Consider the following 57,671-nt stretch of genomic DNA (forward strand, 5'->3'; position numbering starts at 1 on the left):
GCTGCCGGGTTTGATTTTAGCGATAACATAACGGCCGTCGGCATCGGTAAGGGAACCATAAGTCGTATTTTTTAAAGCGACGGTAATACCAACAGCTGGCTGACCATCGGCAGTGGTAACTTTACCTTTTATACTACCGGTAGCACCGTCATCAGCCTTAGCAATGAAGGCCGAAAAAGAAAGGATGATTAAAAGAAAGTAAAAATGTTGAAATAATAGCGAAGTAAAGTTTGACCGTTTACTGCAGAGTAAAACAGATTTCATAAATTTGAGTGAAATGATTAATGGATTAAAAGGATCGGTTAACATTAACCCGATGTAAAGTTTGGCGACGGAGCATCGGGATTTTTTGTTTATAGGAACCGTCAGGGGGGGTACGTTGATGTTCATTGCTAACAGGATTTAGCGCAAAGAAATGACTTATTTAGAATTAGTCCAAATAAAATTAACGTTAAAATAGCATAGCCAAGAACCAGAGCGAGTTGTTTCATGGTTTTGCTCCCTAACAATATCTTTACTCCTCTTTATCAATTCAAACCTTGGTTACCCGCAAGCCCCTTACAAACACATTAGTAGTTGAATAAAAAGATGAAAATAAATTTGCGTAACTCGCAAGTTACATATATATTTGAGTAACTTAAAAGTTACCTATCATGGCGAAAATTATTCAGCACCAATTATTTTATCCCCACCCACCAGAAGTGGTTTGGGAATTTCTTACCAATCAGGAATTGATAACACAATGGCTCATGCCCGGCGATCTGAAGCCTATACCTGGCCACGAATTTGAGCTAAGGGCTAAACCGATGCCCGAAATGGATTTCGACGGTATCTTTTATTGTAAGATCCTGGAAGTAGTGCCATTTAAAAAGCTCTCCTATTCATGGAAATTTGGGCCGGGTAATGGTGAATTGAGTAATTCGACGGTAAACTGGATGCTAACTGAAAAAGACAATGGCACCGAGCTTTTACTGATCCACCGCGATTTTGCAGACTCTGTAAATCCGTTGATGTTTAACTCAATGGAAAAGGGATGGTTGGTGCTCATCAACAAAATGCTGCAGGTTATAAACGCAGAAAAAGATGGAACAGCACAGGCTTGATGTATTCCAGGTAATTGCCGATCCGAGCAGGAGGCAAATACTACACCTGCTTTCGAAAGATAGCCGTACGATTAATTCGCTGGCCGAAAACTTTGATATGAGCCGCCCGGCTGTTTCGAAGCATATCAAAGTGCTTTACAACGCCGGCTTTATCGCTATCCAGGATATCGGCAGGGAAAGGCATTGCGTTTTAAAACAGGACGGCTTTAAAGAACTTAATGAATGGTTAGCATACTATGATAAGTTCTGGGGCGATAAACTGGACAAACTGGGGGTTTTAATGAACGATAAAATGAATAAGAAATGAAAGATCAGGATTTAACCGTAACCATAGTGGTAGACAAATCGCCCAAAGAGGCCTTTGATGCCATCAACAACGTTCGCGGATGGTGGTCGGAAGAAGTAAAAGGTGGTACCGAAAAACTCAACGATGAATTTACCTACAAAGCCCGCGACCTTCACCGTTGCACCATGAAATTAACGGAAGTTATCCCTAACCAAAAAGTAGTTTGGCTTGTGCTCGACAACTATTTCAGCTTCACTGAAGACCAAACCGAATGGAAACACACCAAAGTCATCTTCGAAATTTCCAAACAAGGCGATAAAACACAAGTCCGTTTCACACATCAGGGGCTGGTTCCGGAGCATGAATGCTATGAAGTTTGTTCAAACGCATGGACGGGCTATATCACCGGCAGTTTGTACAACTTGATCACTACAGGTAAAGGTGAGCCTAATCCAAAGGAAAGTTAGAGGATGGGTTGAGTTTAAAGTCCGTCTAAATTCTATTTGTCATGTTGAGCAGGTAACGAAAGATCTTCTCCACCAAACATAGCGAACTTGAGTGGTGAAGAAGATCTTTCCTACCGATGATATGATTAAAAAGGGTGTCATGCTGAGTGTTTAAATCCGATGAATTCTGAAGGTGAAATGACATCTTCACCACGTCATTTGCGAGGTACGAAGCAATCCCCGACAGTCAGGTAACGATCTTTATTCTATGGACTTTCATCGTCGCGCTCTTGGCCGCGCAGGGCCAGATACTTTTGTCTTGACACAAAAGTATCCAAAAAGTCAAGTCAGCAGGTAGGCTTCTTTGCGCACAGGCCTCTGCCCTGCAAATCGGGCAGAACCACGGCTGCAATTATTTTGCCCTGCTGCGCTCACACTTTCCCGACGCTTCCGCAAAAACTTGCTATGCCCTTTCCTACGCTCAAGACCACCATAGTTCTGCCCGATTTCACCCGAAGCTTACCTGCTGACGGGAACATTCTTTATTTATCATGTCATGGGTAGCTTGTCGAAGCATGGTGGGTAAGGCCCCTGCGCGCGAGTCTTCGACAGGCTCAGACTGACCGATCCTCTTTTTTCATTTCGCCTTCAGAGTTTACTGAATTTAAACACTCAAGGTGACGGGCCTCTTTATATTTAGTTCTTCACCCTGTTCTGCTCACTCTCTGCTCCATTAGCATCATGCTGGCGCTGCCCGGATATAGTTTTACCGAAGCGATAGCTGAGCGATAATACACCCGTACGGGTATCGCTAAGGTTACGCCAGTCGGCCCGGGTTTGGCTGAGGTGGGTGATAACGCCTGTGTTTTTAAAAGTGTAGAAAATATCATTAACAACCAGTTTCAGCGTTGTTTTTGCCGAAAGCTTTTTGGAAACAGCCGCATTTACCTTACCCCTGCTGCCCAGCACAAACTGTGCACTGGTAATTTTGCTTTGGTAACCGCCGTCAAGCTGTGTAGTCCAGTCGTTGCCCAGTTTAAAGGTGAGTATCGGCCTGAAAAAGAAGTAAGTGCCTTTGGTATCCAGCAAGCCTGTGTAAAAATCGCTTACAGAATGGATCTGTGATACCCGCCCGGAAATATGGAAGTTAAACCATTTCGCCGGATCAAACGTAGCATCAAAAGAAAGCGTTTTAACGGTATACTTGCCGATATTACCCGGTCGGCTGTAATAAATACCATCTACAATTTCAATGGTTTCGTTTACATCATCATGCGACCTACTGTAGCTTACAGTTGTAGTAAACCTGTTCTTGTAGGTATGCGAAAGTTCAAAGTTATCAGTAAACGTCGGCCGCAAAAAGGGGTTGCCAGTGTAATAGGTAAACTTATCAAGCGGCGAAAGGAACGGGTTTAGGTCCTGGTAATAAGGGCGTTCAATACGGCGGCCATAGTTCAGGCTTAACTGGTTCCGGCTACTGGTGTCCAATTTATATTGCAGGTAAACAGTTGGGAACAAGTTGGTATAATTCCTTTTAAAGGACGAATCTGGCCGCTGCACATTTCCCAGCTGATGCCCGTTGGATATGGTGTTCTCTACCCTAAGCCCGGCCTGGATGGAAAGTTGTTTATAATCCCTGGTTGCGTTAATATAGGCTGCATTAATATTTTCTTTGTAGATAAAGTGATTGGTTTTGCCGTAATCGGGGGTCATGGTACCCGCGATGGTGTAAAAATAATCGGCAATATTATCTGTATGGGTATAGCTTGATTTTAATCCGGCCGATAGCTTGATTCCATTTTTAAGCGGGTGGTCGTAATCTGCCTTCGCCGAATATATATTGATATGCGCCGGCAGCATTCCAGTCAGGATCTCGTCACCTGTCAGTGTACCATTCGGCAGGTAGCTGCTGTTATTGAATAACTGGTTATTATTGGTATAATAATTTAGATAGTCCAGATCGGCAGAAAATTCATGCCCGTTCTTGTCATACTGGTGACGATAGTTAAGGTTGGCACCCCCGTTTTTAAATGTACCATGTTCCTGATTGTGGGCAATTATAGTAGAATCGGGCTGGTTTGCCGCGTTTGAAAACTGGCTTGTTACCGGAGTTTTGGTGCTGTATGGATTATAAATACCAGTAAGGTTGATACCGAAGGTGCTTTTGTCGGAGATATAATAATCGGCACCAATTTTTGCAAAATAGTTATCGCTTTTGCGCCTGATGAAGGAGTTTTGGATAAAGTTAGAGGTAATTGCGCCGGTGGCGTCTTCAAAGTGGCGGTTGATATCCAGATCGCTGAAACCATTCCCTTTATTGTAACTCAAATTACCGAAGATGTTAATCCGGTTGTCGCGATAATTGAAGTTTAAACTGTTATTGGTTTTAGCATAGCGCCCTTGCGTGTAGTTAAGGCTGATACTGCCATTAAAGCCTTTCACCTTATTTTTCTTGGTGCGGATATTGATCACACCGCCATTACCTGCCGCATCATATTTGGCCGGCGGATTCGGCATTAACTCAATCTGATCTATTGCCGCGGAAGTTAGCGACTTTAGGTAATTTTCCAGGTCGATGCCGGAAAGATAGGTAGGTTTATCATCTATAAAAATGGTTACCCCTTTCCCTTTTAAACTTATCGCGCCGTTTTGATCAACGATAACCCCGGGTGCTTTTTCCAATACCTCAAGCGCGGTGCTTCCGGCATTGCTGATGAGCGCCTCTGGACTGATGATGGTCCTGTCTATCTTTTGTTGTACAAATGGCCGCTGGGCAATCACATTAACCTCTTTGAGCGCCGTACCCGAAGCGTGTAAAACCATCGGCTCCAGTACTTTATCCTGATCCAATTGCATCAAGCCTGATTTATACACCTGGTATCCCATCATGCTAACTGATATCTTGTATGCGCCCGGTTTTATCCGAAAACTATACAAGCCCAAAGCGTCAGCAAGCGCTGTTTTAACCAATACAGAATCCTGACCTTTGAGCAGGTAAACAGCGGCACCGTCCAAAGGCTTATTATCGGCCCCAATAACCTTACCGCTAAGGCTAAGCATGGTTTGTGCATTTGCAAAAGTTGAGGCACTAGTTATCCAGGCGGCAAAAAAAACCGCTATTTTTATTTTCATGATATTGTATGGTTAAGGGTTAAATGCCGATTACCTGTTTATTTTTTTCAATAGTTATCCTGTTCATGCTTTTGGACACAATTGATTATGGTAGATATTTAGTTTGATGATTATTGTGGATGTTGCACTGCTTGCGTTGAGTCTTTTTTAACATCGAAATTATACATCCATGACCAGTTGCCCAGTTGTCCTTTTACGGGTGCTTTTACGTATGTTTTTTTGAATTTCTGGTAAATATCATCCGACATTTTTTTACCATTAACAATAAACTCCGTATCACTCAGTTTAAACGAAACCAATTCGTCGCTGTTATGAATAATCCCTTCGGTAATGAGCTCGGCGGTTAGTTTCTTTCGGTTAGTATCGTCGAAATAGTCCTTATAGGTTTCATGGTATGAGTCGGCGGGGGTATATTTAGCCGCCGCGGCATTATACGCTTTTGCGCTATTACTGTAAGCACCCGGCGATGGTTGGATGCCGCCCAAATTTGTTTTTAAACTACCTAAAGATGTTTTCATTGGCGTAAGGCCAACACCCGGTTGCTTTATAGGTGTTATTGGATCGGGTTGTCGGGCAACCCGGGCAGTTTGTGCAACGGGCGCAACAGGTACAGGGCGCCGCATTGCCTGATCAATAACTGAAAGATAAGCTGGATATTCATGAGCTGGTACCGTTTTGCCGTTAACCTGCAATGAGCTGATACGGTCATTGACAAAGTTAAGCTGATATAATACACCATCAAATTTAACCAGGCGGGTTTGTACGCTGCCATTGAGCAATGACATCGATGTATGGTCGCCCACCTCATCGGGGCTGTAGATCCTGAACTTAGAGGTATCCGGTTTGACTTTAAAAGTAGTATCTTTAGGTATCGACAATACAGCTTTTGCTGCTTTATCAGCCGTTTTTATTCTTTCAGGCTGAAGGATGGATTGCTTATGAGACGCTGATACATTTTTACTTTGTACTACCTTGTTAACCAATTTGTTTATTTTATCCACGTTGGAAAAGGCGGCGGTAAGCAATATTGCCATTGCCAGGCAAACAGCCAGCAGTGAACGCTCCATCACATTTAACGACTGGTTATTATTGGAAAGCATCCGTTTTACGCGCCCCATCAAATGATTTTTACGACCGGCTAAGGCCATTGCATAGGCCGGGGTAGCCAATTGATATTCCTGGCAAGCTACCAAAGCCTTTATATAGTTTACTTTGCTGCCGGTATGGGTAACAGCAATATCGTCGCAACAATTTTCGCGCTCTGCGCGGATAAGCGAAGCAATCCAAAGCACAGCCGGGTTAAAGAAGAAAATGATCTCCATCATACTCACCAGCAAATTCATGATATAATCGCGGCGGCGGATGTGGGCCAGCTCATGTATAAGGATAGCCTCTATGGCATCAGGGGGCATTGCGGTGATGAGCCCCGCAGGGATCAGGATCAATGGTTTTAAATGCCCTATTACCATGGGCACTTTGGCTATCCCCGATTCAGCTATACCTACCAATTGCTTGATGCCTAATTGTAAAGCTAATTGTTTAACCCGGTTTTCCCAGGCTTCACTTACAGCCAAAACCTGACGCCTGCGCAGGTAATACAGGCTATGTAAACCCGTGAGCAATTGCAATACGCGCGCAATCACCACCAAAAACCATACTAATACAATACTGCCGGAGTGAGCATTCAAAAAACGCAATACGGCTTGATAATCATTAGTTTTTGGAATAGCCTGAGGCACTAACGCTGCATTTTCAGCAATGATAACCTGCCCTCCTATTATTACCGGCAGTGTTGTTTTCTCCTTCGTAACCTCATGGATCAATGTAAAAGCAACCGTACAGGCAAAAATTAACAGTGCTGTCATCAATAAATTGTAGCGGCGTACCGGGCTCGATCTCCGGGTGCAAACAACAATTATACCTGCCAGTGCAGCAAGTAATACTCCTTGCCATAATGAATGAATAAGCGTATCGCATAGCGCTTTAACCAGGTAATCGGTATTTGCTTTTACAATGGTAACATCCATGGCGGTTAAATTTTATCGGTTAATTATTCTTCCAGTTTTTTGAGCAGGTCTTTGATCTCCTGCAATTCCTGTTGCGATGTTTTTTTGTTCCCCAGTAACTGCATCACCAGCTTACCGGCTGAGCCTTTATACATGGTATCCACAAACTTATCCAATAGATGCGCTTTGGTTTCCTGCTCCTCCTCTACCACCCTGTAGATGTGCTTCATCTGGCTTTCATCGCGTTTCAGGATCCCCTTATCCGCCATGATCTGCATCAGCTTTAAAGTTGTAGTATAGTTCACCTCTTTTTGCTTTAGCAACTCATCATTCACTGAGCGTACTGTTAAAGGACCTTTTTCCCATAATACCTGTAGTATTTCCAATTCAGATTTAGTGGGCTCTATCGGCTTATTTTGTGCTTTCATATCTATCTCCAAAACAAAGGTAGAAAACTTTTCGTACGAAACAAATTTTAGGTAGGAAATTTTTCGTAGGCTAGCAATACATAAGTCTATTTTGTTGATAATTAATTATTTATTATATTCATCCAACCAAACAAAATCTTTAATATCCTTTATTTCTGTTTTTAATTCAGGGGCTGTGGCTCAAATAAGAAGCAGAATTTCTGCATAGCGCAGGAAGAGCTACTCGCCGCATGCCTGTATACACAAGTTGTTTTTTTAACATCATTAATATAGACTTTCAACTATAAACAAAACTAAAATGGAAAAAGTCTCAACCGAAGTTTACGAAAAAATTGACAACAATCTATACAACGCGGATGGTGATATCTGGTGGAAACCTGACACTGTACTTCACCTTTTAAAAACCAGTGTTAACCCTTGTCGTGTTGGTTACTTAAAAAAAGTACTTGCCAGGCTAAATATAAACCCGGCGGGCTTAACAGCTCTGGAAGTTGGCTCGGGCGGAGGAATACTTTCTGAAGAAATATGCAAACTGGGCTTTGAGACAACAGGGATCGAACCTTCTGAAAACTCAATGAATACGGCCATAAATCATGCTAAACTAAGTGACTTAAATATAAAATATGAACAAGGTTTCGCCGAAAGTTTACCATACCCCGATCAATCTTTTGATTGTGTGGTGTGCTGCGATGTGCTGGAACATGTAAGAGACCTGCCTAAGGTAATTTCCGAAATAACGAGGGTGCTAAAACCTACGGGGTTGTTCTTTTACGATACCCTAAATCGCACTTTTGTTAGCAAGCTGGTGGCTATTAAAATTTGGCAGGAATGGAAACGCTGGGCTTTTATGCCTCCCAACCTCCACAATTGGGATATGTTTATCAAGCCCGAAGAATTAACCGCTTTATTAACCAAAAATAATTTTGACTTTAAAGAGCACAGAGGTTCATCTCCGAATGTTTCAATCCCTACGATGCTGGGCTATCTGCGAAAAAGAGCCAAAGGAACATGGACCTTTGCTCAACTTGGAGAAAAATTCATTTTGGTAGAAAGCGACGATATGAATATTCTGTACATGGGATATGCCATTAAAAGGTAACACCGTTTATTGGATGATAATTTTCAGCATATCGGTTCGGAGCCAAATTTTATAACGCAACTATAGCGGTTCTCCAAAAATTCATGAGATTTACGTTTAAAACATTTGCTTATGAATTTAGGATTAGATCAAAAGATAGCCGTTGTATTGGCGGCAAGTAAAGGATTGGGGAAAGCCTCGGCGCTGGCCTTATCTGCAGAAGGAGCGAAAGTCATCATCGGTTCCCGCAATATAACTGAACTGAATTTAGCAGCAGAAGAGATCCGGTCTCAAACGGAAAATGAAGTGACCTGCTTTCCGGTGGATGTTACCGATAACGAACAGTTGAATGCATTTATCAACCAGGCAGGCAGTGTGTACGGACGGATAGATATCCTTGTCAACAATGCAGGCGGGCCTCCGTTCGGAAAGTTCGAGAGTTTTGACGATAACCAGTGGCAGCAGGCGTTCGAGCAGAATATGCTTAGTTTCGTCCGAACATCAAGGTTAGTTTTACCTTTTATGAAAGCCGCAGGCAATGGCCGTATTATTAATATCATTAGTGGTTCAGTTAAGTCTGTACTGGCCAACTCGGTGCTTTCTACCGCTATGCGTATGGGCGTGGTCGGTATGGCAAAAATGCTGGCCGACGAATTGGGTACCTATCAAATTACAGTCAACAATATTGCGCCAGGCCTTATTTTAACCGACCGGATCAAACACACACTACCCCAGGATGTAGATCCAGAAGAAGCAATTAAAGAAAAGACAAGGAACATTCCGCTTGGGCGCATTGGCAAACCGGAAGAATTTGCAGCGTTGGTTGCATTTCTTTCATCTGCCCAGGCCGCATACATCAGCGGAACAACTATACAAGTGGACGGCGGTGCAAACCGGGCTATAATGTAATCGAACATTAGAAATCTTACCCAGCTTTCGGCTTTGTGCATTATGCTTTCAGCTTTCCAATACAGTATTATTGTTACATTAACAGTTAAAAACGCTATTGCTTTTTAATTCAATTCTTCGATATTTGATTTCGTAGCACATAAGTGCCGGCATTAACCAGTTTACCTTTTAATCAACGAAAAAATATAGGCGCTCCCCCTAATGCGTCCACGTTTTTTTGAAGAAAAACAACCTGCAAACAAAACTATTTACTACATGGAAAAATCACGTCGTACCTTTATCAGGCAGGCCGCTTTAGCCGGGGCCGGGATTATGCTTGCCCCAAAAAGCTGGAGCGCCCAAAGTTATAAACGCATTATTGGAGCCAATGACAGGGTTAGAGTTGGAGTGATAGGCTTCTCAGACAGGCATAAGAGCTCACATGTACCCAGCTTCATGAACCACTACAAAGAACTCAATTTTGAGGTGGTTGCCGTATCTGATATATGGAATAAGCGACGTGAGGAAGGTGCAGCCCTCTGGAAAGAAAAAATGCAGCATGACGTAAAAGCTTACCGTAATAACGAGGAACTATACGACAGTAAAACGGTTGATGCTGTATTTATCAGCACTGCCGATTTTCAGCACGCACGGCACGCTATTGAAGCTGTAAAGGCCGGCTGCGATGCTTATGTAGAAAAACCTTTCGCCGAAACCATGGAAGATAACCGCGCTGCCTTAAAGGCGGTAAAGGAATCGGGGAAGATCGTACAAATTGGATCGCAGCGCAGAAGCGGCGCTAACTACCATGCAGCTAATGAATTTATCAGCTCGGGTAAGTTTGGGCCAATCACCATGGTCGAACTTACCTGGAACGTGAACCAACCCGGCCGCTGGCGCAGACCGGAACTGTTAGGGCAACTGAAAGAGCAGGATACCGACTGGAAGCGCTTTATCATGAACCGGCCATATGAAGATTTCGATCCGCGTAAATACCTTGAATACCGTCTTTTCTGGCCATACTCATCTGGATTGGCCGGTCAGTGGATGAGCCATCAGATTGATACGGTACACTGGTTCAGTGGCTTAAAGCACCCACGCAGCGTAGTCGCCAACGGAGGTATTTATATGTGGAAAGACGGGCGCCGCAATTGGGATACTATATTGGCAGCATTTGATTACGGTCCGCTTAATGACCCTTCAACCGGCTTCCAGGTTACTTTTGGCTCGAGAATGCACAATGGAGATGAGCACCCGGCCGAGATCTACTACTCAAATGGCGGCGAGCTTAACCTTAATACCAATACAGTATCGCCTGAAGGGGGACTTACCCAAAAAATGGCCGATGCTATGCATATGAAGGCAAACCTGCTGCCCGAACTTAGCCTGACCAATACCGAAAAAGTAGTGGCTTCAGCCAATACCGGCGGCGATATACTGACATCAAACCATGTACGCAACTGGATGGAGTGCGTGCGTAGCCGTAAGCAGCCAAACGCCCCTGTTGAAGCAGGTTACAGCCATTCGATAGCCAACATTATGACCAATGCCGCCGTGCATACCGGATACAAAGCTACTTTTGATGAAGCTACCCAGGAAGTAATGGCTAACGGGAAAGTGTTTAAATATTAAGGCTAAACATATAAAAATCTCCTCTTGAGAGGAGGACGCGGAGGAACAAATGGTAGCAGGGCTGTGTTTCTGCAATAGGCATATCAAAGCAGTAACACACCCCTCCCCCCTCTCAAGAGGGAAATCGTACAATCCAATGCTTTTATGACTAATCTTTTCACACGCTTATCTAACCTTACCTCTTATGAAAATATTAAAAAAGTGGGCCTGCATTTTTGCTGCTAACACCTTATTTGCTATGACAATACATGCTCAGCAGGCCGAGCCTGTGAAATTGGTCAAATCAGCAGGAAATAAAATAGAGATCCTGATAGGTGGCAAACCTTTTACCACTTTCCTGTATCCGGATACTTTGGAAAAACCGGTGCTATACCCTTTGAGGTCGGCAGATGGCACATTGGTAACCCGCGGCTTTCCCCTGGCTCCACGCCCCGGTGATCCTACCGATCACCCTCATCATATTGGCCTCTGGTTTAATTTTGAAAACCTGAACGGGCTCGATTTCTGGAATAACTCCTATGCCATACCTGCCGCTAAAAAGAGTGGCTATGGCTGGATCCGTACCGACAAAATTTTGGAAACAAAAGACGGGGCAAAAGGCATACTGGCCTACCATGCAAACTGGACAAATCAGCAAAAACAAGTGATATTGGAAGAACATACCCGTTTTGAATTTAGCGGGAACAAACAGGAACGTATTATTGACCGCGTAACTACGTTAACTGCCGATATGGACGCGTTTTTTAAAGATGCAAAAGATGGGATGCTTGGCCTGCGCCTGGCCCACGAGCTGCAGATCCCCGATCCTGCCGATCAGAAATTTACTGATGATAAAGGCAATGTAACGATAGTAAAAGGCGGCACCGATAAAGTAGCCAACGGCACTTACCTTACCAGCGAGGGCAAAACAGGCAATGATGCATGGAGCACCCGCGGCGTATGGTGCAAAGTGTATGGCAAAATAGGTGCCGATTCGGTAAGCGTTACTATTATTGATCATCCTCAAAACCCTAATTATCCTACTTTTTGGCATGCCCGTGGTTACGGCCTGTTTGCCGCCAATCCGCTGGGCGAAAAGATTTTCACCAATGGTAAATCAGAGAAGAACCTTACTTTAAAGAAAGGGGAATCGGCAACATTCAGATATCGGATTATTATACACAATGGTCAGCAAACCAACAGCGCTGCCCAACTAAACCAGGCAGCAGCAGCTTTTAAGTCATTTAAATAATATCAAATACCAAACAGACCAGTCCGGGATATTTACCAGGATTATTTTTTACCCATTTTTAAATATTCCGGTAGGTATGTTGTCTACGGCAGAGGCCGGGGCAAGATTCAGGTAATTACGGGGTTGCTGCTTTTCTGCGGCAACCTCAACCAAAATATCCCTCTCCGTTTTTCGAATATTTTTCTCAGTAAGATTTTTTCGTTGCTGGTATCAGTTCTTTTGAGATAGCCTGTGTAACCATCATTTTCCGTGGTAAGGGAATTACTGAATGTAAAGCCGGTTGTATTTATCAGTCCTTAACCCAAAATTTGCTATCGGTCATGATATTATAGATGCGTCAAAGAGACCCTACATATGGCTTATTCATAAGCAGTATAAATGACAGAATTAGTTAGCGCGAAATCCTTTATCCCTTTAATCAGCACCATAGCATTGCGATAATTATAAAATATGCAATGGCCAACATGGCCCTGTTGTTCTTTTGCTATTTACCGGGGATATCCTCGATCATTATTTTTTTGATAAAACAAGGGAGACACCCCGGTTTGCCTTTTAAAGCGGCGGTTAAAATAGGAGATGTTATTAAAACCGCTTTCAAAACAAACCTGCAAAACGCTGAGATTTTTTTGTTGCAACAAACTGCAGGCGTAGCCAATGCGCAGATCGTTAACAAACTCAGATAGTGTTTTGCGGGTATGCTGTTTAAAATACCTGCAAAACGCCGAAACTGAAAGGTTAGCTATAGCAGCAATATCCTCAAGCACAATATCATTCCTGAAGTTATCAAGCAGATAATGGTAAACAACAGTCATTCGGGCCGTATCTTTCTGTACGCTTGCAGCTATTTGTTTTTGCACCGATAGCAACTCGTAGGTTATTGCTTTGGAAAGCAAGCCCAATACACTGATGAGGCCTGCTACTGCCTCAGCATCGTCAACATTTACCATGGCCTTTATTTTTTTTTCGGCGAGATCGCGCAATGGCCCGCTAAAAGCAAGTCCGTGCTGTGCCCTCTCTAATAAATTCCTTATTGAAGCAAACTGCGGTTTATCAAAAAAACCAACGCCAAGGCAGTTTTCATCAAACTGGATAACAACCTGATGCACCTCCCTATCTGCAGGCATATGCTTATTATAAAATGTATGAGGTAAATTGGGCCCAAACAGGCACAGATCACCTGGAAAAAAATCTGCTATATGATCCCCCACATAACGCGTGCCCCTGCTTTTCATTACCAATATAATTTCATACTCCGGATGGGTATGCAACGGAAAATCGTTGTACGGAAAACTTTCCTCTTTAATTACAAAAAGCCTGTCACCCGTTAATATTTTCTCCTCAAAAAACTTCATATATCAATACAGTGCTATAATTCGGTAATGGAGTATAAGATAATTGACACATTATGCTACATTTTTGCACTACATTACCAACAAACATAACAATTATCTACGTCTCTCATGCTTTTGAAAACCTCAGCCGCAAAGCTTTGTTTCTGTATTTTATTCACTTTCCCCGTTGCTGCCCTGGCCCAGCAAGCACAAATAACAATCAACGCTTCGCAGGTGCTTAACCGGGTGCCAGCTAATGTTTATGGAGCATGTATTGAAGACGTTAACCACGAGATATATGGCGGCCTTTACGATCAGCGTATTTTCGGGGAAAGCTTTGAAGAGCCTCGTGCCGCACCGCTTATTGCGGGCTGGAGAAGCTATGACGGCTATTGGCAACCTGGTCAAAACGGTATAAGCGTAAATGCCGGAGAGGGGTTTAAACTTATAAAACAACAATGGCCCGGCACTTCATATACCGCGGAATTTTTGATGAAGTTTGGCCGTCGAAATGATAACGCAGGCATATTGGTTAATGTGAACAATGCACATAAAGGCGCCGACAATTTTAAGGGTTATGAAATCAGTCTGGACCCGAATAAAAAGGTACTGGTATTTGGCAAACACCAAAACAACTGGACCCCAATAAGTGAAACGAGGCTTTCTATCGATTTTAAAAACTGGATAAAGCTTAGGATAGAAAATAACGGCAATATATTTAAGGTCTATCTTAATGATGATAAATCAGCCATCGCCACCTTAACAGACATTAAAGCCCCTTTACCTCCGGGAAGCTTTGGGCTTAGAACATACAATGCCGATGTGGAATTTAAAAATCTTTCTATCGCGACCGAGGAAAAGACCGTTGCCGAAAACTTCCATGCGGAGCCTTCGCCGAAAGTAAGCGGCGCCTGGGATGCAATTAACATTGGCGGTGCGGGCTCATTTTCATTAGACACAAACAATGCATACAACGGCAAACAATCGCAGGTAATTACACACAACGGAACTAAAGGCATAACCGGCATTGCCAACAGCGGATTAAACCGCTGGGGAATAGCTTTGCGCAAAGGCAATATTTACTCAGGTACATTACTTATGATGGGCGATGGCATTAACGGAGGAGTAACGCTATCGTTGCAAAGTGCCGATGGCAAAAAGATTTATGGCAGCCAGGTAATAAAAAAAATAACATCGGGCTGGGTATCGTACCCATTTGCATTAAAATCATCTCAAAGCGATGCAAAAGCCCGGCTTGCCATTAGCATAAGCAGCAAGGGAAAGCTTTGGGCCGACCAGGTAACATTCATGTGTAAACAGGAACAGTTCAAAGGCCTTCCGCTACGCTCCGATATAGCAACGGCCATGCAGCACGAAGGACTTAACTTTTTGCGATACGGCGGCACAATGGTTAACGCTGCTGATTACCGCTTTAAAAACATGATCGGACCGCGGGATAAGCGGCCACCTTATCGCGGGCACTGGTATCCTTACGCTACCAATGGTTTTGGCATTGAAGAGTTTCTGCAATTTTGTGAGGCGGCAGGCTTTGAGGCAGCATTTGCAATCAATATTGAAGAAACACCACAAGACGTGGCCGACATGGTGGAATACCTGAAGGGCGATGTATCTACCAAATGGGGCAAACAACGTGCTGATAACGGTCACCATGCCCCGTACAAAATAAAATATATTGAAATTGGTAACGAAGAAGTGATCTTTAACGGAGATGTAAAATCAGAATATGAGCACTACGCTGAACGTTTCAACCTCCTGCAGAGCGCTATGCACTCAAAAGACACTACCATAAAATTTATTTGTTCGGCATGGTGGCGCCCCGGGTCGCCTAATATGGAACTGGTTTTTAAAGCAATAGATGGTAAAGCTGATTACTGGGACCTGCATACAGACGCCGATAATCCGAACGCGGGTGCTAAGGTAGATAGCTCCCTTACCCAAATGAAGGCGATGTTTGCCGCGTGGCATCCAGGTACAGACCTTAAATGTACCATATTTGAAGAAAATGGTGGTCGTCACGATGTTTCAAGGGCACTTGGCCATGCAAGTACGCTGAATGCAGTACGCCGCCACGGCGATTTTGTACTAACCTCATGTGCGGCAAACGCACTACAACCCTTAGGGCAAAATGATAACGGCTGGGATCAGGGACAAGTGTTTTTTACACCCGCCCATGTTTGGGGTATGCCGCCGTTTTATGTGCAGCAAATGGCATCTGCAAATCATTTACCTTTAAACATTGCAACTACGGTTACCGGCCAAATTGATGTTAGCGCTACCCTTAGTGAGGATGGTAAACAGTTGATATTGCATATTGTAAATCCTGAAGAAAAACCGGTTCCGGCCAGTATCAACTTCGTTGGTTTTGAAAAACGAAAATCAGCTGCCTCAATAGTGCAGCTTACAGGCAAGCTGAAAGATGTTAATACCCCTGCGCAACCAACATTGATCAGCCCGAAATCAGCCCGTATATCCACGACTGAAGACGTAATTAATTATACCTTGCCAGCGGTTTCTTACACCATAATACGCTTTAACCGATAAACACAAAAAATGAAATTAAAAAGCACCATACAATTCCTGTTAACAGGCAGCATAGCTATTACGGCGTGCAACACGGCAGCCATTGCACAACAGATAACACCTGTAGATATAAAACATGTTACGATAAACGATGCGTTTTGGTCGCCTAAATTGAATACCATTCATACGGTTACGGTTTATGACGTACTCAATAAACTTGAGGGCGATTATGAACCTGATCGCGAAGACCTGATAAAGGAAAAAGAAAAGACTGGACGTACACGTAATGCCTTCCTTAATTTTGACAGAGTAGCACAAGGTAAAAAAAACACCGGCGAAAGCGATGGGCCGCCATGGTACGATGGTTTGGTTTACGAAAGCATTCGCGGGGCCGCAGATCTTCTGGTTGCATACCCCGACAAAGCATTAGAAAATAAACTTGATATATATATTGACCGCATTGCAGCAGCACAAGCGGCTGACCCTGATGGTTACATCAACACGTATACCACATTAAACCGTCCGTCTCAGCGCTGGGGAACAAACGGCGGGGACGACCGCTGGCAGCACGATTTGTACAACGCGGGTATGCTGGCAGAAGCAGGTGTACATTATTATAATGCTACAGGTAAAACCAAACTTTTAACTGTAGCGGTTAAGATGGCCGATTATATGTGCAGCGTAATGGGCGATTCGCCCAAACTTAACCTTATACCCGGCCATGCTGGTCCTGAGGAGGCTTTCTTCAAGCTTTACCTTCTGTTTAAGGCTCAACCAGCACTTGCAGGCAAAATACAGGCGCCGGTAATGCCCGATGCTTACCTTCACATTGCAAAATACTGGATCGAACACCGCGGCGTACCCGCGGATGCCGATGGGTCACGCAAAAGACAGGCGTATGGCAGCTATAACCAGGACGACCAATCTGTTTTTACACAGCAAACCATTGAGGGCCATGCCGTGCGCGCCACGTTACTGGGAACAGCCATTGCTGCTATTGGAGCCTATGATAATGACCCGCCATACATCCAAACTGCAAATCATTATTGGGATAACATGGCGGGTAAACGTACCTTTATTACAGGTGGCCAGGGTGCAATTGCCGATGACGAAAAATTTGGTAAAGATTATTACCTGCCACAATCCGCATATCTTGAAACCTGTGCATCTATCAGTGCTGCTTTTTTTAGCGAGCGCATGAATGAGTTGCAGGCTCACGGTAAGTATATGGATGAGTTTGAACGTGCGCTTTATAACAACATTCTTTCAGGTATCTCGCTTGATGGTGCGCACTACAACTATGAGAACCCCTTAATTGCAACTGATCACCCGCGATGGGTATGGCATAGTTGTCCATGCTGCCCTCCTATGCTATTAAAAATATTTGGGGCATTACCGGGCTTTATTTATGCTACAGACAAACTGAAAGGCGTTTACGTTAACTTATTTATAGGAGGCAGCGCTAATATAGGCAACGGCCCAAACAGAGTAACCATTAGCCAGCATACTGCCTACCCATGGAATGGCAAAGTACAGATTAACGTTAACCCGGCTAAGGCGAATAATTTCACGGTACATGTCCGCATTCCCGGTTGGGCTATCGGCAAAGAAAACCCTTTTGATCTGTATAATTCTAAATCTAAAGGGCAAGTGACAGTTGCCGTGAATGGCAAATCATTTCCTGTTCATGTACAGAACGGTTATGCAGTTATAACACGTAAATGGCGGGCAGGTGATCAAATTAGTTTGGATTTGCCTACGCAGCCGCGTATTGTTACACCTAACACCCGGGTTGCCGAGTTGAATAATAAACTGGCTGTCGCCGCGGGCCCGTTGGTTTACGCTTTTGAAACTAATAACAACCCTCCTCTTTCTGAAAGCAGCATTATTGAAAATGCCGTTTTACAACTACAACCTAAAAACGGATCAGCAAAAGGTTTCAATACAATAAGAATAACATCATCTGGAAATAAACAAACGCTCACCGCAGTTCCGTTTTATTCGGTGGGTAATGAGGGCAAAGCAAGTTACCAGGTATGGATGGACGCACTGCATTAAGGGACTTGCCGACGGTGAAGATTCAATACTCTGATTCGGTTAAATTGCTGCAATAAAATAGGACAAACGTTGTAAACCCCGTTACTCATTACTATTGTCAATGCTGCTAAATAGCGCCCCTGCACCATGGCTACAATGCTTGTAAGCAGAAAAAAGGCAAAACAAACAAAATGGAATCGTTCATACATGGCAATGGTACTGAGATACCCTTCCGGGTTTACGATCTGTCGGATAATCGGATGTGCCGGATGGCTCTTCCTTGCCAGCCGGGTTGCAAAATCACCGTGCTGAACAAATTTCCGGATGAACCTCACCCCTAAACGCTCGTAAAATTTTGCATTACGACTCAATTGAATTCTATCAAAAAAATTTCGGGAAAGAAAGGCCGGAATAGTACTTAAACCAATAAACAGGTAAAACCAGGCAGATAAACCTTCTGAAAACCAATAGGCAAATACTGCCGCGAAACCAAGTGCAGTCCAGAAAAGATTAATGAATTGGTTCATTATATTTATTAGTTCGGTACCCGAATATCGTCATTACCCCGTTTTATTTATCACCAACTGGTGCCTGGCGATCCGACTTTATAACAAAGTCGTTACAAGTTTTCGTTGTTTTTAATAATCATACCAAAGCATCGAGGTTTATATTTGTAATACCTGAATTGGAGAGCTTTAATACCCCTACGACCCCTATGTCTGCCAAAGCCTGTCATTGATGGGCTTTTGTATTTTTTATATTACAATTTATTTTTTCGCACAAATGAACATAAATTTGACACATAAGTTATTTTAATAGGGGTATTAAATAACTAACACTGCGGCCATGCTTCATAAGGAGCATGGCTTTTTTTGTTAGCTATTTCGAAATGCGTTAAGCAATTGCAGCATATGTGCCAGATTATTTCAAAAAGATTAAGCAGGCCACCGGCAGCACCCGTTACTGCATAAACCATATAGAACTCACATCATTTTCAGCGATTAAAATAGAAGGCACAGGAAATAAAAAATAAAAGCCCCAAAGCGCTCGCCGCCGGGACTTTTTCCTAAACCTTATCACATGAGACTTAGGAAAGTCTCAGCATATACAAATATGCTGATTTAATATTTAATTAAACCATTTCTAAACTAAAAAGCACAAGAGCATCATAATAAACTAAACCTTGATTCAAGTTAAAGTGCTTAAAACAATACTTAACAAAAAACAACAATAAGCTCCTGCAAAAGAGGGCCTATTGTTGTTTTTTGTTACATACATATCAGTTGGAAGAGATTATCTCAACTCCAATATGATCTGCCCGGCTATTTGTAATCAGGATTTTGAATCAATATCCCGCCGCTCTTATCAATTTCTGTTTGAGGTAACGGCCAGTGGTAAAACTTATCCTCAAAATGATAATTAATAAGGGACGACACGACAGCGTTAAGTACCGGCCCGGCTGTGTGCCATCTTAACAGATCATAGTGTCGTAAGCCTTCAAAAGCAAGTTCAACACGACGTTCATGCCTGATACGTTGGCGCATCTGATCTTTGGTATATCCCGCCGGGTAAGCCGGCATATTTACACGTGCACGTAAATCAGCCATGGCTTTATAAACTGTTGCATCAGGGCCTGCAATTTCGTTTTGGGCTTCTGCGTACATCAACATAACTTCGCCTAAACGCAGTATAACTGCATCCTGCTGGCTAAGCGTTGAAAAACCATAAGGCATGTTATTAGGTTCGAGGAATTTGATAATTCCATAGCCTGTGGGCCTGAGATTTGAAGGATGGTGAACTTTACCCGGACCAAAATCAACAGAATCTGCATACACAGTTTTACGCAAACGAGGATCGCGGTTATTGAACTGATTTTTTGTATCAGTTAATGGCGAAGTACCGTAAGGTTGTGCATCAGTACACTCATAAGCATCTACCATGTTTTGCATTGGCGCACAGGCATCCCAATCGCCGTAATACATATCCCAGGGGGCTGTATTGTTCGGCGCGAGGAAGTTAACCGAAAACATAATTTCGGTGTTGTTTTTCTGGGTAGCATCCCTGAAAGTATCCTCAAAATTGGTGCTCAGTTTGTATTGGCCCATCAAATCAAGGCAAAGGTCCCTTACCTTGGTTAGGGTGGCGGCATCCGGCGTACCGGTGTTACCAAATGCCGCAAATAATAAAACCCTCGCTTTTAAAGCCTTTGCAGATGATGCCGCAGCATGACCACCGTTGGCAGAATAAGTCGCAGTGTTCAAGTTGGCAATGCCATAATCAAGATCGGCAGTGATCTGGGTGAGTACTTGCGCTGCAGGAACTTTAGGCTGTTTTTGATTGCTTAAGTCAAGCGGCTGTACCACCAGCGGAACATCGCCATAAATACTGTATAACTGGAAATAAAGAAAGGCACGGATAAATCTTACTTCGCCCTCGTAGATTTTACGTTGGCTACCAGATATATCTGATCCTTTGTAAGTACCTAAATTTTGCAAAAACAGGTTTACCCTTGCAATACCGGTATAACTATCGTTATAAATAGCGGTTTCGTAACCACCGGTGGTAGGGTTAAAGTTGCCCTGAACAAAATCCTTAGCTGCGCCCGAATTGAATTGGTTGTATCCGTTATCGGTAAACCCATCCCTGAAGCCCATGCCATAGGAAAATTCTTCTGATTGAAGGGATGCGTAAACAGCAGCCAAAGCCGCATCAAAATCAGCTTTCGTTTTGTAGAAAGTTGAAGTAGCGATCTGATCATTGGGGTTCAGATCCAGGGCCTTTTTACACGCACCTAAAAACAGTGATGTAATTAATATGATGGTTATTATAATTCGATTTTTCATGTGGGCTAATTAAAAAGAAACGTTCAAACCAAAAGAGTAGATTTTATTTTGCGGGTATTGCACCTGGTCTCCGCTGCCATAACGTTCAGGGTCAAGACCCTTGAATTTGGTTATGGTTAGCAGGTTATCGCCGGCGAAGTAAACCCTTAACCGGTTGATACCTATTTTTTTGGTGAGCTTTGCCGGGATGGTGTAACCAAACACAAGGTTTTTAAGCCTTAAGTATGATGCATCCTGCAGGAAGTAAGAAGAACGGCGGCCGATTTTATCCGGTGCGCTTTGTCCAAAATAAATGCGCGGCATAGTGGTTGAAGGATGCTCAGGTGTCCAGGCGTTTAACCAATCTGTAGTTGGCGATGATCCCTGAACAAAAGGTATAGTGCCCCAGCCTGATACGTATGATTTAACACCATAAACGCCTTGCATCATGGCTGACAGATCAAAACCTTTAAAGCTGGCCGACAAGTTAAATGAGTAGTTTAATTTGGGATAAACACCACCAATTACTGTTTTGTCGTTCTGATCAATTTTACCGTCGCCGTTTACATCTCTATATTTCAGGTCGCCCGGTAATGTAGAATCAGAAAACTGTTTAGGGGAATTAGCCACCTCTTGTGCAGACTGGAATATGCCGATAACCTGTAGCATATAAAACGACTTCCATGGCAACCCATTTTGGTTAATTGTATAGTCTCCAATTTCGGTTTGACCAAATTTAACCAGTTTATTACGGTTATGATCAACGTTTGCGCCTACATTAAAAGCTAAGCCTCTTAAAGCACCGTCAGTTATTACGTTATTATATGATACGCCAAGTTCGATACCCCTGTTGTTCACCGATCCATCATTGATAGTAGGAGCACTTAATCCCACAGCTGCGGTAACTTGCGCCTGCCTCAAAATATCGGATGTTGTTTTATTATACCAATCGGCAGTTAAATTGAAATTTTTGAAAACAGTAACATCCAAACCAATATCGGTCATGGTAGTGGTTTCCCACTTAATGACAGGATTGTTCAGATTTTGCTGGGCTACGCCAGTTACCAGTGTCGAATTATCAAAAGAATAGTTCCCGGTGAAATTCAATAAGGCCTGGTATGGATAATTGGCTCCGTAGCCGTTAATAACTATATTTTGATTACCCAACTGTCCCCATGAACCTCTTAATTTGAAATTATCCAGCCAGGTTAAATTCATGGCTTTTATAAAAGGCTCTTCGGTAACCCTCCATCCTGCCGAAAAAGACGGGAATACACCCCATTTATTTTTACCGGCAAATTTCGAACTTCCGTCATCACGAATGTTACCTTCCAGGAGGTAACGACCCTTATAATCATAATTTAAACGACCGAAGTAAGACATCAGCGCCCATTGATTGCTGGTTCCACCTGCATTTTGGATGTCAGAACCACCTGCATTCAGCTCCTGCAGATCCAGATCCGGGAAGTTTTTACGGTATCCCTGTAGGTACTGATACTTACTTTGTTCAATGCTGTAACCAAATTGTGCCTTAATGTTATGCCCGTGAAAATTATGAGCGTAATTTAAGTAGCTAAACAGGTTGGTGTATACGGTTTGTTCATCCTGTTCAGTTAAGCCCTTACCAAGATCAAGCGACGTTGCCAATTGATTGGTTTGGAAATTATACTCATCAAGCGTGGCTTTAAAATCCTTGTATTTATTCATATTAAAGTTCACAGCACCCTTGGTATACCAGGAAATGTCTTTAGTAAATTGAACCTCAAACCAACCCTGGGCGTTCACCGCATAATCATTAGTGATCCTCCTGAAGTTTTGATCCAGTACCGCTATAGGATTCTTGTTGTTATATTCAAAGTCATATGCCTTGAAGGTATACCTGCCGCTGCCATCAGCTAAATAAGGGCCATAAGTTGGCGCCTGTGACATAGCCGAAAGGAAAAGATCCATTGACGAACCGTCCCACTGGGTTGGTGATGATGGGTTACCGGCTACAGCACCTCTCGTACCTGATTTTAATAATACGTTGGTACCAAATTTTATATGATCATTGATTTTTGAGGTTAAATTGATACGTGCATTATACCGTTTATAATCAAAGCCTCTTTCAATACCATCCTGGTTAATATATCCTAATGATACATTGTAAGTAGTTTTTTCGCTGCCGCCCGCAAATGTCAGGTTATGGTTTTGGGTAGGGGCAGTTCTGAATATCAGGCTTAACCAATCGGTATTAGGATAACGCACCCTATCTGTAGCGTTACGGTATAACTCAATCTGATCTTTCGGGTAAAGCGAGCCGGCATCTGTTGTACCGCTGTTAATACGCGCCTGGTTAAACATCTCCATATATTGAGCGGAGTTAGTTACCAGTTTGAACATTTTGGTAGGGCTGCTGTAACCCAAATTTCCATCATAGGTAACAGACATCTGCCCGGCTTTGCCTTGTTTGGTTGTTACCAGCACCACACCGTTGGCAGCCCTTGAACCGTAGATGGACGCAGAGGCTGCATCTTTCAAAATTGATATATTGTCGATATCGGTTGGGTTAACATCGTTGAAGCTACCAGGCACACCATCGATCAACACCAATGGGTCCGAACCTGCGTCGCTGAACGTGCTGTTGCCGCGGATGCGGATAGATACAGCCTCGTTTCCCGGTTCGCCGGAGCCGGTGTTTACCTGTACACCCGGTGCCAGGCCTTCCAGCATAGAGGCGGGATTAACAATAGGGCGTTTATTCAGTGTTTCGCCGCTTACTGATGATACAGCACCGGTAAGGTTAGCTTTCTTTTGTGTGCCGTAGCCAACCACCACAATTTCATTAAGTGCCGATGTTTGTTCCTTAAGCACTATATCAATTTGGGTTTGATTACCAACGGTAACCTCCTGGTTTACAAAACCAACGAAGGAGTAAACCAACACAGCATTATTATCATTTACAGTAACTGTGTAATTACCATCTATATTGGTCTGTACGCCTGTGTTTGTACCTTTAACCTTTATAGTTACACCAGGTAAAGGCACACCTTTTTGGTCTTTTACCATGCCTTTAACGGTTAGTACCTGTGTCGGCTTCTTTTCGGCCGGTTTGGGTGTAACCACAATAGTGGTATTATTAATTACATAACTAAAAGGCTGATCACGGAAGCATTCGCGCAATGCTTCGTCCAAACCCGCATCTTTAAGATCAACACTTACAGGCAGGGCCTTTTTTAGCATTTTGGAATTATAAAGCACGCTGTAGCCACTTTGCTTATGGATATCTTTAAGCGTTTCAACAAGCGAGGCGTTGCTTTTACTAAGACTTATCCTTTGTGCAAAAGTGGATGAGGCACTTACCTGAAGTATCGAAACCAGACACAAAAAGAACGACAATTTCATGATCAGAAATAATTTTGATACAGCACGGGGTATCTGCCCGCGCTTTAATGCAGTAGAATTTTTGTACATTTGAATGTTAGGTTAAATAATTGGTTGTGAGAAAAATGATCGTTAACTGACCTGATTGCTATCCGTAGCATTGTACCAGGAGCGGTGCGAACGCTCCTGGTTATTTCTTTAAGGATAGCATTATGTAAGTATGAGGTTACTTCATAATGATAACCCTCCTTCCTTCAATTTTGTAGTGGATACTGCCGGTAAGCTTAATATTATCAAGCAATTCTTTAATATCCTTGTATTTTGATATGGTACCGCCAAATTCATTTTCCTGAACCTCGGCATCCTGGTATTCAATATCCACATCATACCAGCGGCTTACTTGCTTCATAACATTCACAATGCTTTGATCATGAAATATAAAAAAGCCGTTTATCCAGGCCATGTTGGCTTCAACATCTGCCTGGCTCACTTTTATTGCTGAGCCCTTTTGACTTACAGTTCCCTGTTGTCCCGGTAAAAGCATCACTGCAGCCATACCTTTACTCATTTTAACTGAGCCTTCCAGCAATGTGGTGGTAATATCCGGGTTATCGCTATAAGCATTAATATTAAAATGAGTACCCAGCACCTGCACTTGTGTACCATTAGCCTTAACTATAAATGGGTGGGCCTTATCTTTTGCTACCTCAAAATAAGCTTCGCCGTTCAGTTCAATCTCACGATTGGCTCCGTTAAAAAACTCCGGGAATTTGATTGATGAAGCCGCATTGAGCTGTACTTTGGTACCATCTTCTAAAACAAGCTGGTATTGACCACCCCTGGGGGTAGTTATGGTATTGATTTCCGGGGTATTTTTGTGGCCCGGTTCACCAGGTTTCCTGTCAAATTTATAAACCACTACACCATTGGCCGCTTTACTCACTTTCACACCGGCACTTGCCGCCAATTGGCCATTTTTAGCATCATCAAGTACTATTTTACTGCCGTTTGCCAAAGTCAGATAAGCCTTGTTACTGCCGGGCAGTATAGTTGTTTCATCTTTTTTTGCAATAACATTGTTAGCATTATTCTTTTTGGCAGGCATAAATAGTAATCCCGCAAGTACTGCCATAGCAACCAGTGAGGCAGCAGCCCATAACCACCTGTAGTTGGTACGTTTGGGCAACATTACAATAGCGTCCCTCCTGTTTTCGCTCAGTTTTTGCCAGATCCGTGCACGTACTTCCAAAGGATCGGTATCTTCCTCCGTCCATACGTCGTCGGGCAGCTGCATGTCATCGCTGTATGCAGCCAGCAATTCTTTCTCGGCAGGAGTGCATTCACCATCGAGATACTTTTGGTATAGCACCAAAAACTCTTCTTTAGTTATCATTAAATGTTATGAACTGAGGTTTATAAAAGGTAAGTGTAGATTAGCACATGGCACACACATACTTTTTTATCTTTTTGTCACTTTCCGGATAATTTTAAAAATTAGCGTTGCTTTTTATACATTTACCTACCCAATTATATGCTTTACAGTTCCCTAACAGATGCCGAGTTGTGGAATGCCGTTCGTCGGGACGACGAGGTGGCATTTACTGCCCTGTTTGACAGGTACTGGGCGAGGCTGTATAAATTGGCTAAAAATTATCTAAAAAACCAGGAAACGAGTGAAGAACTGGTACACGATATTTTTCTGAACATCTGGAACAGGCGCAGATCACTTGAAATAGAATCTTTCCAGGCTTTTTTACTCACCGCTGCACGCTACCAGGTATACAACCGCATGCGGGCGGCAAAACCCATGATGTTGGTTTTGGGTGATACGCTTCCCGCAAATGAACCTTTTCAAAACAACGAAGGCGAGGATCATCTGATTGAACAGGAGCTGCAACAGGAACTACAGCAATATCTTGTACAGTTGCCCAAACGCTGCCAGGAGATATTTTATATGAGCAGGGTAAAAAACCTGTCAAACCAGGAAATAGCCGACAGTTTTGGGGTTTCGAAACGTACCGTTGAAAATCAAATTACGATAGCATTAAAACACTTGAGGATTTGTTTGAAATATACATCCACCACAGTTGTTTTATTCCGGTTACTGCTTTTCCGTCAATAATATTCCTTTGCTGGAATTTTGGGTGATGGATTGGGCATTGAAACAAATAGATTTCCCTTCGAAGCTTTTTCCAAAAATCGATTTCCTTTAGAATTAACTGATCCACAATGTTGCCGCGCTCCCGGAAATCGGCTGACCACACAATCAATAATCACTGAATTTCAATAAGTTACTATTGTATTTATCAAATAAATAGTATATTTAATGACCTAAATAATTCACATTATGAGCTCTCTAACCGTAAAAATCCTGCGCGGCGATGCCAAAGTAATGATCGCCTGTAGTCTTGAAAAAAAAGACGCCGAAAACCTGGCCGGCTTTACCTTTTATTGTGAGCCTGGTACTGAAACGCCTTACTATATATTTAACCAGATGCAATTTGCAGACCCTTCCAGTCATGCACAGGTTGCATTGGAACCGCCAAGATCGAGCATTAATTCACCGATCCAAAAATTCCGGTGGCTGCATGTTCCAGGCTCCCTTCACCAAAAGGACAAGGTATTTTATGGGCTTTATAAGTACACTGTAACACCCAGGTTTTTCAAGAATGGCCAGTTATTGCCAATAGACAAAACTTTGGGAATAACCGTCAGCACCCTGGTAGAACCTTTCAGAAAAGGAGACATCGAACTCGGCTTTACCCGCGGGTTCGTTCAGTCGCAGGCTTTCGGCAACCGTTTTGGTAAGGATGCTCCGCTTAAACCAAAAGCTAAATCTCTTTTGTATGATACGTCCCAACAAGCCGGTACCAACAACGCAGGCGAAAAGTATACCTTTTTGGACGAATATATTTGGTCGGGATTTACAGCGAGAGAAAAGATCTTCCAGATTGTTGAACAGGTAGTGGCCGATAAGAGCTTATTCCTGGATGTGTTTGCTTATGACCTGAACGAAACCGACCTCCTGGCCCGTTTCCTGACACTTGCAGAGCAAGGCCGTATGCGTATAATCCTGGATAACGCCACGCTGCATCATGATGAAAAGGATCCTAAACCGGAGGATCAGTTTGAACAACAATTCAAAATAGCTGAAAGCAAGCAACCAGGCGGGGCGCCTGCTGAATCGGGTATTATTCGCGGTAAATTCAAACGTTTCCAGCACAATAAAATCCTTATCATTTCCAAGGGAGACACACGCACACCTGTTAGATTACTAACAGGATCAACCAACTTTTCGGTGACCGGGATGTATGTCAATTCCAATCACGTGATCGTTTTCAACGACACCAAAGTAGTTGAACTTTACCAGCGGCTATTCGAAGCTGCCTGGACAAAAAAAACAAATGTGAAGGAGTTTTTAGCTACCGACCTGCCAAAACAGGAATTTACATTCAATGCTGTGGGCCTGCCGCCAATGTTTATCACATTCGCACCTCATAAGAAGCCGCAGGCGCTTGAAAATTTGAATAAGATCACCACCCGGATGGCCGCCGAACAAAGTTCTGTACTTTTCGCAGTTATGGCAACCGACCCTAAATCGACCGGGCCGGTAATACCTGCGCTCAAAGAACTACAAAAACGATTGGATATCTTTAGTGCTGGGATCACAGATTCCACTGATGGGTTAGAATTTTACAAGCCTTCTTCTAAAACAGGTGTGCTGGTAACAGGCAAACCCAATAAAACATTACTGCCGCCACCTTTTAATGAGGAAGCCGGCATTGGCCTCGGCCACCAGATTCACCATAAATTTATTGTTTGCGGGTTTAACACACCGGAGGCTGTTGTGTGGCTGGGCTCCAGCAACCTGGCCGAGGGCGGCGAAGAATCAAACTCCGATAACCTAATTGAGATAAGGGACCGTGACATAGCCACGGTTTTCGCGCTTGAAGCCCTGGCCCTGGTGGATCATTTCCACTTCCGTGATAAACACCCGGCAGCTAAAAAGCCCAAAAAAGGCGAGCCAGCCCCGCCGCCACCTAAAAAGCTGACTGTTTTCAATCTCTTCACAGATGCCAAATGGGCCAAATCATACTATAAAAAAAATGATCTTCATAAAATTGACCGCGAATTATTTATGAAATAGATCGTGGATTTTCAACTATCGGAGCTGCGATGCCAAAAAGATCAAGCCGTTAAAAGGCTTGGTCTTTACAAGAGAAAGTGATTATTGTTAAAGTCTCGGGGTGCTTTTAATGCCCAAGCGAAAAATCGAAAAAAAGCAGGTATACAGCAAATTAAATTCAATAAAAAAAGCGATAGCTACATTTAGATATCGCCTTAAGGGTGGTTGGCAATGCAAAACCCTACCCCCCCCCCTTATTAATGAATTGATATCGGCCGGTGCTTTGTGAAAAGAATTATCAATGCTAAACGTACTTAAATTCACAGATTATAAAGCAACCGTAAACTGATACGTATCGGAATATGAGATATTGCCTTTAGCATCGCGGGTAGCAATCTTCCAGTAATAGGTAATGCCTTTTTTTACGGGGAAGTTTTGTACAAAGGCATTGGTTATTTTACTTGCATACAATACCGGCGAAACTTTATCATCCAGGTAAACATCAAAATTCACAATATCATTGTCAACATCATTGGCTTTCCACGTTATATTACAGGTTAACTGTGCACCCACTGATACCGTTGCACCCATTGTTGGTGAAACTGCCTCTGCCGGGAATGGTGCGTAGCTTGTTATACCGGGCCCCGAATTATAAAACTTCCAGGTATCACTTTGCGTAGTAACAGCAGTGTTTTTGGATGACAAGGCAGTCACATACCATGCGTAAGGTGTATTGCGGTCAAGCGTTACCTCGAGCTGATTTTGAGTACTTGTTAGCAACGTACGTATCTGGGTTAACAGGTTGGTATAACTGATGGAGTAGCTATCGGCATTAGCGGCGCTGCTCCATTTTAAAACAACTTTGTTTTGGGTTGACGATATGATTGTTCCCTGGTTACACAATTCATCCTTTGCCGGAAAAAGCAGTGACGCTTTACCGGGTGACGGAGCAGGGGGAGTAACGGTATCTTTACTACCTTTTCCGCAACCCGCGACCATAATGCCTATAGCTATAATAGTTAATAACTTTCTCATTTTTTGATGATCTTAAAAACTGACTCCCTGTTATCCATTGACATATTAAGGGAGTATGTACCACTCCTTAATGCTGATAAGGCGACCTGAATAACGCCCGATTGATTGCCGATCTTTTGCTGGTAAAGCAATTTGCCATCGGCTATATTAAACACCTTTATTGTGCAATTAGTAACCGGGGTGTCGCCAAGGTTAACATTTAAAACATCCTGAAAAGGGTTAGGATACGGCAGCATAGTATTACTCAAATTGATGTTTTTTTCGATGATGCCCTGGCATAGCTTATCAGTAGCAACCACCAGTTTATTGCTGCCTTGTAATAGCGGTAATGACAAGGAGCTTTCGCTGGTATGGTAAACGGTACCGTTAAGTTCAACCGCATAGTTATCGCTGCCGTTGAGCTCCAGGTTTAAACTGTTGGTGGCTTTATTTACCGACGAAAATACCGCGAGGTCCTTAGGTTCGGTGATTGCCAGGTCATAGCATTGCTGGTAATCTGCCTGCCCGCTAACCGTGATGCAAACATTGTATGTACCTGGCGACAGATCATTAATGGGCACAGCGCTGGTAAACGGATATGATTTATTTAAACCGTTACCCGTTATGGTGGCCTTATAATTTAAGTTTTGCAGGGCGGTTATATTAATGATACCATTGTTTTCGCCTTTGCAGGTGGCGCTGGTTGCCGAGGCTTTAAAATTATCGGCAGGCAGGTCAAAAATAACGGTTACGTTTACCGGGTCAGATGTTAGGGCGATGCCGCCATAAGTAACATTTACTGCATAAACACCTGTTGTTGTTGCGGTGTAACTATATCTTGTGCCTTCGGTGCCGGTAATGTTTTTACCATCCTTCAGCCATTGATAGGTATAGCCCGCTGCTGATACTGTGTTTAAAGTTACGCTGCCCCCTGTGGTAAAAGTTGTTGGTCCTGACGGGGCTATAACCGGCTTGCTTACGTATACAAATCCATCGGCCACCGCACCGCCGCTTGGTGTAAACACACTCACCACCCCACTTGATCCTTTACCAATTATCGCGGTAATTTTTGTATCAGAATTAATAACGAACGATTTTGCAGGTGTATTACCAAAACTTACGCCATTGGCAGTTGTAAAGCTTTGTCCTGTTATTGTAACGGCTGTACCCTCAGTGGCTGCTACAGGGCTGAAAACGCTGATAAGCGTTGGCTTTGTAAACACAAAGCCTTTAATACTGCCCGTGCCTGCCGGTGTTACAACGGTGATATCGCCGCTTGCGCCGGCATTGCTTATTGTTGCGGTAAGCTGCGTATCCGAAATAACAGTGAACACGGTAGCCGGCACACCGCCAAAGCTTACCGACGTTGTGCCTGTGAAACCTGTTCCTGTAAGATTTATTTTGGTTGCACCCGATGCCTGTGTTGGTGTAAATGCTATGATTGCCGGCGCGGGGGTAGTTTCAAACGTAAATTCAGTGGCCGACGTTACCGTTCCGCCGGGTGTGGTTACCGTAATTTTGCCCGTTTTACCACCATCGTCAACCACCGCGGTGATTGCTGTTGCAGAGTAAACGGTAAAGAGCTGTGCCGGTACACCACCAAAACTTACGGCGGTTGCTCCCGTAAAACCGGTACCTACAAGATTTACCTTTGTGCCGGCCGGACCTTTTACGGGTGTAAACGAGGTAATTACCGGCGTTTCATTATAAGTAAATGTGGCTGCAGATGTTGCTGTACCACCGGGTGTTGTAACTGATATTTTGCCGGTTGCGCCCGCCCCTGTTGTAGCGGTTATGCTGGTTGCTGAATTTACAACGAACGATGCGGCAGCCGTTGTACCAAATTTCACTGCCGTTGCCCCGGTAAAATTAGTGCCGGTTATAGTAATCTTAACGCCCGTAATGCCAAACGCCGGTGTAAATGAACTTATAGCAGGTGCCGGCAGGTAAACAAAGCCTTTTATCGATGAAATATTAGCCGGTGTTATCACCTTAATATCACCCGATGCTGCGTTATTGCCAACCACCGCCGTAATACTGGTGGCTGATACTACCCTGAATGACTGGGCAGGAACACCGCCAAAAGTAACAGCCGTTGTCCCGGTAAAGCCCGTACCGGCAATGGTCACTGTAGTACCCGGGCCGCCGGTTAAAGGCGCTGCCGATTGTACCGAAGTTAAGCTGTAGGTTTTAACAAACGCGCCAAAGCTATCGTAAGCCAGATATAACTTGTGGTCAAGTATGCTTATCGATGTATTAAGACCATCCGCAGATGATACGGAGTAGCCGCCTACGTCCTGCCAATCGTTGCCTGCGGTGTTATAGGTAACCACACTTACTCCTTTGTTATCCCTTACGGTAGATATATATGGTGTATCGCCATCAAATGTAAGAGAGATAAAGCCTGTTCCTGTATCAGATGATGATGGTGTAATTAAGGACTCCCAGCCGGTACCATCAGCCTTAAGCCTGTATAGGTATAGTTTTTGACTTGCGCCCGCACAAGCTACATAGGGAATATCGCCACTAAAGGCCAGCGAATTAGAGCCTGAAGGGGCAAAGCCCGGTGTGCCCACCGTTTCCCACTTGCCTGCTGTGTTGAGGCGCACTAATGTTACCCGGCTGCTGTTGCTGGCATCGGCAAAGGCTACGTAGGGTACAGTGCCCTTGAATATGATACTTGTAGCACCTATGGTGTTGACGGTAAAGGGATTGCCAACATCTTCCCACGCGGTACCTGCTGCGTTAAGGCGTTTTACTTTAAGCACCTGATCGCCATAAACAACGTAAGGCGTGGTGCCACTTACCGCAAGCGAAATGGGGGTTGTTACCTTACCTGTTGAAAAACCTGCCGGGCCGGCCGTTTCCCAGCCCGTACCGGTCGCGTTAAGCCTCATTACACTTATTTTGTCTCCTTGCGAAAAGTCGGCAATTGCTATATAAGGTATTGCCTTTGCAAACGCCAGCGGGATTTTATTGATGTCACCTATCGTTGGTGTAAATCCCGGGTTACCAACATACTCCCATCCGGATGTTGAAGTGTTATAGCGCATTACGGATGCCTTATTATTGTTGCCGTTATCGCGATAAACAACATAGGGTGTATTGCCGTTAATTGCCAGGTTCATGGATGAAGCATAGCCTAACGAAATCCCAAGGGTGGCCAGTGGTTCCCAGGTAGTACCGGCTGCGTTCAGCTTCATTACCTGTGGCTTAAGAAAATAAGAATTATCAGAAAATGATACATAAGGCGTATTACCATTAAACACCAGGTTTAAAAAAGTTACCGAAGATGATGAAATGGGCGACTGACCAACCTTTTCCCAGCCTGTGGCTGCCGAGTTAAGCCGCATTACAGTAGCCCTTGAATGGTCGCTGCCATCAGCTGATGCTACGTAGGGTACGCCGTTGTTAAAGGCAAAAGCAAGATAAGTTGGCAGCCCCTGTAAGAAACCTGCTGTGCCCACCAGCTCCCAATCAGTACCTGCGGCATTTAATTTTTTTACCGTTGCGTTTTGGCGATTATCTTCATAAGCAATATATGGCGTAGCTCCGTTAAATGCCAGCTTTATATAAGTAGTGGGATAAACTGATATGGCCGTTTTGCCCACCTGCTCCCAATCGGTGCCTGCTCCATTTAATTTAGCCACCTTGCCCTGCGCTTTATTTTCGCCCTCGGCATAAGCTACATAAGGGGTAGCACCGTTAAACCCAATTGAGGTATAGTATATTTTATCGGCAGAAAAACCAGCCTTGCCAACTACATCCCAGGTATTGGCACCGGCATTATATTTCATAACTGTGAGCTTGGATGCATTGTCTTCGTCCTGGTAAGCAACATATGGTGTAGTGCCATTAAAAGCCACCGATACATTATCGGCCTGTCCCGATGAAAATCCTTCCGGGCCAACTGATTCCCAACCTGTTGCATCGGTTTTGAGCCGCTTGACAGCAAGCTGACGGCCCCTGGCAAAACTGGCTGTATAAAATATATACAGGCGCGCGTTGTTTACCACTAATGATATATTGGAACCGGCATCCCTAACATAGATTTGGCCCCCAACGGTTTCCCAGCCGGTGCCACCGGCAACAGGACGCCTTACCAGTATTCCGGTTTCATGGCTATTGTAAAAAGCCACGTAAGGTACCTGGCCAACGAATGTCATGCAGGTTGAAGCCGCTCCGCGGGCAAATATCTGGTCTTTATCGCTTGGGCCGAGGGGCTGCCAGGTCTGAGCAAGCGTTTGATAAGATTGCAACAGGAACAGGATAAGGACACTGATCGCAAAGATGTTTTTTTTCACTTTTATATATTGAGATAAGGCTATAGTTATTTTATACATCATTATACGCAAAATAACGCTTTTGGGGTGCATCAAATTTGATGATGTATACACTGTTTTTTGTTGAATGTGATCGTTTAAGCTGGCGCAAATATAATAAAGCATTCCTCATTGAGCAGGAACGTTACAGTAGTTTAGATAAAACGGTGGATGAGCAAATTGGAGGGGACTAAATTTATTATGAAAAAATAAAAGCTCTCCCCACGGCCAGGCACATACTACCGAACTATTTTGTACTCCCGGACCGGAGATCATTCGAACCAAATTGTAGAGCAATTAAAGCTATTACATAAGTTTTGTTCCCTCTATGGGTTATCTTTTAAAAACTATAGTATGCCCGACATATAGCCCCGACATAATTAGTGTAATTTCTGATTACTTTTTATAGGAATTTTTTAGATGATCGAAAGCCTGCTCACAAGTTTTCGATCATCTGTTATGATGTCAGCACTACCTTTTAAATCTGATTTAAAACTCAACATAACGCCGAAATTGGTTCTAAGAGGATTAGGCAAACTGACAACGATCATATAATTATTGGTAAAGGTATTGTTCTTATCTCTGGATTGATTTGTTGTTAACGAAATACTTTGTACCCTGCCCTTAATGGTTCCATATTGTTGATAAGGATAGTTCTCCAGTTTTACAATAACTTCCTGCCCTAACTTTACTTTTCCCGCACCGTTTGAAGGTAAAATAAGTTCACCTAACGGTTTATTATCTTTGGGGATGATGCTGAAAGTCTCCTGTCCTTGTGATACAAATTGGTTTTCACGCCAGAAGTCAAGAAATTGTACATTTCCATCAGAGGGACTTATAAATTCAAATTTAATGTTCCCTTTGTGATGATTATGGATACTTCAGATATAATTAGTTTTAATTTCAGGGTTCATTAAAACCCTTATAACGTACGAGAGAATCATTAATTTTCTCGTACGTTATTAACTTACACCCTGTTACTTGCGCGCGCAAGTAACGCCGGGCTTAACTTATACCCGGCGCTAAAAAAGATAAAATTCAATAAATACCCGACCACGTGTATGATGGGGTAACAACGGTCTGTGAAGTATTGCAATAAAATAAACTTCCCCATCCAACTTCGTCGGTAATGGTGGCTGTAGCTCCTTCATTTACATGGCTGGCCATAACCTGTTCGGTGTACGGCATACTTAAACCGCGATAGCGGTGATAATAATTATACCCCATATACCAGATAGGGCGGTAATTACCTCGGTTAGAAGTTGAAATAGAATTGATGGGAGGAGTTACAGCCCAGATAGAGGTTGCGGGAGTTACAGGATCCCAGGTCACGCTGTTTCCAAGGTTGTATTTAGCCGTATATTCCATGGCCTTACCAATCACCCCACTACGCGCGTCATATAATGATTTGTCACCTTGATTATACGCCATCTGGGCCCATTCCAGGAAGCTGGCTAAACATAGCTGGGTATAATATTGATCACGTCCCCCTTCAACAGGCTGTCCTGTTGATAAAAATGCGGTTACGTTGGTACCATTGTCGGCCCCATTGGCAGCAGTTCTGTTAAAATATTCCAGCGATAAATTATATGCTGTCTGGCTTTCGCAGAATATGCCGTATGCCATTATAAACTTACCGGCACTTGATCCCCAGGATGGCCAACCAGCCACAACAAACGGACTTGTTTTGCTATAAGTGGCGGCATAAGCTGCATAATAGTTATAAAATATTTTGAACAGGTTTTTATAATTGGTTTTCTTCGTTGAAGTAAGGCCAGAATAGTTGTAAACCATATCTGCCCCGTAAATCATAAAATGCAACCCGTAACCATTACACAACTGCCAGTCGTTATCAGGATATTGAATAGAAGTACAGGTTGAAGCCCATGCATCAAGCAATTGAATAACCTTGTCGGCATACTGGGCTTGCCCGGTCATGTTCCACATTACACCATTAACGAACATAGCCATCGCATCGTTTTCATAATCGCTTTTAAATTCATTGCGGCCAACCTGGGCGTGAGCGTGCGGTGCATAGCTGCTGGATAAAAATGTAGCATAATTGCTTTGGAAATTAGCAAAGGTTGTTTTGTATGGCTCCACATTAGCCATTGCCTGAGCGTAGGCATACTGCATTTGCGGCTTGGTCAATACCGTTCCGGGATGTATGAAATCAATCGCCGAGGTTTTCACGTTGCTATTTTCAGATTCGCCGGCGGCTTTTGTCCCTACCAAGCCTTTTTTTTCCTTAGAGCAACCGGTAGATACTGCAAGCATAATGATACTCGCATAAAACAAAGCTTTTCTCATAATTTATAAAATTTAATTGGTGAATTATAATTTAGTATGGTTTAAGAAGTGCCAATTTTTCGGTAGCATTTCCTTTACTTCAGGCAATAGAAAACCTGTCGCGCTGATTCAGCACCGTCAAACACTTTTATAAAAACATTGATTTTTAACTGATAATTGGCAATCAGTTTTCCAGGTATAATGAGAGATTTTTATACCGTACGGGATATAATTGATCCATCCCTGAATCAATTATTGATTTTAAGTGGTTTTAATTTATTTCATTGGCTTGAGATTTAAGTGATACATACGGAGTTAGTTAATAAAAGCATAGCCATGGTTAATATTTAAGTGTCGAAGTTATTTTTCTATAAAAAAAGATTGCTCTACAGGTGTTGCTGTTTGCAGTTTAGGCTCATGACTATCACCATACTGCCAGGCCACTACGGTAACCTTTACCGGGAAACGGCTGCGCGGCGGAATATCTGTAATATTTAAGGAATTACCCAACAGCTCGGCCGGGCCTTCCAAAACATAAAAACCTACTGGTACATGCGCATCTGACGAGGCTTTCAATCTTATCCCCTTTGCGTATCGTTTTTGATTAGGGATTGATAAAAATGTAATATGCTGTTCTTTACCAGCCGTGTTGCGTGGCGGTACAATCATCAACGATTGTTGAACTGCAGGTTTATATTCAGCATCCCCAGGATGGGTGGCAGCAAACCACAGTTCATAACTATGCAGATTCTCCCAGTAACCGGCCTGTGGACTTAACCTGAAAGTAGAATCATTTAACTTAATAACCGGCCCTGTAATCCGGTTAATAGCTATAGGAATATCTCCTGCTGCATGACCTATTGGAGAACCGACAGGCATACCTGACCACATGGGTAAACGAGGGCTACCGCCAGCCACCGTATCATAAAACGCAGCATGAAGTTTAAAAGTGATCCCATCGGTATCAGGTTCAAATTTCAGGTTTACCTGCTGGTGCGTATTGCGTTGTTCAACCATTTGGCCGTGTTGTACATACCCTATCAGCTGCGGTTTTTGGTTGCGATGTTTTTCCTGGTAAGCTGTTGTTACTTTGGCCGTTTCTTCATCAAAATACCAAAAGGCTTTTGATGCATCGCCTTTATAGCTACCCACAGGCGCAGGGCTTGCCGCAGGCAGTTCATTATAGCGCCATTTATCAACCATCCAGCCAGTTTTTGTAGGATCGATATCAATCAATTTCGGCGCTGTATTCGTCGGTAGATTTTTAGGCAACCGGTATTGTATGGCTTTTTTGATGTAAAAGGCAATGTAGGCGGTCTTTTCTCTGGTGGTGGCGAAATGCCCCTGGGCCGGGCTGGATAGCATGCTCAGCGGCAACAGAGGATGTTCCTGCCGCTCCTTTAATCCTTCCTCACTCCAGGTGTTGGCAGCCTCATATTCACCCATCGTTTCCAGGCAAGGGATATAATCAAGGCTTTGATCTTTGCTCCAGATATCGGGAGCAAAAACATTTCTTACATACGGCCATTGCCCACTTACCGAGATACAGGCCAGCGTACGCGCCGGGTTCCATGCGCCAAAATAGTATGGCGCGCTTGCTGCTGCCGAATGCCCCATCGGGATTACCGGCGCAATTTTCAATTCACTATAACCGGAAATATCAGCCAGGTCATTAACCAGCGCATTAAACTGTTCCCCCGCTCCTTCATTAAATAAAAATTTCAGATTGAAGGCGGGGCTAACCCAGATCTCTGCAACCCCCAGTTTACCCATTTCAGCTCTAAATTCTGGGTCTTCCAGTATGGATTGCTCCTCCATATTGTTTTGAGTGAATATGACTGCCTCTACTTGTTTACAGTTTGGCGGTATCCATAAAAATGCTCGGGAAGGATCTTTGTTAACACTTACCGGTTTAACGGGTACCGACCATTGCCATACCGCGGCATGAGCAAACTGCCCCGCAAAAAGCAGTAGAACAATCACAAGTGAAATGTAGTGGTTATGCCTTCTTTTCATAATCTTAATTCAATACAATTTCAGCATCGGCACTTGCCGGCATATTAAAACACCATTGTTTTTTACCGTTTTGGTTTACCGGCTCGCCTTTTACCGTTACATTGTTTAGCAAGACGCTATGGTGTGCGGACAATATGATAGCGGGCAGATAAAGCTTCACCGTGTGATCGGCAGTAAAGTGCAGCTTACCCTGCTCCAGCCACAATGAAGCAGATGCCGGCTGCGAAGAAGTTAAGCCGTAGCCATTTTTAGCTATACTTACCCCTTTACCCAAAAACAGACTAACCAGCTTACTGTCGCTAACGCTGATCACCCCATATAAACCCTTAAACTGCATATCTTCGAAACCCGCCTGTCGTGTTTCGGCATGGGCAAAGATGTAATCGCTCCTTCCTAATTTATTGTTGACTATAAGCCCGGTAAAACCCGGCTCGCTACCGAATGAGCTGATACTTTTAATTGCAGTTCCACTATTGGCAGCTCCTGATGGTTCATAGATTGCGGCAAATGGCTTACTCCATGCTTCGCCGGTTTGGCGCACAACAACCGTAGGTAATGGCATATTGGCAATGCTGTCCGGGATCATTTCATTTTTACGCCAGGCTTTTGATGGTGGTGCTTTTACACTGAATACTTCCCTGCCGGCATAGCCTTTCATCCACATATTCATGAATATGCTTTCCTTGCCGGGGATGCTTAAACTGAAACGGGCTTTAAAATCGTTGTCAGTTCTAATCGATTTTTTATCATAGAAGTAATCGTAGCCTACCAATTCTGTATTCGCGAACGTAAGTTTCTCCGTTGGCCGGATCTCCAACGGTTTATTGTCATTAGCAGATAAAGTGACCTGCTGCCCGAGGTTATGGTAGATATAATCATGCGACTTGTCCTTACCATCTTTACGCCTTGACCTGAAGATATCTACATAATACCCTGTCGAATCGCCGGTGCGGACAATGCTCATCAGCCTGTTTTGATCGGCATTAGTTTCGGGTTCAAGAAAAGAGACATCCGAAAATGTAATGCCTTTAAAATATCCCCCCTTTTGAGCAGTCTGCGGGTAACAGGCATTTAGTTTCAGGGGGTGGTTGCTTTTCATAGCCGGATATGATGAAATCCCATCAACCACTACGGTATTATGTGCCGGAAACTGCGAATAATATTCGGCATAATCGGTCTGAAAATAGCTCCCGCCAATGCCCCCTTCCGGCGCAAGTACTATTCCCCTGCCATAAAGTTCCATGGCAATGCCGTTTGCATGCATATGGTTACCGCTGGAACCGGCTTGAGAGATCATCAGCCCCGTATTTACATCCAAACCATTACGCTGTACCATCCAGCTTACATTAGGCGACCAGAACGTCGCCGTCAGGTAATCCCCCGGCGATCCTGCCTTAACTGTATCAGGAATGGTAATGGGTGGGGTACCGAAAAGTGCATTAAAACCTGTTTGCCGTATAACTGTTCCGGGGCTGTCCTGCTGCCCCAGGGTGTTGATCGTTTTTAGCATCCGGCTGTAGATAGCTTCCTGACCGCGTTTATTGTTCACGCGGGCATTTCGGATCAGATCGGATATGGCATCGGTTCGGAGTTTGCCGTAATGGGTATCGCCGAAACCAACAATATATCCGTTGGGGTACAGGTATTGGGCATAAGCCAGCACCGCTTTAGGCAAAACTGGTATCTGTTTCAGAAGATCGGTATGTAATGTGCGATCAAAGAGGTTTACAAAGCCCGTAAAATCAGCTATCACATTTTGAGAATAACCGGGGCACTCGCCCCAGATAGCTGTTACCGGGTCATAGCCTTTCAGCAGCGTAGTTAAACTCCACTGGCGGGTATAGGTTTTATTCAGGATTTGGTCGAGGTAATACTGGCATCCCCGTTTATCGGCATAATAGCTATCGTTTTCAAGGATGATGGCAATATCTGCTACAAACTTGGCCTCTATTAAATCCCAGTTATTAAACGGCACGCCATTTTTGATGATGAGATCGGCCCATTTTTTAAAGGTAACGGCATACGTCTGTAATTTTTCGGGGTGATGCTTTTTGATATAATGAAAAAGGAAATCATAGCCGGCAGTTAAAGGCTCCAGCACATCTTCGTGGATCACTTCAAAGGCAGATAAACCGACCAGTGTTTGATCATGACCGTGGTTAAGGTCAATGGGCTCGTTCCGGTATCCCATCCCTGTGATATAGGTATCCAGGATAGCATAGGAAAAGGCTGCATACTTTTCATCGCCGGTAAGCCAGTAAAACATTGCGGCGTTCCGGGCCTTTTCAATGATCTCGATATTGATCGATTCGATGATCCGCCCTGTTTTTGACTGTTCTACCCACTCCCATGGCTTGCCCGGCACAGTTCCGTTTTGCAGGTACAATTTACCATCCTCATCCATATAGGGCCTGATATCTTCCAGCTTTGGGCGCATGTATTGAGTAGCTGCGTCCCGCGTTCCGGTAAACCTGACGGTGGGTACAGGTGCATGACCGGTTGCATAAGCATAGATGCCATTTTTAATAAAAACATCAGTATAATGCTGCTTCCAGTACATCTGTAACCGGGATGACATCCATGTGCTGTCTGTTTGATAGCGGGAAACATTTGCATCTGCGTCTGCCCGGATCTGGTTAAAGGTTGTTGTTGCCCAGTCCTCCTTTTTTATGAGTGTGTTGACCTTATCCCTGCCGATGTTTTCATCAGCAAGCAAGCGGGGATGGCCTTTTACATTCACACCGGAGATATTTATCTGTTGTGCATTAACAGGTGTAATTGCAAGTAACCATAGCGATAAACCCGACAAGACAAGTTTGGCCACCGTGTTTTGTCTCCGTAAATATCTTTCAATCATAATGATCATCATTTATTCTTCTTTCTTTATAAAATAATATGCTACTTGTCTACCCTGAACCAGTCGAAATCCGCGTAGCCCCCCATACGTACATCGGGTGTGCTGATACAAAACAAGCCTACTTTAGCACCGATCCATTTATCAGGTTTGGCAGCAAACTCTTTTCCAATAGTGGTAAAATTTATCCCGTCTTCGCTGTAGCTGAAAACACACCGGGCATCGGGCGAGCTTACTTTGATACGCAGATATGCTTCAGCACTTTTGATCCGTTTCTCATCGGTTACTTCCTCTGCTGTACCGTCCATGGCGTTTTTACAAACCACGGCACTTAACTTGTAGCCTTGGTTATCTTTTGATATGGAGAGATATGCATAATCATTGCCCATCATCAATAAGCCGGCTTTTTTCCCCTGCCCTGCCTCCCACTCAACCTGGTATTTTACCTTGGTAGTGGCCGTAAAGTCGGGAGCCGGCAGTTTTTGCAACAGCAGATTTGGCGTGGTCCAAAGGTTAACCGCATTTTTATCCTGCGGATAAGCAAACAGCCTTAAATAACCTGATCCTTTGATCTGGGCGCTCCATTGAATCTTAGGATTGGCATGCCATTGCCATTGCAAACCGGTTTTATCACTGTTAAATTCATCGCTTTCGGCAGGCGTCTGAATGGGACACACCACGCCTGTATTGGGCTTTTTATAGGTGGAAACCGGTTCTCCTTTACCATCCTGATCCGGGTCATTACCAATCACCGGCCAGTAGTTCACCCATTTCACCGGTTGTAAATGAACTACCCGGCCGTAAACGCCTTTGTCCTGGAAATGAATAAACCAGGGCTCACCTGTTTGGGTTTCCACCAGCGCACCCTGGTGCGGACCGTTCACATTGGTTTTGCCCTGGTCCATTAGTACCTTTTCTTCATAAGGGCCATAAATATTTTTAGAACGTAGTGCTAACTGCCAGCCAGTAGCCACTCCCCCTGCCGGGGCAAGAATGTAGTAATAGCCATTCCGTTTATAAAACTTGGGACCTTCTATGGTATGATTTTTTCCGTGCCCGTCATAAACATGTGTTCCTTCATCGGTAACTGCTGTTCCACTTGCATCCATCTTAAAAACGGTGATGAGACTGTTAACACCGGCACGGCTCCCAGCCCAGGCAACGCCTAAATAAGCTTTGCCGTCATCATCCCAGAACGGAGCCGGATCAATGATCCCTTTGCCCGGCAATACCAATACCGGTTTTCCCCAATCTCCGGCGGGATTTTTGGTTTTAATCATGTAGATACCATAATCCGAATCCGGGTAGTAGATATAAAACTCGTTGTTATGATAACGGATACAGGGCGCCCAAACACCCTTGCCATGCTGGGGCAGATCATAAACCGCCGCAGGCTCCTGCCTTTTTAAGGCATAGTTGATCAGCTTCCAGTTCACCAGGTCATTAGAATGAAGGATCGGTAATCCCGGCATACAATTAAAACTGGATGATACCATGTAATAATCATTTCCTACGCGGATAGCATCAGGGTCGGAATAATCAGCGTGGATAATAGGGTTTTGATAAGTACCATTACCTTTATCTGCAACCCAAACTTTAGATACCTGTGCGAAACCTTGACCAATACCTGTAAGCAGGATCAATCCTGTTATTAAGCTTTTGATAAAACTGTTTTTATACATGTTTAAGCTATTCTTGTTAATTTAAATCCCAGTAAACCACATAGCGCTGGCGGTGCTGGTTATAGTAAGGTTCAAGTATAACCGGCGTTCCATTTGCGGTATTGGTGGTTTTAAAAATTAAAGGCTCCCCCTTAATCGGTTTTATAGCACCTGAAATGTTATCATTGTTGATATTCAGGGCATGTACAAGATTCGCAGGGATGTTATAATCATAGTCATAATACTGATAGGGATCGGTAGGGTCATGATAAGGTGCGTGCGCCGGCATCGCTTCGGTACCCATTTCACCTGCCAGTACTACCGGCCCGTACATCACAGCAGCTATTTTGGGATTATCGGGTGTTGGTTCCAGGTGCAAGGTCATTGGGTAGGTTATTTCTACCTTGTCACCCGTTTTCCATTTACGGCTCAGGGTGATATAGCTTCCGGGTGACTGGTCAACTTTGACGTTTTTACCATTTATTTTTACTGTTGCACCACTAAGCGCCCAGCCCGGGTAACGGATATAAAGCGATAAGCTTTCTGCATTTGCCGAGTCGATAATGAGTTTTGTAGTTGTCTCTTCGGGATAAGCGGTTTCCTGTCTTAATTTCAAACCTTTCGTTTTCCAGGTTAATACCGAGGGAATGAACAGGTTGACATAAACACCCTGATCGTTATGGTAATAAATAGCTTCGCCGTATTTCGACTGGCTCTCAAACCCTGAGCCTACGCAGCACCAAAACGAACTATCGCGGGTACTGTATAGCCGGAATGCTCCGGCTTTCAATGGTGTAAAATAACATACCATACCGGTTTTGGGATCCTGCTGCCCCAAAATATGATTGTATAAAGCACGCTCATAATAGTCGGCATATTTTACGTTGGCATCCCAGGTAAACAGGTGGCGCGTTACCTTGAGCATATTGTAGGTATTACAGGTTTCGCCGGTATAGCCGGTTATGAATTTTGAGATCTTTCCAGGCTCAATAAAATGTTCCTTATCACTATTGCTGCCGATGACATAGGTTTGATTATGGATCACATTATCCCAGAAATTGCTTACGATAGCTTTATCCCTGTCATCGCCGGTTAATTCATAAGCACGGGCCTCCCCCGTAATTTTGGGAATAACAGTATTGGCGTGCATCTTGTTGAGTTTGTCCTCCCCAACAGCTAAGGGATCAAGCACTGCGTGGTGATAAAACAGGTCTCCAAGCTTTTTATGCTCCGCGTTGCCGGTGATGGAATATAAATTATACCATGCTTCGTTCATGCCGCCAAATTCGTTCCTGAGCATCAGGGCCAGTTGATCCTCGCTCAGTGGCGAGATCTTTCGATAAGCCCATGAGGCCAATTTATTCACCACATCCAGTGCCTGCGTATCGCCTGCATACCAGTAAGCATCGATTAAACCGGCCACTATTTTATGCAGGGTGTACCAGGGAGCCCAAACACTTTTGCCTTGAATATTTCTGTCGATATAATTTTGCGGAAATGCGCTTAAATATCCTCCTTCGTTCAGAGTAACCTGCACCTCGGCGAGTCCGGAAACCAGGCTGTCTATCTTTTGCTTAAAAACTATGTTTCCGGTGGCAGCATATTGGAATGACAACCCTGATAACAGGTGACCTATACTATGACCACGCAACTCCATATCCAAAGCTTCCCAGCCGCCAAGCGGAGTGGGCATTTTTGTTTTACTATCTTTTTTATGGGTAAGCATACCCGCGTTAACCCTGAAGCTGTGCAGCAAACGCTCTACCGGCAGAGATAACATCCATTCGCCTTCGCGGTTCATATTTTCCTTAAAGCGACTATCAAGCAGCTTTACATCCTGTAAATCAAAACTGTATGCTTTAACAGTAATCTTTGGTGCTGCTTTTATTTGAGATTGATGCTGCCCTATATATTGGGCTGATAACCCTAAAGGCAGCATCAGCAATCCAATCCACAGGAACCTCCTAATTCTTTTCATCTTCTTTTAATTTTATCGTGTTCAAAAAAGCCAGCAGTTTTTCGTTGAAACCCTTGGGGTTTTCGAGATTGCTTACATGTCCGGCATGAGGAATGATCATCTGCTTAGCCGATGGTACTACTTTCAACAACCTATCGGGAACATTGGCATCGGCAGCGCCGGTGAGTATCAATACCGGAACGATTATTTTTTGCGCCCTTAACCGGGTTTCCGCCTCGGTACCAAGTAAAAAACGGGGCTCAAGATGCTGAGGCTGCCATGCATCCCATTTATAGATCATATTCCAGACGGGCTGCCTCAAGCTTTCGATATTTTTGCCGTTGCGCTTGGTTAGTTTGCTAAACCATTCCTGTTTATTGGCCTGGATGCCTTTTGCCTGCCATACTTTGATCTTTTTATATTGAGTTTCGGCCTCTTCGGAAGTCCATGGCTGACCGGGACCGGGCACGTCAAAAAAATCGCCACTGGCAGCAGTAGCCGAAAGCAGGCGACCGGGGTAAAGCGCTAAAAAATCGGTAACAATAAACCCGCCCAATGACAGCCCAACGATGTGCGCTTTTGCTATATGCAGCTGATCCATTAAGGTTTTCAGATCGTCGGCATGCAGGGCTTTCTGATTTTCTGAAGGCATCGATGACCAGCCGTATCCCCTTAGATCATAACGGATCAACTTGTATTTTTTAGCCAGCTCAAAAAACTGCGGGTCCCATTCCGTGCGGTCAAATGAATGCCCGTGGATCAGGATAAGTGGCTCGCCTTTTCCTGTTTCTTCATAATAGAGTTTAGCACCGTCAGCTGTTGTGATGTAACCTTGCTTTACATTTTTCATGTTTGCCTGTGCCAGCACATCCCTCACCAACAGTGGTAACACGGGGCTGCCTAAAAACGAATTGAAGCCGTTTTTCATTTCGGCTACGCGGGCAAGCAGGAAGCCATAAACGTTATGCTTTTTATCGATCCAGGGATAGGCCCCGGCCCAGCTTGGGCTGCTGATCAATGTGGCGTTGCCTTTGGCATCAACCTCTTCACGCCATTCACCAAGGCCATAAACATCCTTTCGTTCACTCGCCCGGGTGTTTTCAACGTAAGGATCGGTCATTTTAGCATTTCCAACCTGGTCGGCCTGCATCTCCTGTATGGCTTTTGCCGACAGGATGCGTTTGCCTTTATATACTCCGTTATGGATGATCATGTTTAGGAAACGAGCATAGTCTTCCAGTGACGATCTTACCCCGCCGCCCAACATAGGGCTTTGGCCGCCAACATCGCTCACAGGCGTAAAATGAGTCAATTGCATGCCTAAGGGTTTTGCTATCTTTTCCTGAAAGATCAATTCCCAATCTTTACCCGCAGCCAGTTCGGCCATACGATCGGCTACCTGCATGGCAAGGCCGCCGTATTTAAATTTGGTTCCGGGAGCAGTATCAGCAGGCAGATCGACAATATGGGCTACCGATTCTTTCAGGGTTTTATAGTTATCAGGATGTCTGCCTGCCGATTGATAATCGGGATAACCGGCAGTATGCGAAAATAGTTGCCTTAAAGTGGCCTCTCCTTTTTGATCTTTAAATTCGGGCAGCCATTTTTTAACCTTGTCATCCCATGATAATTTCCCATCATCAACTACGGCAGCTATAGTAGTAGCAGCAAGCCATTTGCCTGCCGATGCTATATAGGCTACTGTTTCAGGGGTATAATTTCCAAAATATTTTTGGTGGATAACCTTGTCATCCTTAACAATAATAACTGATGCACCTTTGTAGTAACCGCTATCAACCCAGCCGCTGATTTTCCTATCCAGGTAAGAAAAATCATACACCACGGGCTTTTTTGCCTGCATCTGCGCAGCTGCAACCAAGGCTATAGCCACTAGTATAAAAATTGATATGATTACCCGGATGCTTTTCATTAGTGCTTAACTTTATAAAATTTGGCGCCGAATAAAAAGATCACCGCATAACAAATGATAGGCAGGTAATAAGCATGTGCTACGCTGTGGTTGGCTATCTGCCCCATGATCATAGGGAATACCGCGCCGCCTACTACCCCCATCGCTATAAAAGACGAAGCCTGCTGTGTATGGTTACCCAGGTTTTTGATCCCCAAACTAAAAATGGTAGGGAACATAATGCTGAAGAAGAAATTGATCATCAGCAGGGCGATGTACGATGTCCAGCCTAAACTTTGTGCAACTACCAGGCACATTAAGATACTGCCGCAGGCAAATGCGGCCAGCAATTTATTGGGGGCAATAACGGTCATGAATGAGGTGCCTACAATACGGCCAAGCAACATCATACCCATAAATAAACTCATAAAATAAGCGGCTTTTTCATCACTGAAATGCATTACACTTGCGCCATAATTTATAAAATAAGCCCAGGTACCTGCTTGTGCAGCTACATTAAAGAATTGAGCAACACAAGCCCATACAAAGTGACTATGCTGGAATAGCTTTTTTGAAGGGGCTACATCTACATTAATGGCTTCCGGATCATCAGCTACAATGGTTGCATGAGGGTCTGTTAAAGCCGGTATCTTCAAAAACGCAAATACAACAGCTATTAATAACACTACAATGCCAATGGCTACATATAAAGTTTTAACTGAGGTAAGATCTGTTGATTTCACAGTGTCTCCGCTCAACAGGAAAAAGCCGCCAATGGTAGGCCCTATGATGGTACCCACTGCATTAAACGTTTGCGCAAAGTTTAACCGCAGGTCGCTTTTACGCTGGTCGCCAAGCGCTGCGGCAAACGGATGTGCCACCGTTTCGAGTGTTGCCATGCCACAGCCTACGATAAAAAGTGCTATCCTGAAAAAGACGAAGGAGGCGGCGTTGGCTGCCGGCACAAATAAAAATAAACCTCCGGCAAATAAAAGTAAACCTAATATCACACCAGACTTGTAGCCGTATTTTTTCATGAATAAACCTGCCGGGATACTCATAATAAAATAAGCGCCAAAAACTGAAAATTGTATCAGGCCGGATTGGGATATGGAGAGGTTGAGCACGTTTTGAAAATGCTTATTCAGCACATCGCTCATAGAATGCAGCAAGCCCCACATAAGGAACAGCGAGGTAACAAATACGAAGGTTACGATAAATCTTTTCTCGGTAAAAGCTGGTTTATTGGTCATATGGTTTATTAAAATTGATTACCCGGTTGATTGGCGTTAAGTAAAAATTCAGTTCAGATCTGCTTTCAAAACCCGCCGCGGCACCCATTAGGGCCGCATCTTCACCTAAAAGAGCCAATTTTATTTTAAAATTTTCGGAACCCGCTGCTAACCTGTCGCTGAGCCCTTTGAGGAACAGGTCCGATGCTTTTGCAATATTTCCGCCAATAACAACTACATCAGGTTTTTCGGCCAGGACTATATCTTTAAGGAATAAAGATAAGTTAGCCGTAAATTCATCAAATACGCCCTGGACTACAGCGTTGTGTTTGGATGTTAATGTTAGCCCGCTCACACCCGTAGCCGACAAGCCTGTTATTTCACGATATCGCCTTAAGAACCATCTTGTAGAGAAATAATCATCCGCGATACTATCCTTATAAAGCTCACTACCCAGGTTCAAATCCTTCGCTATACCATCAAAACCCAGAGCAGATCCAAACCCGGTACCCAGCGTGATCCCCAGGGCTTTCTGGTGCCCGGTACCTGCACCTGCCACAATTTCACCTTGCAAAAACGCCTCGGCGTCATTGCGGAACAGGATATCCGCTGTGTCTATCCCAAGCACTTCCGACAGGTACACCTTAATATTCAAACCATAAATAGCCTCATATTTATGCAGGTCTTTGATCAATGAGATCCCCTTTTCATAATCAAACGGGCCAGGCATTGCCAGGGCAACCTGTTGAACCGAAGAACCAAATTTTTCATAAGCTTGTGTCAATGCCGCTGACCAGCTTTTAAGTATTTCAGTTGCCGTTCCCTGAGAATTTACGTTTACCCGGGTACGGGTATCTTCAATGATCATTTTGTTTTCCAGGTCAATGACAGCAGCTGTAATATGCGTACCGCCGATGTCTGCACTGATCACAAAATTGTTTTTATCCGTTTTATTCATGCTGATATAAGTATATAGATAGACTGTAGTAAGCTGATCATCAATTATTTTTCCGGAGTAAGGCAAATTGCCTCCCCGCCCGATGGCAGCAATGCAAATTTCAATGCTGTTTTATTATTTACACTTTTACTGCTTACCTTAACATGCGTGGCTGTATTCACAGACGGATCATCGCTGTAAATTGTCGCTTTATATTTTTTACCGGGTTCTAAAAAACTCAAATCAAGCTTAACCTCACGTGCTTCATTGTTGGTGATGGTACCTACAAACCATTCTTTTCCGCTTCTGCGGGCTGTTGTGATGTATTGCCCCGGAGTTCCCTGTAATACTTTTGTTTCATCCCAGATGGTTGGGATCTTGTCCCAAAATTCCAATTCGGACTCATTATGCTCTGCTGAAGGCTTATCATACCAATACAAGGTTTGCAGCGGACTGTAATAAATAGCCGCCAGCGCCAATTGATGGGCATGGGTGGTTTTAATGCGTTTATCAAAATAACAGATGGTGTAATCGGCAGCACCGGCAATGTACCGCGTAAAAGGCAATACCGTGTTATGCGTGGCATCAGGCATTTCCTCATTACCACGGATCCCCTCGGACGACATCAGGTTTGGCCAGGTTCGCTGCTCACCCGTTGGCCGCCAGTCGTCATGAATATTTACCATGATGCGGGCATCTGCTGCCTGCTGAATTGCCTTTTCCACCCAGGTTGTCCAGCGATGCGAGCCCTGTTGTACAAACCCGAACTTTACGCCTTTAACTCCCCATTTATGGTAGATGGCAAACAAGCTGTCGCTTTGCGCATACAAGCCTTGCTGATTAACATAGAGCCAAACGCCCACACCTTTATCATTCCCATATTTAATTATACCTGGCAGGTCAAAATCAGGTATTGCAACTTTAGTAGCATCCGAGCTGAAGCTAAACGCAGGCCCGTACCACTTCCAATCAAACAGGATGTATTGCAGATTATGCTTTACTGCGAAATCTATATTTGCTTTTGCATCAGCTGTGGTCTGAGCCATTACCCGCATGATCTTACCGGGTTTGATCCAATCGGTATTAGCTATCCTTGATGGTTCGTTAAGATTAAGCATCATATAGTTATGTTCGATCAAATCCCCCGGCTTTTCAGCTATCATGATTGCCCGCCATGGGGTGCCTACCGGCGAGATCAGCTGTGCCCCGCCAAACATCGAGGTTACTAAGGTGGATGCCTTATCAGTACTCAGTTTAAATTTGGTGCGTGCATAGTCAACCAATTGCGCTTCTCCGAGTGCTGCAAACAAGCCATTAGGCAGTTCTACTGTTAGTGGCCGTTCGCTTTCGCCGGGCCAATTTTTCAGGGGTAATTTATAATATGGCGCTTGTGCCCAGTTGGCAAACCAGGTTTGAGTGCCTTCAGGAAGACTAAACTCAGTGTTTTCGGCAGTAATATTATAGTAAGTGCCTTTAGGATTTTCAGGAAAATAATACATGAACGCTACCCCCTCGTTGTAAACCCTAACTTGTACCTGCATTACATAAATTGGGTTATCATCTTTTACCAGTGTAATATTGACGGCGTTATAATGATCCCTGATAACAGCCCGTTCTCCGGTAACAGGTACCCAGGTGGTATCATGCCGGGAGGAATCAACTCCGGTGATCATCAGATTTTCGCACCAGTTTTTATGCTGATCGACCTTAAGCGCCATAGCTTTTTCTGAAAGATCATTATCCAATTGGAGATCAAGTACTGACTCAAGGATTACCGGTTTGCTTTTATAATCTACACTATAGTACATTGTACGCTTCCCGGCATCAACTTTTTGACTAAACCTGAATGTTATATTTTTATCCGGCGATTGGAGGCTAAGGGCAGTATCTTTTAAACCCTGTCCCCGAGCCATACTGATACAGCAGGTTAGCCACAAGCAGGTCATCATTATTTTTGCATTTTTTTTCATGTCAGATAGTATCACCCCCTGGATTTTTTATTCCGTTTTTCATTCTGGTTTTCTTTCACTAAAACGGTTTAACAGATATAGGACAAATAATTTCACGTTTTATAATCATATCAAAAGCAATTAGCAGTAATAATTATAAAGAGAACTACAGATCAGTTCTTTATGAGCATTATAAATACTGAAGCCGGCCGGAAACCGGCTTCAGTATTTATTTTTATTGTTCCTGAAAGATCTTTAGTTTAATTAGTCGGAATGTCCGTCAAGTTTTTATACGAACGTACCCAGTCCACCTTAGCTTTTTCGCCGCTTGCGCAATCACCAAAATCAAGGTAAAGGCCGCCGGTTGTTGAACTTGTAGGGAATGGCACCCCATCATTTAAGCCGGATTTTGGTGTCCATTTGATAACATATACCTGCGTACCCAAAAGCGTCATATCTATTTTACTAACATACCTGTAATCATGGTTTGTACCGCCTATACTCCAATAGGCCTGGATAGCCCAATCGTCGGTGCTCTTTTTAAGTTTGGGTATCTGAGTAACTTTAACAGCGAGGTAAGGATAGGTTACAGGATCTAACAGCGCAGAACCCTGCCATGCACGAACGTAAGTACCGATAGAAGCAGAAACTTCTAACTGGCCGTTAGCCACGGCAACCTTTGAATTTTCGGCCCATGGTATGCCTCCCCATCCTTCCAGCGCATCAAACTCCCATCTTAATGCCCCAACCGCAACAGGAGTTAAACCGCCTGCCGATGGATGATAAAACAATAAGCTACCCCAGCCGGTACCGTCTGTTACCGTGCCGATAGTTTGTTTTTCAATGGCAGTATACTGTTCCAGCACGCGCTGGGTATTTGGCATAGCTGCACCAAGACGGTTATGAAATTGATTGTAGGCCATATAAAATATAGGGCGGTAACTCCCCCTGCTATCAGTGGAGATGGCCGGGTACACCCATTTTCCATATACCTCGGGGAAAGCTGTATTGTAAGGTACATCCTGGCCCAGGTTATATTTGGCATTATATTCAAAAGCTTTCATAATGACGGTATCCTTAGCTACCCACATATCCGGCTTGCCTTGGTTATAACCCATTTCGCATAGTTCTTCAAAATTGCAAAGCCCTAACTGGCTATAGCTTTGTGTCCTGCCGGATTCCTGGTTTTGCCCGCTTGGCAGAAAATAATGCTCAATAGTACCATCCCCGCTTCCATGATAGAAATAATTGTAAGCAGCATCAAACATAGACTGGTCATCCAGAAATATCCCAAAGGCCATGATCGCCTTAGCATTGGCACTATCCCAGGTTCCGTTGGCCCCCCCGGGAATTTCGATACCCTTAATTACAGGATACCAGATGTTCCGGAACATATCTTTACATTTTTGCAGGTCTGCGGCTTGCCATCCCGAATAATCACGTACCAGTTCGGCACCATTGGCCATGATAAAACCATTGAAACTCGCACATAGATAAACATCCGGCCCGGTACTGGTAATACTCTTCAAAGTAGTGGACCACGCATTAAGCATTTTCACCGCATTATCCGCATAAGCGTTGTTGCCGGTAAGCTTCCACATCAGGGCCTGAGAAAAGATAGCATAAGAGTCATTTTCAATAATCGACTTATAGTTTATACCATCGCGGGCTATAATTGTAGGATCACGGGTAATAAGTGGAGTTGGCCCTTGCATTTGATAGTTTAAAGAAGCCCATGTTGAGGCTTTGAGGGCAATAAAAGTTGTGTTCCATGGCTCCGAAGATGATGCGATCTGCGTTTTGATATAATCTAACGACGATGCTGTGAGCAATACCCCCGGGTGCTTAAATGTCGCGGCTCCGGTCGGGTTAGCTACACCCTTGCTGCTTTGCTCTACACCATACAATGACGGTGATTTTTTGCAGGACATTGTTACCAATATGGCATACAACGCCATTAACCATAAAGTAGGTTTCATAATTGGGTCTTTTTTAATGTTTTATAGATCGGCTGATCTGATTGAGTCAATAATTACCTATCCGGGTTGTGTTGATAATTACCAACCCGGGTTTTGCGTAAGCTTACTGTTTAACTTAATCTGGTCCTGAGGAAGGGGTAACAGGTAGTTTTTCTCCTGCCAAGTCCTACTGTTATCGATGATCAACACACCGTTTGCATCCTGAGGTATGGTACTTGCGCCCGGCCAAATGGTGGCGAATTCGGTACCGGCCCATTTAATGCCCAGCGCCGGCATCGGCATTTCCGTTTCGGCGGTTTTCCAACGTTTAAGGTCATCAATGCGGAAACCTTCATTATATAATTCGATGGTTCGTTCACGTCTTATCTCTGTTTGCATATTTAAGCCGTTAGCGGTTACAAAATCATTGGTCAGTAACGGCATAACGGTGTTTGCGCGGTGCCTTACCTGGTTTAATGAAATATTTAAATCAGCATCAGAAATATTTCCGTTACGTTCATAAGTAGCTTCAGCGTAGTTCAGTAACACCTCGGCATACCTGATCACCGGGTAATCATATGACTCGTAAGTGTCGGCCACCTTTCTTTCCGATGCCCATTTCTGGTTCTGATAACCTGTACCAAAATTGGAAACCAGCGGTTTAAAAGCGGCGTTGGCGATATCCGTGGCATCATTTTTCCAGGTAACACGATAGTTTGTGTTGTTCCAGTAGTAATTGCCGTTTACCATTAAGGTATATTGCATACGTTTATCCCTGTTGGCAAATTCAGACCTCGCCGTGCCATACCCTTTAAACAATGGCGATTTTTCAATAGGCAAGCCATCGCTGCATAAATAAAGATTAGCCAATTTACGGGTTGCCCAATCCACAAGGCCATTGGCAAAAGTGGTTTTGGTTATGTTAAGATTAGAGATCCGGATACTTTCATCATAACGGTTAAAAAGGATATACTCGGTATTTGCTGACTTGGTAATACCTGCCGGATTTGATTTGGTATTTTCAAGTATAAACATATACTTCTGCGCCGAATCTCCTAATGCAATACTTGAACCTGTTGTACCAAATAAGGCATACTGCCCGCTGGTCATTACAGCTTTACCTGAGCTAATCGCTATGTCCAGCAAGGCGTTGGCGCGGGTTGTGTTTCCTCTGGATTTTTGCCAGGTACCTTCATAAAGGGCCACCCTTGATAGCAATGCTCCGGCAGCCCCTTTACTTACGCGCCCTTCATCTGCAGACCTAAGCGCACTTTCCAGCGGCAGGTCGGCAATAGCGGCATTAAGATCGGCTATAATAAAATCGGCAACTTCATCCCTTGAGTTTCTGGGAGCCATCAATAACGGGTCATCAGTATCAAGCGGTTTCGAAACAATGGTTACCCCGCCGAAGATTTGCAAAAGGTCGAAATACACATATGCCCTGAAAAATTTGGCTTCGGCTACATACTGGCTAATTTCGGCCGGTGTGGCATATGCTGAAGCTTTGTTTAAAAGGAAATTGACATTCCGGATCCTCTGGAAATCTGTATTGTACGTTCCGTCTGTTTGAACAACACTGTTAGCTCCCTGACTGTAAACGTTCTTAGTGCTGTTAGTCAACAAATCTGATCTCAGATCGCTGTGCACACCATCTGTAACGGTACCGGCAAACGTTCTTTCATATAAGTAAAATGCATTTGCAGCCAGCTTAAAATCATTGGCTTTTTTCCAATAAGCCGCGTCAGACAAGGTATCCTGCGGGTTCAGGTTTAACGCTTTTTTGCAACTGAATAAAGCAGCAATCAATGCAAACGCTACGATATATTTATAATTAAATCTTTTCATGTTTTTTAAAAATTAGAAGGTAACGTTTACACCGGCGGTTAAATATCTATAAAATGGATAGCGGCCATAATAAGGGCTTCCGTCTGTCGTGATCACATTTCGGGGAGCTTCAGGGTCCCATCCATCTTTTATTTTAGTTATTTCCCACAAGTCGTTTCCTGAGATATAAACACGTAGTTTTGATATAAAATTGGTTGCAGAGATCAGTTTTTGAGGTATTGTATAGCCTATTACCGCATTTTTTAAACGCAGGTAAGCACCATTTTCAACCGACCATGAAGAGGGCTGGTAGTTGTAGGAATTAACAGTGCCGTTAGTTGAATATTTAGGATAATAAGCGCCGGTATTTTCTGGCGTCCAGTTATTGTTTACCGATTGATTGGTGGTATTCAGGTAAACGGCGCTAAAAGGCACCCGCCATACGTCGCCATTGCGAAAAATGGTCCTGCTGCCTACCCCCTGAAAAATTACGGAGATATCAAAACCTTTCCATTGTACCCCGGCATTGAAAGAGTAAGAATACCGTGGATCGTCGGTACCTAAATACTTATAATCGGCGCTGGTGATTTTGCCATCGCCATTTAGATCTTTATAGGAGTTATCGCCGATATGAGTTGTGTAAGAACCACCCGGAATATCAGAGCCGGCAATTAGCTTGGTCGCAGCGTCTGCCTGTTCCTGTGTCTGGATGCGGCCGGCATACTCCAGCCCGAACACCGAACCTATCGGGTAGCCCTGAGTTGCGGCATTATATCCACCATAAATAGTTGTAGCCCCGTTTATGTTAATCAGCTTGTTTTTATTGTAGCTGATATTGCCTCCTACATTGTAACCAATTTCGCCAATTTTATCGGCCCATGACAAGCTAACTTCCCAGCCATTGGTTTTCAGGTGGCCGATATTTGCAGCCGGCGCCTGGGCCCCTAAAATTGTAGGATAAGTTTGCGGTAACAGCATATTACTGTTATCTTTTATAAAATACTCAGCAGTACCGGTTAAACGACTGTTCAATATCGAGAAATCGAGCGCTATGTTGCTGTTTCTAATACGCTCCCATGTCCTGTTTAAACTCACCAGGCCATTGGTTGGGCCAACGGTTACCGCCTGCCCCGAGCCCAGTATCGGGTTATTGCTGGTCACCGTGCCGGTTTTAGTCAAAACCAATTGCTGGATATAGTCATATAAACCTATACCGCTCTGATTACCCACTACGCCATAGGATGCCCTCAACTTCAAATCATTAAAGAAAGTAACACCTTTCATGAAATTTTCCTGGCTGATTCGCCAGCCTGCGGAAAAGCCATAAAATGCCTTCCACCTGTCTTCTTCGGCAAACTTGGAAGAGCCGTCATACCTGAAATTGGCTTCGAGCAAGTACCTCTGTTTATAGGCATAATTAACCCTGCTAAATGCAGAACCTATTGCATAATGGTTTTTAGTTTCACTGTTGGTTTGATTACCAATACCGGTTAATGTTTTAATATCCTGTGAAACCGGGTTAAGGACGGTAGCATCAAAATAATCATATTCGTCGCGCTCATACTGGCTGCCTGCTGTAACACTTACAGAATGGTCGGTGCTGAAGGTATTTTTGTATTCGAAATAAGCATTGGCATTATAGTAGTCTTCGCCAAGATTTGCACGTTTAAAATAGGATGCATCCTGTGTAGGATTAGTAATACCTGGCACAGTGCCTAAATAATTGTACCACTGAATTGAGTTTTGCTGCGTATAGCGGTTTGCATTGTTGGTATTATAGCCCAGGGTGGCAACAAATTTCAGGCTTTTTAAAATGTCATAATTAATTTTTTCATTGATATAAACGTTTGCTTTGGTCAAACGGTTATCGCCGCCCAGTTTGGCTTGCCAGTTGGGGTTAAGCTGGCCTCCCCAGGCATATGGCCCGCCATTAATAGTAGATATAGGCATCCCCGGCTGGGCGTACTGCCCAAGTACGTTGTTGATCAGGGTCGGCGTTAAAACATCATTACGGTCATAGGCTATATTTGATTCGATTTTCACCTTGCCGCCAATCAGAAAATCATTAGCCAAACGTACATTATATCGTTTATTGGAATTATTTCCCCATCGCAGGATACTTCCGTCGTCCATGTACCCTAAAGAAATCCGGTAGCCTGCCTTTTCGGTACGGCCGGCAACACTTAAGTTATTTTGGGTTGAGTTTGCCGTTCCCCATAAAACATTTGTCCAGCTGTTGTTAAAAAACACATAATCGTTTACATCACTAAAATTTGGTAAGGGGTTACTTCCATAGGTTTTGATATCTATATAATTATTCAAATTGGCCAAAGCCAGCTTACCATACTTGATCCAGACATCACTATCATCAAATCCATCATTTCTCCTGGCCGTAATCACACCATTGGCCCATTGCTCCACGTTCATTAAATGAGGTTGAAGGCCCACAATTTTGCTTGAAAAGGAACCATCGTATTGTACTACTGTTTTACCGCTTTTTGCTTTTTTAGTAGTGATCAGCACCACACCACCAGCAGCCCTCGCGCCATAAATAGCTGCCGACGCATCTTTCAGGAACGACATACTCTCAATATCATTAGGGTTGATAGCATCCAATGACCGGACGCCAACAGCAGCAACACCATCAATCACAACTAATGCATCTGTCGGGTTTATGGATGATGCCCCCCTGATATTGATATTCCAGCCTTCGTTGCCGGGAGCTGCAGAACCTCTTGTTATCAGTACGCCTGGTACCTGTCCTTGTAAGGCCTGGAATGGATTGGCCAGGCTGCCTTTATCTTCAAATGCTTTGGCGTTAACCGTTGCCACTGAACCGGTCAGCGTAGCCCGTTTTTGAGTACCGTAACCTACCACCACAATCTCATTCAGCTTATTATCTGTAACGGTGAGTTTGATGTTAATAATCGTCTGGTTGCCTACAACCACTTCTTTCGCATCAAAACCAACGAAACTAAATGCGAGCACCGCATTGGTTTCGCCCGAAGGGATAGTAATGGTATAAGTTCCTGCGTTATCGGTTACGGTATTAATGGCCTTTCCCTTAAGCGCTATGGTAACACCCGGCAGTGGTTCCCCCTTCTCATCGGTTACTTTGCCTCTCACAATTACTGCCTGCAGAGCAACCAGCGGTTCCGGCTCGGGTAATTTACGCTGAACTATAATTACTTTATTTTTTACGGTATAAGTCAGCGGCTGATTAAGGAAGCATTTATTAAGCGCTTCGGCCAGGGGGGTGTTTTTAAAATCTACATTTAATGGGCTCGCTCCATCAAGCA

At 43.9% G+C, this 57,671-nt stretch carries 35 protein-coding genes (2 of these 35 cut by a window edge); 12 read left to right on the top strand and 23 right to left on the bottom strand.

Annotated elements, in window-relative coordinates; translation table 11 throughout:
- Window positions 1-264: the beginning of a TonB-dependent siderophore receptor gene (locus AC1DUD_RS24635; protein WP_477379392.1), read on the bottom strand. The gene continues 2,175 nt to the left of window position 1, outside the view; the window shows 264 of its 2,439 coding nt (coding positions 1-264); its start codon is at window positions 262-264; the stop codon falls past the left edge of the window.
- A gap of 389 nt (window positions 265-653) precedes the next feature.
- On the opposite strand from AC1DUD_RS24635, the gene AC1DUD_RS24640 reads away from it, so the two are divergent.
- Genes AC1DUD_RS24640 through AC1DUD_RS24650 form a run of 3 tightly spaced genes read left to right on the top strand, consistent with a single transcriptional unit; the run spans window position 654 to window position 1,856 of the window.
- Window positions 654-1,103, top strand: coding sequence for an SRPBCC family protein (locus tag AC1DUD_RS24640; protein ID WP_477379394.1), 450 nt, complete (start codon window positions 654-656; stop codon window positions 1,101-1,103).
- A complete protein-coding gene (locus AC1DUD_RS24645; protein WP_477379396.1) occupies window positions 1,084-1,410 on the top strand; it encodes an ArsR/SmtB family transcription factor in 327 nt (108 codons plus the stop codon). Before AC1DUD_RS24640 ends, AC1DUD_RS24645 begins: the two co-directional genes overlap by 20 nt.
- A complete protein-coding gene (locus tag AC1DUD_RS24650; RefSeq protein ID WP_477379398.1) occupies window positions 1,407-1,856 on the top strand; it encodes an SRPBCC family protein in 450 nt (149 codons plus the stop codon). Before AC1DUD_RS24645 ends, AC1DUD_RS24650 begins: the two co-directional genes overlap by 4 nt.
- Before the next feature lie 675 nt (window positions 1,857-2,531).
- Here AC1DUD_RS24650 and AC1DUD_RS24655 read toward each other — a convergent pair.
- The 3 genes from AC1DUD_RS24655 to AC1DUD_RS24665 form a co-directional block, all read right to left on the bottom strand.
- Window positions 2,532-4,967 (bottom strand): TonB-dependent receptor domain-containing protein, encoded by a 2,436-nt coding sequence (locus AC1DUD_RS24655; RefSeq protein WP_477379400.1) that lies wholly within the window; start codon window positions 4,965-4,967, stop codon window positions 2,532-2,534.
- 110 nt (window positions 4,968-5,077) lie between these two features.
- Complete coding sequence (locus AC1DUD_RS24660) at window positions 5,078-6,994, bottom strand: M56 family metallopeptidase (protein ID WP_477379402.1); 1,917 nt, start codon at window positions 6,992-6,994, stop codon at window positions 5,078-5,080.
- Between the two features lie 23 nt (window positions 6,995-7,017).
- On the bottom strand, window positions 7,018-7,401 hold the full coding sequence (locus AC1DUD_RS24665) for a BlaI/MecI/CopY family transcriptional regulator (protein WP_477379404.1): 384 nt from the start codon (window positions 7,399-7,401) through the stop codon (window positions 7,018-7,020).
- A gap of 298 nt (window positions 7,402-7,699) precedes the next feature.
- On the opposite strand from AC1DUD_RS24665, the gene ubiG reads away from it, so the two are divergent.
- From ubiG to AC1DUD_RS24685, 4 genes are all read left to right on the top strand, one after another.
- Window positions 7,700-8,500, top strand: a complete 801-nt coding sequence (ubiG, locus tag AC1DUD_RS24670) for a bifunctional 2-polyprenyl-6-hydroxyphenol methylase/3-demethylubiquinol 3-O-methyltransferase UbiG (RefSeq protein ID WP_477379406.1) — start codon at window positions 7,700-7,702, stop codon at window positions 8,498-8,500.
- Window positions 8,501-8,611: 111 nt separating this feature from the next.
- Window positions 8,612-9,388, top strand: a complete 777-nt coding sequence (locus AC1DUD_RS24675) for an SDR family oxidoreductase (protein WP_477379408.1) — start codon at window positions 8,612-8,614, stop codon at window positions 9,386-9,388.
- A gap of 255 nt (window positions 9,389-9,643) precedes the next feature.
- Window positions 9,644-10,999 (top strand): Gfo/Idh/MocA family protein, encoded by a 1,356-nt coding sequence (locus AC1DUD_RS24680; protein WP_477379410.1) that lies wholly within the window; start codon window positions 9,644-9,646, stop codon window positions 10,997-10,999.
- A 184-nt stretch (window positions 11,000-11,183) separates the two neighbouring features.
- Window positions 11,184-12,230, top strand: coding sequence for a DUF6807 domain-containing protein (locus tag AC1DUD_RS24685; protein ID WP_477379412.1), 1,047 nt, complete (start codon window positions 11,184-11,186; stop codon window positions 12,228-12,230).
- 488 nt (window positions 12,231-12,718) lie between these two features.
- Here the strand turns inward: AC1DUD_RS24685 and AC1DUD_RS24690 are convergent, their stop codons facing one another.
- The gene (locus AC1DUD_RS24690; protein ID WP_477379414.1) at window positions 12,719-13,582 is read right to left on the bottom strand and encodes an AraC family transcriptional regulator; all 864 of its coding nucleotides are present in this window, start codon (window positions 13,580-13,582) and stop codon (window positions 12,719-12,721) included.
- 108 nt (window positions 13,583-13,690) lie between these two features.
- Between AC1DUD_RS24690 and AC1DUD_RS24695 the strand changes: the two genes are divergently transcribed.
- Window positions 13,691-16,123: an alpha-L-arabinofuranosidase C-terminal domain-containing protein gene (locus AC1DUD_RS24695; protein WP_477379416.1), complete on the top strand. Its 2,433-nt coding sequence runs from the start codon at window positions 13,691-13,693 to the stop codon at window positions 16,121-16,123.
- Between the two features lie 9 nt (window positions 16,124-16,132).
- Window positions 16,133-18,160, top strand: coding sequence for a glycoside hydrolase family 127 protein (locus tag AC1DUD_RS24700; protein WP_477379418.1), 2,028 nt, complete (start codon window positions 16,133-16,135; stop codon window positions 18,158-18,160).
- Here AC1DUD_RS24700 and AC1DUD_RS24705 read toward each other — a convergent pair.
- The 4 genes from AC1DUD_RS24705 to AC1DUD_RS24720 form a co-directional block, all read right to left on the bottom strand.
- Window positions 18,157-18,666, bottom strand: a complete 510-nt coding sequence (locus AC1DUD_RS24705; protein WP_477379420.1) for a glycosyl-4,4'-diaponeurosporenoate acyltransferase CrtO family protein — start codon at window positions 18,664-18,666, stop codon at window positions 18,157-18,159. The two genes, AC1DUD_RS24700 and AC1DUD_RS24705, sit on opposite strands and share 4 nt — an antisense overlap.
- Window positions 18,667-19,461: 795 nt before the next feature.
- Window positions 19,462-20,982, bottom strand: coding sequence for a RagB/SusD family nutrient uptake outer membrane protein (locus tag AC1DUD_RS24710; protein WP_477379422.1), 1,521 nt, complete (start codon window positions 20,980-20,982; stop codon window positions 19,462-19,464).
- 9 nt (window positions 20,983-20,991) lie between these two features.
- A complete protein-coding gene (locus AC1DUD_RS24715; RefSeq protein ID WP_477379424.1) occupies window positions 20,992-24,414 on the bottom strand; it encodes a TonB-dependent receptor in 3,423 nt (1,140 codons plus the stop codon).
- Window positions 24,415-24,550: 136 nt separating this feature from the next.
- Window positions 24,551-25,717, bottom strand: coding sequence for a FecR family protein (locus AC1DUD_RS24720; protein WP_477379426.1), 1,167 nt, complete (start codon window positions 25,715-25,717; stop codon window positions 24,551-24,553).
- 138 nt (window positions 25,718-25,855) lie between these two features.
- Here AC1DUD_RS24720 and AC1DUD_RS24725 point away from each other — a divergent pair, with 138 nt between their 5' ends.
- Both AC1DUD_RS24725 and AC1DUD_RS24730 read left to right on the top strand, forming a co-directional pair.
- Window positions 25,856-26,446, top strand: coding sequence for an RNA polymerase sigma factor (locus tag AC1DUD_RS24725; protein ID WP_477379428.1), 591 nt, complete (start codon window positions 25,856-25,858; stop codon window positions 26,444-26,446).
- A 225-nt stretch (window positions 26,447-26,671) separates the two neighbouring features.
- Window positions 26,672-28,471 carry a phospholipase D-like domain-containing protein gene (locus AC1DUD_RS24730; protein WP_477379430.1) on the top strand — a complete coding sequence of 600 codons (1,800 nt, stop codon included), beginning with the start codon at window positions 26,672-26,674 and terminating at the stop codon, window positions 28,469-28,471.
- A gap of 306 nt (window positions 28,472-28,777) precedes the next feature.
- On the opposite strand, the gene AC1DUD_RS24735 is transcribed toward AC1DUD_RS24730, so the two are convergent.
- Both AC1DUD_RS24735 and AC1DUD_RS24740 read right to left on the bottom strand, forming a co-directional pair.
- Window positions 28,778-29,485: a hypothetical protein gene (locus AC1DUD_RS24735; protein ID WP_477379432.1), complete on the bottom strand. Its 708-nt coding sequence runs from the start codon at window positions 29,483-29,485 to the stop codon at window positions 28,778-28,780.
- Entirely contained in the window at window positions 29,482-33,768 is a 4,287-nt protein-coding gene (locus tag AC1DUD_RS24740; protein ID WP_477379434.1) for a T9SS type A sorting domain-containing protein, read from the bottom strand. Before AC1DUD_RS24740 ends, AC1DUD_RS24735 begins: the two co-directional genes overlap by 4 nt.
- 83 nt (window positions 33,769-33,851) lie before the next feature.
- Between AC1DUD_RS24740 and AC1DUD_RS24745 the strand changes: the two genes are divergently transcribed.
- Window positions 33,852-33,980, top strand: coding sequence for a hypothetical protein (locus tag AC1DUD_RS24745; RefSeq protein WP_477379436.1), 129 nt, complete (start codon window positions 33,852-33,854; stop codon window positions 33,978-33,980).
- Between the two features lie 844 nt (window positions 33,981-34,824).
- Here the strand turns inward: AC1DUD_RS24745 and AC1DUD_RS24750 are convergent.
- The 12 genes from AC1DUD_RS24750 to AC1DUD_RS24805 form a co-directional block, all read right to left on the bottom strand.
- Window positions 34,825-36,096 (bottom strand): alginate lyase family protein, encoded by a 1,272-nt coding sequence (locus AC1DUD_RS24750; RefSeq protein WP_477379438.1) that lies wholly within the window; start codon window positions 36,094-36,096, stop codon window positions 34,825-34,827.
- Window positions 36,097-36,435: 339 nt separating this feature from the next.
- Window positions 36,436-38,091 carry a hypothetical protein gene (locus tag AC1DUD_RS24755; protein WP_477379440.1) on the bottom strand — a complete coding sequence of 552 codons (1,656 nt, stop codon included), beginning with the start codon at window positions 38,089-38,091 and terminating at the stop codon, window positions 36,436-36,438.
- A 4-nt stretch (window positions 38,092-38,095) separates the two neighbouring features.
- Window positions 38,096-40,915 (bottom strand): endo-acting ulvan lysase-like protein, encoded by a 2,820-nt coding sequence (locus AC1DUD_RS24760; RefSeq protein WP_477379442.1) that lies wholly within the window; start codon window positions 40,913-40,915, stop codon window positions 38,096-38,098.
- 74 nt (window positions 40,916-40,989) lie between these two features.
- Window positions 40,990-42,627 carry a glycoside hydrolase family 43 protein gene (locus AC1DUD_RS24765; protein WP_477379444.1) on the bottom strand — a complete coding sequence of 546 codons (1,638 nt, stop codon included), beginning with the start codon at window positions 42,625-42,627 and terminating at the stop codon, window positions 40,990-40,992.
- 16 nt (window positions 42,628-42,643) lie between these two features.
- Complete coding sequence (locus tag AC1DUD_RS24770) at window positions 42,644-44,584, bottom strand: glycoside hydrolase family 127 protein (protein WP_477379446.1); 1,941 nt, start codon at window positions 44,582-44,584, stop codon at window positions 42,644-42,646.
- Window positions 44,571-46,493 carry an alpha/beta fold hydrolase gene (locus AC1DUD_RS24775; protein WP_477379448.1) on the bottom strand — a complete coding sequence of 641 codons (1,923 nt, stop codon included), beginning with the start codon at window positions 46,491-46,493 and terminating at the stop codon, window positions 44,571-44,573. The genes AC1DUD_RS24770 and AC1DUD_RS24775 overlap by 14 nt, the downstream gene beginning before the upstream one ends.
- Window positions 46,493-47,725: a sugar MFS transporter gene (locus AC1DUD_RS24780; RefSeq protein ID WP_477379450.1), complete on the bottom strand. Its 1,233-nt coding sequence runs from the start codon at window positions 47,723-47,725 to the stop codon at window positions 46,493-46,495. Before AC1DUD_RS24780 ends, AC1DUD_RS24775 begins: the two co-directional genes overlap by 1 nt.
- Window positions 47,715-48,662, bottom strand: coding sequence for an ROK family protein (locus AC1DUD_RS24785; RefSeq protein ID WP_477379452.1), 948 nt, complete (start codon window positions 48,660-48,662; stop codon window positions 47,715-47,717). The genes AC1DUD_RS24780 and AC1DUD_RS24785 overlap by 11 nt, the downstream gene beginning before the upstream one ends.
- Before the next feature lie 44 nt (window positions 48,663-48,706).
- Entirely contained in the window at window positions 48,707-50,554 is a 1,848-nt protein-coding gene (locus AC1DUD_RS24790) for a glycoside hydrolase family 97 protein (protein ID WP_477379454.1), read from the bottom strand.
- A gap of 296 nt (window positions 50,555-50,850) precedes the next feature.
- Window positions 50,851-52,569, bottom strand: coding sequence for an alginate lyase family protein (locus tag AC1DUD_RS24795; protein ID WP_477379456.1), 1,719 nt, complete (start codon window positions 52,567-52,569; stop codon window positions 50,851-50,853).
- 78 nt (window positions 52,570-52,647) lie between these two features.
- Window positions 52,648-54,393, bottom strand: coding sequence for a RagB/SusD family nutrient uptake outer membrane protein (locus AC1DUD_RS24800; RefSeq protein WP_477379458.1), 1,746 nt, complete (start codon window positions 54,391-54,393; stop codon window positions 52,648-52,650).
- Between the two features lie 12 nt (window positions 54,394-54,405).
- A protein-coding gene (locus AC1DUD_RS24805) for a TonB-dependent receptor (RefSeq protein ID WP_477379460.1) crosses the window boundary here: on the bottom strand, window positions 54,406-57,671 show its 3' portion. The gene runs 223 nt beyond the window's last position; only the last 3,266 of its 3,489 coding nucleotides appear in the window; the start codon falls outside the window, past its right edge; its stop codon occupies window positions 54,406-54,408.

The sequence above is a fragment of the Mucilaginibacter sp. P4_A11 genome (assembly GCF_056402535.1).

Excerpts from the sequence above, each read along its gene's own strand:
- AC1DUD_RS24730 (WP_477379430.1), top strand. The coding sequence starts at position 26,672 with ATGAGCTCTCTAACCGTAAAAATCCTGCGCGGCGATGCCAAAGTAATG.
- AC1DUD_RS24655 (WP_477379400.1), bottom strand. The coding sequence starts at position 4,967 with ATGAAAATAAAAATAGCGGTTTTTTTTGCCGCCTGGATAACTAGTGCC.
- AC1DUD_RS24795 (WP_477379456.1), bottom strand. The coding sequence starts at position 52,569 with ATGAAACCTACTTTATGGTTAATGGCGTTGTATGCCATATTGGTAACA.
- AC1DUD_RS24650 (WP_477379398.1), top strand. The coding sequence starts at position 1,407 with ATGAAAGATCAGGATTTAACCGTAACCATAGTGGTAGACAAATCGCCC.
- AC1DUD_RS24695 (WP_477379416.1), top strand. The coding sequence starts at position 13,691 with ATGCTTTTGAAAACCTCAGCCGCAAAGCTTTGTTTCTGTATTTTATTC.
- AC1DUD_RS24750 (WP_477379438.1), bottom strand. The coding sequence starts at position 36,096 with ATGAGAAAAGCTTTGTTTTATGCGAGTATCATTATGCTTGCAGTATCT.
- AC1DUD_RS24645 (WP_477379396.1), top strand. The coding sequence starts at position 1,084 with ATGGAACAGCACAGGCTTGATGTATTCCAGGTAATTGCCGATCCGAGC.
- AC1DUD_RS24715 (WP_477379424.1), bottom strand. The coding sequence starts at position 24,414 with ATGTACAAAAATTCTACTGCATTAAAGCGCGGGCAGATACCCCGTGCT.
- AC1DUD_RS24735 (WP_477379432.1), bottom strand. The coding sequence starts at position 29,485 with ATGAGAAAGTTATTAACTATTATAGCTATAGGCATTATGGTCGCGGGT.
- AC1DUD_RS24725 (WP_477379428.1), top strand. The coding sequence starts at position 25,856 with ATGCTTTACAGTTCCCTAACAGATGCCGAGTTGTGGAATGCCGTTCGT.
- AC1DUD_RS24665 (WP_477379404.1), bottom strand. The coding sequence starts at position 7,401 with ATGAAAGCACAAAATAAGCCGATAGAGCCCACTAAATCTGAATTGGAA.
- AC1DUD_RS24785 (WP_477379452.1), bottom strand. The coding sequence starts at position 48,662 with ATGAATAAAACGGATAAAAACAATTTTGTGATCAGTGCAGACATCGGC.
- AC1DUD_RS24765 (WP_477379444.1), bottom strand. The coding sequence starts at position 42,627 with ATGTATAAAAACAGTTTTATCAAAAGCTTAATAACAGGATTGATCCTG.
- AC1DUD_RS24775 (WP_477379448.1), bottom strand. The coding sequence starts at position 46,493 with ATGAAAAGCATCCGGGTAATCATATCAATTTTTATACTAGTGGCTATA.
- AC1DUD_RS24710 (WP_477379422.1), bottom strand. The coding sequence starts at position 20,982 with ATGAAAAATCGAATTATAATAACCATCATATTAATTACATCACTGTTT.
- AC1DUD_RS24780 (WP_477379450.1), bottom strand. The coding sequence starts at position 47,725 with ATGACCAATAAACCAGCTTTTACCGAGAAAAGATTTATCGTAACCTTC.
- AC1DUD_RS24640 (WP_477379394.1), top strand. The coding sequence starts at position 654 with ATGGCGAAAATTATTCAGCACCAATTATTTTATCCCCACCCACCAGAA.
- AC1DUD_RS24685 (WP_477379412.1), top strand. The coding sequence starts at position 11,184 with ATGAAAATATTAAAAAAGTGGGCCTGCATTTTTGCTGCTAACACCTTA.
- AC1DUD_RS24755 (WP_477379440.1), bottom strand. The coding sequence starts at position 38,091 with ATGAAAAGAAGGCATAACCACTACATTTCACTTGTGATTGTTCTACTG.
- AC1DUD_RS24660 (WP_477379402.1), bottom strand. The coding sequence starts at position 6,994 with ATGGATGTTACCATTGTAAAAGCAAATACCGATTACCTGGTTAAAGCG.
- AC1DUD_RS24770 (WP_477379446.1), bottom strand. The coding sequence starts at position 44,584 with ATGAAAAGAATTAGGAGGTTCCTGTGGATTGGATTGCTGATGCTGCCT.
- AC1DUD_RS24705 (WP_477379420.1), bottom strand. The coding sequence starts at position 18,666 with ATGAACCAATTCATTAATCTTTTCTGGACTGCACTTGGTTTCGCGGCA.
- AC1DUD_RS24680 (WP_477379410.1), top strand. The coding sequence starts at position 9,644 with ATGGAAAAATCACGTCGTACCTTTATCAGGCAGGCCGCTTTAGCCGGG.
- AC1DUD_RS24700 (WP_477379418.1), top strand. The coding sequence starts at position 16,133 with ATGAAATTAAAAAGCACCATACAATTCCTGTTAACAGGCAGCATAGCT.
- ubiG (WP_477379406.1), top strand. The coding sequence starts at position 7,700 with ATGGAAAAAGTCTCAACCGAAGTTTACGAAAAAATTGACAACAATCTA.
- AC1DUD_RS24800 (WP_477379458.1), bottom strand. The coding sequence starts at position 54,393 with ATGAAAAGATTTAATTATAAATATATCGTAGCGTTTGCATTGATTGCT.
- AC1DUD_RS24720 (WP_477379426.1), bottom strand. The coding sequence starts at position 25,717 with ATGATAACTAAAGAAGAGTTTTTGGTGCTATACCAAAAGTATCTCGAT.
- AC1DUD_RS24690 (WP_477379414.1), bottom strand. The coding sequence starts at position 13,582 with ATGAAGTTTTTTGAGGAGAAAATATTAACGGGTGACAGGCTTTTTGTA.
- AC1DUD_RS24790 (WP_477379454.1), bottom strand. The coding sequence starts at position 50,554 with ATGGCTCGGGGACAGGGTTTAAAAGATACTGCCCTTAGCCTCCAATCG.
- AC1DUD_RS24745 (WP_477379436.1), top strand. The coding sequence starts at position 33,852 with ATGTATACACTGTTTTTTGTTGAATGTGATCGTTTAAGCTGGCGCAAA.
- AC1DUD_RS24675 (WP_477379408.1), top strand. The coding sequence starts at position 8,612 with ATGAATTTAGGATTAGATCAAAAGATAGCCGTTGTATTGGCGGCAAGT.